The following is a 57,671-nucleotide window of genomic DNA, read 5'->3' as shown; positions in this document are numbered from 1 at the left end:
GACGGTGCGCGAGGCACCGTCGTCATCCACGAGAACGAGGTCGACCCGTTCGGCGGCTTCGGTGAACAGGGCGAAGTTGGTGCCTTCGCCGTCGTATGACGCCCCGAGGGGGTACGGGCGTCCGGTCCAGGTACGCACGTGATCACCGTACGGTGATCACGGCTCCGGTGTCCTCCTGTGGCGCCGCGAAGGCGGGCACGGGAATCGACAGCGCCCGGGGTGCCCGGCACGCCTCCCGCAGGCTCGGCACGGGGCCGGCCGGTACCAGGGGGGCGCGTTCGGCGGAACGGGCCCGCCAGGAGAACCAGATGATCTTTCCGCCGGCGCCCGTCGCGCAGCAGCCCCAGTTGTCACTCAGGGCGGCGATGCGTGCGAGACAGCCCTGGGGCGCGTTGTGCGGGCCGATGTCCTGGTCGTTGTCGGACACGGCGGTGATGAGGTGCTTGCCGTTCCACCACATCTCGACGGTCGTGTTCTTGTCGGCCGAGTGCTGGGCGATGGTGTCCAGCAGTGCCTCGGCGCAGTGGCAGACGGACTCGACGAGGAACTCGAGGTTCCAGTACCGGAGATGGGCGGCCAGAATGCGTCTGACCTGACCCACTCGCTCCGGACTGACCTCGACGTCGAGGTGGTAGTAGGAGGGAACTGCAGGTTTCATCTTCGTTGGCTCCTCACCGGCGAAGCTCTCGCTCCGTCCCGCCCTTTGCGGGTGGGCCCCGGACACGAAGCGTGAGCGGTGGTCGCTCCTGAGTAAGTCCAAGGATGCGAGTGCTACTCCGTTCGTGCAACACGAGAGCGTTCCTGACGCCTCCCGTGGTGGTTGAAGAGCCAACAAGACGCTTTGTGGTGACACAGGCACCATGGGTGAGGGCGCCGGCCTCGATGACAGGCCGGTGCCTCTCTGTACACGCCCGCCCCGCACCAGCCGGACGGGCCCGTGCGCAGTCCTGGAGTGGAAAGGTGACCAGCGCCATGCTGCTGCCTGCCAAAACCGAGGTCGCCAGGCACCTGGAGCAATACCGGTCCTGGGAACGTCTGCTGCTCGTGGCCCCCATGGACCACGCGGTGCGGGGCAACTTCGAGAACGCGGGGTACACGCTGTGCGTCCTCATGGGGAAGCGGTGCGCGCGCGAGGCGGTGGACGCCGCCGAGCACTATCTGCGCGGCGGGCGGCGGGCCCCGGGCGACTCGCCGGCGACGCCCGCCCCCGTGGCGGCGCCGGCCTCGGCGACCACGTCCGTGACGGGCACACGCGGCAGGCGGACTCCCGGGGCGGTCACGGCCTTCCCGCCGCCCGAGCGGGCCGTACGGCCCGGGGCCGTCCCCGAGACGGGGCAGTGACAGGCGGTCGACGGGGCCGTCCCGGGCAATTCCGAACGACAGGCGCGATCGAGAACGGTGGAGGCGATGACCATGGACGCACATCCGGCCGACGGCCGTGACGCGATCGACCCCACGCCGATGGACCGGATCCCGGTCGTCGACGTCCACCCCGTCGTCGAGTGCGGGCGTCGCCCCGCCAAGGCGGTCCGCGGGGAGACCTTCCAGGTGACCGCCACCGTCTTCGGCGAAGGCCACGACGTGGTGGGTGCCAACGTCGTCCTGCGCGATCCGACCGGACTGGCCGGCCCCTGGACCCCGATGCGGGAACTCGCCCCCGGCACCGACCGCTGGGGCGCCGAGGTCACCCCCGGCTCCGTGGGTCACTGGACGTACCTGGTGGAGTCCTGGAGCGACCCGGTGGCCGCCTGGCGGCTGGCCGCCGGGGTCAAGGTCCCGGCGGACATCGACACGGGGCTGGTCCTGGAAGAGGGCGCCGCGCTGCACGAACGCGCCGCGGACGGTGTACCGGACCCGGCCGGGCGGTCGGCGGTGCGGGCCGCGGCCGAGGGCCTGCGCGACGTCTCGCGGTCACCGGCCGCCCGTCTGGCGGCGGCCCTGACCCCGGAGGTCGTCGCCGCCCTGTCGGCGCACCCGCTGCGCGAACGGGTCTCCCGCTCACTGCCGTTGCCGCTGCTCGTGGAGCGCGAGCGGGCGCTGTTCGGGTCCTGGTACGAGTTCTTCCCGCGCTCGGAGAGCGGGCAGCTGGACCCGCCGGTGCACGGCACCTTCCGCACCGCCGCCGAACGCCTGCCCGCCATCGCGGAGATGGGCTTCGACGTCGTCTACCTGCCACCGATCCACCCCATCGGGACGACCTTCCGCAAGGGACCCGACAACAGCCTGTCGGCGAGCCGTCAGGACGTCGGGGTGCCCTGGGCGATCGGCTCGCCCGAGGGCGGCCACGACGCGGTCCACCCCGACCTCGGGACCATCGACGACTTCGACGCGTTCGTCCGCCGGGCGGCGGACCTTCGCCTGGAGATCGCCCTCGACTTCGCGCTCCAGTGCTCCCCCGACCATCCGTGGGTGGAGAAGCACCCGGAGTGGTTCCGGCACCGCGCCGACGGCACGATCGCGTACGCGGAGAACCCGCCGAAGAAGTACCAGGACATCTACCCCGTCGCCTTCGACGAGGACATGCCCGGGCTGATCGCCGAGTGCGTGCGACTGCTGCGTTTCTGGATGGACCACGGGGTCCGGATCTTCCGCGTGGACAACCCGCACACCAAGCCGGTGGTCTTCTGGGAGCGGGTCATCGCCGAGATCAACCGCAGGGACCCGGACGTGATCTTCCTCGCCGAGGCGTTCACCCGGCCCGCCGTCATGGAGAGGCTGGCGACGGTCGGTTTCCAGCAGTCGTACACGTACTTCACCTGGCGCAACACCAAGCAGGAGCTGACCGACTACCTCACCGAACTGTCGGGCGAGTCGGCCGCGTTCATGCGGCCCAACCTGTTCGTCAACACCCCCGACATCCTGCCCGGCTACCTCCAGCACGGCGGCCGGCCGGCCTTCGAGGCCCGTGCCGTCCTGGCCGCCACCCTGTCACCCACCTGGGGTGTCTACGCCGGGTACGAACTGTGCGAGAACTCCGCGGCCGGGCCGGACAGCGAGGAGTACCTCGACTCGGAGAAGTACCAACTGCGCCCACGGGACTGGGAGTCGGCCGCGCGCGAGGGCAGGACGATCGCTCCGCTGATCACGCGCCTGAACCGTGTCCGAAGGCGCCACGGCGCTCTGCGCGCACTGCGCAACCTTCATTTCCACCGGGCTGACAACGATGCCTTGATCGCGTACAGCAAGCGCACCGGGCCGGACACGGTCGTCGTGGTGGTCAACCTCGACCCCCACCACACCCAGGAGGCCACGGTCTCGTTGGACATGCCGCGACTCGGCCTGGACGAGAACGAGCGCGTGCCGGTGCATGACGAGCTCACCGGCGAGACGTACTACTGGGGCAGAACCAACTTCGTACGACTGGAGCCGGGCAGTGCGCATGTGCTCGCGGTCGGGACGACACCGCAGATCGGAGGGTCACTCACCATATGATCATGAACGAGCCCGTACCGGACACCTTCGAGGACACTCCGGCCAAGGACCGCGACCCCGAATGGTTCAAACGCGCCGTCTTCTACGAGGTCCTGGTCCGCTCCTTCCAGGACAGCAACGGCGACGGCGTCGGTGACCTCAAGGGCCTCACCGCCAAGCTCGACTACCTGCAATGGCTCGGCGTCGACTGCCTCTGGCTGCCCCCGTTCTTCAAGTCCCCCCTGCGCGACGGCGGCTACGACGTCTCCGACTACACCGCCGTCCTGCCCGAGTTCGGCGACCTCGCCGACTTCGTCGAGTTCGTCGACGCCGCCCACCAACGCGGCATGCGCATCGTCATCGACTTCGTCATGAACCACACCAGCGACCAGCACCCGTGGTTCCAGGAGTCCCGCGCCCATCCCGACGGACCCTACGGCGACTACTACGTCTGGGCCGACGACGACAAGCAGTACCAGGACGCCCGGATCATCTTCGTCGACACCGAGGCCTCCAACTGGACCTTCGACCCGGTCCGTAAGCAGTACTACTGGCACCGCTTCTTCTCCCACCAGCCCGACCTCAACTACGAGAACCCCGCCGTGCAGGAAGAGATTCTGGCGGCCCTCCGCTTCTGGCTGGACCTCGGCATCGACGGCTTCCGCCTCGACGCCGTGCCCTACCTCTACCAAGTGGAAGGCACCAACTGCGAAAACCTTCCTGCCACGCACGAGTTCCTGAAGCGGGTCCGCAAGGAGATCGACACGCACTACCCGGACACGGTGCTGCTGGCCGAGGCGAACCAGTGGCCCGAGGACGTCGTCGACTACTTCGGCGACTTCCCCTCCGGCGGCGACGAATGCCACATGGCGTTCCACTTCCCCGTCATGCCCCGCATCTTCATGGCCGTACGCCGCGAGTCCCGCTACCCCGTCTCCGAGATCCTCGCCAAGACCCCCGCGATCCCCAGCAACTGCCAGTGGGGCATCTTCCTGCGCAACCACGACGAGCTCACCCTCGAAATGGTCACCGACGAAGAACGCGACTACATGTACGCGGAGTACGCCAAGGACCCGCGCATGCGCGCCAACATCGGCATCCGCCGCCGCCTGGCCCCCCTCCTCGACAACGACCGCAACCAGATCGAACTCTTCACCGCCCTGCTCCTGTCCCTGCCCGGCAGCCCGATCCTCTACTACGGCGACGAGATCGGCATGGGCGACAACATCTGGCTCGGCGACCGCGACGCCGTCCGCACCCCCATGCAGTGGACCCCCGACCGCAACGCCGGATTCTCCTCCAGCGACCCCGGCCGCCTCTTCCTCCCCACGATCATGGACCCCGTCTACGGCTACCAGGTCACCAACGTCGAAGCGTCCATGTCCTCCCCCTCGTCACTGCTGCACTGGACCCGCCGCATGATCGAGATCCGCAAACAGAACAAGGCCTTCGGCCTCGGCTCCTACACCGAACTCCCCTCCTCCAACCCCGCCGTCCTCGCCTTCCTGCGCGAGTATCAGGACGACTTGGTGCTCTGCGTGCACAACTTCTCGCGCTTCGCCCAGCCCACCGAACTCGACCTCCGCAGCTACGACGGCCGCCACCCCGTCGAACTCATCGGCGGCGTCCGCTTCCCCGCCATCGGTGAACTCCCCTATCTCCTCACCCTCGCAGGTCACGGCTTCTACTGGTTCCGGCTCCGCCGCGCGGTCACTCCGAGCATCGCCGCACGGTCCTGATCCGCCGCCCGGCCAAGTCCGCCTGCCTCTGAAAGGACGTGTTCGCCATGCCGACGACCGCGTTGCACCGTCCGGGCCGCCACACACCCCACGCGCTGCTCACCTCTCTCGGTGATCTGCTGCGGGAATGGCTGCCGCGGCAACGCTGGTTCGCGGGCAAGGGACGCCCGGTCACCGGCCTGAGCGTGGTGTCGTCGACCGAGCTGTACCCCGGCTGCCTGCATCTCCTGGTACGTACCGAACATCCGGGCCGGACCACGCACGGCGGGTCCGGCACCCCTCCGCCCGAGGACTGCTATCAACTCCTCCTCGGCGCGCGGAAGGTCCTGCCCCCGCGGCTCTCCCATGCCCTCATCGGTCGCGCGAGCGCCGGTCCACTGGCCGATCTGAGCGTCTACGACGCGCTCCACGACCCGCGGGCCACGGGGCTGCTCCTGGAGCGCCTGCGCACCCCCGGGTCGGCGGGCCCGCTGATCTTCGAGCGCGACGCGCGTGTGACGGTCCCCGCGGGTCTCGCTCCCCGGCTGCTCGACGCCGAACAGTCGAACTCCTCACTCGTGTACGGGGACTCCTTCATCCTGAAGTTCTTCCGGCGCGTCCAGCCCGGCATCAACCCGGACCTGGAACTGCCGTGGGCGCTGGCCCGGCAGGGCTGCACCCGGGTGCCCGCCCCCGCGGCGTGGTTCGGCACCTCACATCCGCGGGAGGCGACGCTCGGAGTGCTCCAGCCCTTCCTGTCGGGAGCCGCGGACGGCTGGACGCTGGCGCTGCGGTCACTCTCCTCGGAACGGGAGTTCACCGAGGAGGCGTACGAACTGGGCCGGGCCACCGCCGAGGTGCATCTGGCGCTCGCGACGGCCTTCCCCGTCGACACACCCAGCCCGCTCCAGAACGACCGGCTCGCCGCCGCGATGAGCGAGCGCCTCGAAGCCACCGCCCGCGCGGTACCCGGACTCGAGCCGTTCGTACCGGGGTTGCGCTCCGCCTTCGACGCGCTCGCCTCGCTCGACGCGGCGGCCAGACCGGCGCAGCGCATCCACGGCGACCTCCACCTCGGGCAGGTGCTCAGGGCAGGCCGCCAGTGGTCCGTCATCGACTTCGAGGGCGAGCCCGCCCGTCCGGTGCCCGAGCGCCGGCGACCGCAGTCACCCGTCCGCGATGTCGCGGGGATGCTGCGCTCCTTCGACTACGCCGCGCGCTCCCGCCGCCCCTGGCGCCCGGAGTGGGCGCTCCGCTGCCGGGAGGCGTACGGCTCCGGGTACGCGGCGGCCGCCGGTTGGGATCCGCACGACGAGCCCGAGCTGCTGCGCGCCTATGAGACCGACCGGGCCGTGTACGAGGTGCTGTACGAGGCGCGGCACCGGCCCGACTGGCTGCCCGTGCCGATGGCGGCGGTGGCCCGGCTCGCCGAAGGCCTCTGACGAGGAAACCCCGTTCCCTGTTCCGTGTTCGCTCTCGAGGAGGATGAAGCCGTGGCCGTTCCCACCACCGTTGTCGGCGCCGGGCCGGTGGCCCCGATGGACGCGGCGGACCGCGCGCGCCTGCTGTCGGGCTCCCACCACGACCCGCACTCCCTGCTCGGCGCCCATGAGGTGCCGGGGGGCGTGGTGTTCCGGGTGCTGCGTCCCTACGCCCAGTCCGTGGCCGTGGTCGTCGACGGACGGCGTGCCACGCTGACGGACCTCGGCGACGGCCTGTTCACCGCCGTGCTGCCCCTCGACGCGATCCCCGACTACGTCCTGTCGGTGACGTACGCGGGTCGTGAGTCCGAGCTGCAGGACCCCTACCGGTTCCTGCCCGCGCTGGGAGAGACGGACCTGCATCTGATCGGTGAGGGGCGTCACGAGGAACTCTGGCGAGCGCTGGGCGCCCACCTCATGACCCATCAGGGCGTGACGGGCACCCGCTTCACCGTCTGGGCGCCGAACGCGCGGGGCGTCAGGGTCTGCGGACCGTTCTCGCACTGGGACGGCACGGCGTTTCCGATGCGCTCGCTCGGCGCCACGGGCGTCTGGGAGCTCTTCGTGCCCGGCATCGGCGAGGGCGAGCTCTACAAGTTCGAGATCACCCGCCCCGACGGCACCCGCACCGTGCGCGCCGACCCCATGGCCCGGCGCACCGAGGTGCCCCCCGCGACCGCCTCGATCGTGACCGGGTCCTCCCACGTGTGGCGGGACGACGAGTGGATGGAACAGCGCGGCGAACAGCCCGTGCACGAGGCGCCGTTCTCGGTCTACGAGGTGCATCTCGCGTCCTGGCGACCGGGCCTGACGTATCGTCAACTCGCTCAGCAGCTCCCCGCCTACGTCGCCGACCTCGGCTTCACCCACGTCGAACTCATGCCCGTCGCCGAACACCCCTTCGGCGGCTCCTGGGGCTACCAGGTCACCGGCTTCTACGCCCCCACCGCCCGCCTCGGCACCCCCGACGACTTCAAACACCTCGTCGACGCCCTCCACCAGGCCGGCATCGGCGTCCTCATGGACTGGGTCCCCGCCCACTTCCCCCGCGACGAATGGGCCCTCGCCGCCTTCGACGGACGCCCCCTCTACGAACACGCCGACCCCCAGCGCGCCGCCCACCCCGACTGGGGCACCCTCGAATTCGACTACGGCCGCCGCGAGGTCCGCAACTTCCTCGTCGCCAACGCCGTCTACTGGTGCCAGGAATTCCACATCGACGGACTCCGCGTCGACGCCGTCGCCTCCATGCTCTACCTCGACTACTCCCGCGAACCCGGCCGATGGACCCCCAACGAACACGGCGGCCGGGAGAACCTCGACGCCGTCGCCTTCCTCCAGGAGATGAACGCCACCGTCTACCGCCGCAACCCCGGCATCGTCACCATCGCCGAGGAATCCACCGCCTGGGACGGCGTCACCCGCGCCACCCACCACTCCGGCCCCGGCGGCTTCGGCGGACTCGGCTTCGGACTGAAGTGGAACATGGGGTGGATGCACGACTCACTGGACTACGTCCAGCACGAGCCGGTCCACCGCAAGTACCACCACCACGAGATGACGTTCTCGATGGTCTACGCCTACAGCGAGAACTACGTCCTGCCCATCTCCCACGACGAGGTCGTCCACGGCAAGAAGTCCCTCGTCTCGAAGATGCCCGGCGACTGGTGGCAGCAACGCGCCACCACCCGCGCCTACCTCGGCTTCATGTGGGCCCACCCCGGCAAACAACTCCTCTTCATGGGACAGGAGTTCGCCCAGGGCGCCGAATGGTCCGAGACCCACGGACCGGACTGGTGGCTCCTCGACCCCGCCTACCCGGCCGAGGCCGACCACCGGGGCGTCCGGGACCTGGTCCGCGACCTCAACGCCGTCTACCGGGGGACACCGGCGCTCTGGCAGCGGGACACCGACCCGTCCGGCTTCCAGTGGGTGGTCGGCGACGCGGCCGAGGACAACGTGTTCGCGTTCCTGCGGCACGACGCCGCGGGCGAACCCCTTCTCGCCGTCAGCAACTTCTCCCCGGTCGTCCGCCACGGTTACCGGCTCGGTGTGCCCGACTCCGTCCCCGGCTGGCGCGAGACCCTCAACACCGACAGCGCCCGGTACGGCGGCAGCGACGTCACCCACCCGGACGTCGTGAAGACCGAGTCCCGTTCCGCCCACGGCCGGCCGGCGAGCATCCGGCTCACGCTTCCCCCGCTCGCCACCCTCTGGCTCCGCCCCGCCTGATCCGGACCGCGCCCCTGCCCGGAGGGCACGCCGTCGGACACCGGACGACCGGACGCGACGGGAGCCCTCCGGCGGGCGGGGGGAAGCATGGTTCAGGGAGAGGACGGCTTGCCCGCCGTACCGATCCAGGTGTGGAACAGCGGGTGGAGGTCCTTGCCGGACAGTCGCTCGGAGAGCCGGACGAAGTCGGCCGTGGTGCCGTGCCCCGCGCGGTGTTCGGTGGCCCAGGTGCGCAGGATGCGCAGGAACGTCCGGTCACCGACGGCGGTCCGCAGTTTCTGCAGGGCCATGGCGCCCCGTGAGTAGACGGGCGTGTCGAAGATGTGTGCGCCGCTGCCGGGGTCGGCCGGCGGGAAGGCCCACAGGCCGTTGCCCGCCGGCTTGGCGTACAGGGCGTCGAAGGCCTGCTGCGCCGTCCTGCCACCGTGCTGCTCGGTGTACAGCCACTCCGCGTACGTCGCGAAGCCCTCGTTGAGCCAGATGTCCTTCCAGGTGGTGAGGGCGACGGAATCCCCGAACCACTGGTGCGCGCTCTCGTGGACGAGTGTGCTCAGGTCCGGAGCCGAGTCGTACAGGGGGCGCGTCTGGGTCTCCAGGGCGTACCCGACCTGCGGGGCCCGGTCGACGACGGCCCCGGCGGCACGGAAGGGATAGGGGCCGAAGACGCCGCTCTCCCAGGCGAGGACCGACGGCAGCTTCTTCAGCACGGGTGTCGCGGCGGTCGCCTCGCGGGGGTCGACCGCGTTGTAGACCTTGAGACCGTCGGCGGTGGTGTACTGCTGGACCTGGAACTTTCCGACCGTCGCCGTGGCGAGGTAGGAGGCCATCGGTTCGGACTGCCGCCAGCGGAAGGTGGTGCGGCCGTGGCTGGTGGACCGTCCGCGCAGAACGCCGTTGGCCACGGCGGTCGTTCCCTGGGGGACGGTGATGGTGAAGTCGTACGAGGCCTTGTCCTTGGGGTGGTTGTCGGCCGGGAACCAGGTCATGGCGCCCTGTGGCTCGCCGGCCACGAACGCGCCGTCGTCGGTGGGGATCCAGCCGTCCGGTGAGCCGTCCGGGTCGGTGACCGGCCCGGGGGTGCCCGCGTAGGTGACGGTGACCTGGAACTCCTGGTTCCTGCGCAGGGAGTGACGGGGCGTCACGACCAGTTCCTGTCCCGTACGACGATAGGACGCCTTGACGTGGTCGACGGCGACACCGGTGACCTTCAGCCCCCAGAGGTCGAGGTCGAAGCGGGTGAGCCGCTCGGTGGCCCGGGCGGTGACGACCGCGGTGCCGTCGAGGTGGCGGCTGCCCGGGTCGTAACCGAGGGTCAGGCCGTAGTGCGTGACGTCGTATCCGCCGTTGCCCGCCAGCGGGAAGTACGGGTCTCCCGCCCCGGACGCGCCCACGGGACCGGCCGCCGCCGGGCCGGCCGCGACGAGAAGGGCGGCGACGGCGGCCGGGACCGCGGCGACGACGGCCTCCCGGCGAAGGACGCTGCCGCGTCTGGTGACCTGCTGCGGGCGTGACGTCACGTTGACTCCTCCTGGGCGGACAGTGATCACTGACGCACAGCCTAGGAGCCCGCACGGCCGGAAACCCTCTGCATCAGGTCAAGTTACCCGGCGTGGCCGACCGGCAGGAGGTACCGGTTCCCTGGCGGTCAGCGGGCCAGCCGGCCCAGCAGCGACGAGGCGGACAGGATGCCGAGGGCGGCGGCCACGACCAGCACGCCGTAGTCCAGGGCCAGATGCGCGTGGGTGCCGAGCAGCAGGCCCCGCAACGCGTCCACCTGGTAGCTCAGGGGGTTGATCTTGCTGACGGTCTGCAGCCAGCCGGGCATGACGGCCACCGGGTAGAGGGCGTTGGAGCCGAAGAACAGCGGCATCGTGATGGCCTGGCCGATCCCCATCAGCCGGTCCCGGGTGAGCACGATACCCGCGATGGTCATCGAGAGGCAGGAGAAGAAGGCGGAGCCGAGGACGACGGCGACCGCGACGCCGAGCAGCTTGAGCGGGTTCCAGGTCAGCGCGACCCCGAGCAGCGCCGCGATGACCACGACCACGAGCGCCTGGATGAGCGCTTTCAGCCCGGCGGCGAAGGCCTTGCCCGTGATGAGCGCCGAGCGGGGGGTCGGGGTGACGAGCAGTTTGGTGAGGATCCCCGCGTCCCGCTCCCAGATGATCATGATGCCGTAGAAGATCGCGATGAACATCGCGGACTGGGCGATGATGCCGGGCGCGAGGTAGTCGAGGTAGGGGATGCCGCCGGTGGGGATCGCCTTGATCCGGGTGAAGGTCTCGCCGAAGATCAGCAGCCACAGCGCGGGTTGCACCGCCCGGGTGTACAGCTCGGTGCGGTCGTGGCGGAGTTTCTGCAGCTCGACCGCGCACATCGCGCCGACCCGGGCGGGCAGCACCCGCCAGCCGGTGCGGGCCCGCGGTGGGACCACGAGCAGGTCGAGGCCGCCCGGGTGAACGCGGTCAGCCGACCCGGGACGCGGTACGGCGGGTGCTTCGGACATCGCTGAAGTCTCCTGACTTGTCGTCGAGCCCGCTGCCGGCGATGTCCCGGAAGACGTCCTCCAGCGTGGGCCGTTCACCGTCCCCGGCGCCGCGCCGCTCGGCGAGGCCCGTCCTCAGTTCGTCGGGGGTGCCGAGGGCGCGGACGCGGCCGCGGTGCATCAGCGCGACCCGGTCGCAGTACTGGTCGGCCTCGTCCATGTAGTGGGTCGTCACGAGGACGGTCATCCCGGTGGCGGCGCGGACGGCGTTGATGTGCTCCCACACGCTCGTCCGGGCGATCGGGTCGAGGCCGATGGTGGGCTCGTCGAGGATCAGCAGCCGGGGCGCGCTGACCAGCGCCTGGGCGAGTTCGAGACGGCGGACCATGCCTCCCGAGTACGTCTTGGCGAGCCGGTCGGCCGCGTCGACGAGGTCGACCGCGGCGAGCGCCTGGCCGACGCGTGCCGCGCGTTCCCGCCGCGAGACGTCGAAGACGCGGGCGAACAGTTCCACGTTCTCCCGGCCGGTGAGTCCGGAGTCGGCGGAGAGCTGCTGCGGTACGTAACCCAACAGGCGGCGTACGGCCATGCGTTCGCGGGCGGCGTCGTGCCCGAAGACACGGACCCTACCGGCCGGGACCGGCAGCAGCGTGGTGATGCAGCGGATCGCCGTGGTCTTCCCGGCGCCGTTGGGCCCGAGCAGTCCGAACACCTCGCCGTCACGGACGGCGAGGTCGAGTCCGTCGACCGCGGTCGTGTCACCGAAGGTGTAGGTGAGCCCCGCGCAGGCCACGGCGTCCGTGCGGGACGCGTGCGCGGCGTCCGGCCGGGAGGCGTCCGGGCTGCCTGCGCTGTCCGGGGTCTCCCTCACGACGTCCCGCGTCCCCGGGGTGGCGGACGCCACCGGGGCGGGCCCGGTGTCCGCTCCCCCGGCGTTCGTCTCTCCGCCGTTCCCGGGTTCCTTCTCTCCGGTCGTGTGGCGCGTCATGTCTCCTCGGCCTCCTCGTGCAGGTTCGCGGCCAGTCTGCGCAGGGCGGGCAGTGCGGCCTCCAGGGCCGCGCGGTCGGCTTCGTCGAGGCGGACGACCTGGTTCCGTACGAGGGCCGCCCGCCGCTGCCGCCAGTCACGCAGCCGCGCCTCCGCTGCCGGTGTGGGCATGAGCCGAGCGGCGCGCCGGTCGGCCGGGTCCGTCTCCCGGACCAGATAGCCGTCCCGCGCCAGCTGGTTGACCAGCGTCGAGACCGAATTGCCCGCCAGATAGAGCTCCTTGGCGGCCTCGGACACGCCGATTCCCGGCCGTGCCATGACCAGGCGCAGCAGGTCGACCTCGGCGCCGCGCAGCCGCGGGGCCGTCATGCCACCGCGCAGCCGTCGGCGGATCAGCCGCTGCACCCCGGCCAGGGTGTCGGCGAGCGCCTCGGGAAAGGTCTCCGGTTCCACACACCGAGAATAGCTCTGTGTCAGAGGTATTTCGGGAAAGGGCGGGTCAAGAAGGTGTGGACGAGCGGGACGGCGCCGGTCCCCGGCTCGGCCCGCGGGCGCCCCACCCTCAACTCGACGACCGTTCCCCCTGGTCGTGACGGTGTGCTCCGTGATGGAGTTTCCCCACCCGACGCCGGGCACCAGCCGAAGGAGAACCACCGTGACCGCGACAGCAACCGGCACCTCGCTTCCGTGGCCCCATGAACCGGTCAGGGTCGGTCTGGTCGGTGCCGGCCCCTGGGCCCGGGCCGTCCACGCCCGTGTCCTCGCCGCCGGGCCCGAGACGCGGCTGACGGCGGTGTGGGCGCGACGTCCCGAGGCCGCCCGCGAGACGGCGTCGCCCTACGGGGCCGACACGGTCGCCCGTTTCGAGGAGCTCCTCGACGGCTGTGAGGCGGTCGCGTTCGCGGTTCCGCCCGCCGTGCAGGCGGAGCTCGCGCCCCTGGCCGCGAAGGCGGGCAAGGCCCTGCTGCTGGAGAAGCCGCTCGGGGTGGACCTGGCGTCGGCCCGGCGGGTGGCCGACGCCGTCGCCGAGACGGGCGTCGTCTCACAGCTCGTCCTGAGCAACCGCTACCACCCGGCGACCCGGGAGTTCCTGCGCGCGGCGCGGGCGACGGAGGTCACCGGCGCCCGTTCGTGTCTGCTGCACGGAGCGTTCCTGGGCGGCGAGTTCGCCACGTCCTGGCGGCTGGAGCACGGCGCCCTGCTCGACCTGGGTCCCCATCTGCTGGACCTGCTGGACGCGGCCGTCGGCACGATCGTCCGGGTCCGCGGCACCGGTGACCCCCGCCGGTGGATCGAGCTGACCTGCGAGCACGAGAACGGGGTCGTCAGCCAGGCCTCGTTGTCGGGATCGGTGGCCCTGGAACCCGGCAGCACCCGGATCGAGCTCTTCGGGCCGCAGCCGCCGCTGGTGTTCGACACCGCCGGACGCGACGACGAGGAACTCTGGCCGGTGCTGCGCCGGGAGTTCGCGACGGCCGTACGGACGGGGGTGTCCGGCGAGCTGGACGCCCGCCGAGGGCTTCATCTGCAGGAACTGATGGACCAGGCGACACGGGGCTGACCTGGTTCCGCGCCGGGCCGATCCGGCTCGGCGCGGTGTCCACCGCGGGGCGCCTACGCGTGGTCGTGAGGCGGTGCGCCGCGCCGCGACGGTCGCCCGGAAACCGTGCCCCCCGGCGACGGTAGGCCGGCAGATCGACGGGGAGGCCGGGGATCCACGGCGGCGGACCCCGGCCGGGAGACCGCCGGCCGGGGCATCCTGGTGCACCGGCCGGTCAGGCCGTGTACCTCCGCAGTGCCGGCGTCGCGGCGGCCAGGCCCAGGGTGGCGACGACCACCAGCAGACCGCCGCCCGCGACGGCCGTGCGGGCCCCCAGGAGCGAACCGGCCGTTCCGTGCAGGACGTCGGCGAGGCGCGGGCCGCCCGCGACCACCACGGTGAACACTCCCTGCATCCGGCCGCGCATCTCGTCGGTGGCCGCCGAGAGCAGGATCGCCCCGCGGAAGACCATGGAGACCATGTCGGCGACTCCGGCGGCGGCAAGGAACGCCACGGCCACCCACAGGCTGCCGCTGAGGCCGAACCCGATGATCGCCGCGCCCCAGGCCAGGACCGCGGCGATCACCATCAGCCCGTGGCGGCGCGCGCGCGAGAACGTGCCCGACATCAGCCCGCCGACCACCGCGCCGATCGGGATCGCCGCGAACAGCAGGCCGAGGGCGAGACCCTCGCCGTAGGGCGCGAACGTCTCCGCGGCGAGCTGCGGGAACAGCGCCCTGGGCATGCCGAAGACCATGGCGATGATGTCGGCGAGGAAGGACAGCAACAGCACCTTGTGCAGGGCGATGTAGCGGAACCCTGCGACCACCTCGCGCCAGCCCGCGCGCCGGCCCACCGTGCCCGTCAGCGGCGGCAGCGAGGGCAGCCGCACGACCGCCCACACCGTGACGCACAGCGCCAGCGCGTCGATCAGATACAGCTCGCTCAGGCCGATCACCGGGATCAGGGCACCGGCGAGAAGGGGGCCCGCCACCAGGCCCGTCTGCATGACGGTCGAGCCGAGCGCGTTCGCCGCGGGAAGCTCGCCCTCGGGGACCAGCCGGGCGATCGACGCGTTACGGGCCGGCGCGTTGAGGCCGAAGAAGGCCTGCTGGAGGGCGAGCAGGACCATCAGGACCAGGACGGAGTCGAGTCCGGTGACGGCCTGTATCCAGAAAAGCAGCGAGGTGACGGCTATCCCGATGTTGGTGATCAGGAGCAGTTTGCGCCGGTCCATGCTGTCGGCGACGGCACCGCCCCAGAGCGCGAAGACCACCAGCGGCAGCAGACCGGCGAGGCTCGCGTAGCCGACCCACGCGGAGGACCCGGTGATGTCGTAGATCTGCTTGGGTACCGCGACGGCGGTGAGCTGACTGCCCACCGAGGTGACGATGGTGGACGACCAGAGCCTGCGGTACGCCGGCCGCCGCAGTGGCCGGGTGTCCATCGTCCAGCGGCGCCAGCCGACGCGTTCCGGCTGCCCGGGGCCCTCCGCCCCGGACACCTCGTCCCTGGGTGCCGGTGCGTCCTCCGTGTCGTCCGTACTGCTCTTGCTCGTGTCCACGACCGTCCTGGCTGCTCGATACATCTTTCGGTGTCAGGGTTCACTATCGCCGACGAGGAGCGAGCCGAATCCCCACGGGTACCGACCGGCAGCCGCGCACGGGACCGAGGATCCGCTCCGGCGCGCGGGGCGTACCCGGTCAGGCACCGGCGATCAGCAGGGTCCCCATGCCGATCATCGTCGCGGCGACCAGCGCGTCCAGCACCCGCCACGACGAGGGCCGGGCCAGGAAGCGGCCGAGCAGCCTGGCCCCGAAGCCGAGCGCGGCGAACCAGCACAGGCTCGCCAGCGCCGCCCCGAGTCCGAAGGTCCAGCGGAGCGCGCCGCGGTCGGCCGCGAGGGAGCCGAGCAGGAAGACGGTGTCGAGGTAGACGTGCGGGTTGAGCCAGGTCATGGCCAGGCAGGTCAGCACGGTCCGCCGCCGGGAGCCCGTGACACCGCCCGCCGCCTCCAGTGCCGAGGGACGCAGCACACGTCTGGCGGCCAGGGCGCCGTAGACCAGGAGGAATCCGCCGCCGATCAGTCCGACGACCGTGAGCGCCTCCGGCCGGGCCACGACCAGAGCGCCGACGCCGCCCACCCCGAGCGTGATGAGCGCCGCGTCGGACACCGCGCAGATGCCCACCACCGCGAACACCGCCTCGCGGCGGATGCCCTGGCGCAGCACGAAGGCGTTCTGGGCGCCGATGGCGACGATGAGCGAGAGGCCGGTGCCGAACCCGGCGGCCGCGGCGGTCAGGGCGTGGGTCATGGTCACGACGGTAGGAAGACGGTCGTCAAGAGTACAGCTAAAGATTCTTACGTATCATTAGCGTTCGTGATGCACCCGTGATGGCGGAACTCCCCCTCGACCAGGTCCGCACCCTGCTGGCGGTGGTCGACGAGGGCACCTTCGACGCGGCGGCCGCCGCCCTGCACGTGACGCCCTCGGCCGTCAGCCAGCGCGTCAAGGCGCTCGAACACCGCACCGGACGCGTCCTCCTGATGCGGACGAAACCGGTGCGCCCGACCGAGTCCGGCGAGATCGTCGTGCGGTTCGCGCGCAGACTGGCCCGCCTGGAGCGCGACGCCCGGGCCGAGCTCGGCATGAGCGAGTCCGGAGAGCCGACGCGGCTGTCGATCGCGGTGAACGCCGACTCGCTCGCCACCTGGTTCCTGCCCGCGCTCACCCGCGTACCGCGCGAACTGCGGCTCGGCTTCGAACTCCGCCGCGAGGACGAGGACCACACCGCCGCCCTGCTGCGCGAGGGGACGGTGATGGCGGCGGTGACCTCGTCGCCCGACCCGGTGGCGGGCTGTTCCGTCCGGCCGCTGGGCAGGATGCGGTACGTGGCGGCGGCCAGTCCCGGCTTCGCCGGCCACCGGCTCGGCGCACGGACGGGGAAGGCGGTGCCGGAGCACACGGGGACGGGCACCGCGGAAGCGGACACGGCCCTGCGCGAACTGCTCGCCGAGGCTCCGGTGGTGGTCTTCGACCGGAACGACGACTTCCAGGACGACTTCGCCGCGCGGCTGCTCGGCGGCCGCGGGGCGAGCCCGCTGCGGCATTCCGTGCCCACCTCGGAGGGGTTCGTCGAGGCCGTCGCCGCCGGGCTCGGCTGGGGCATGGTGCCCGAGGCGCAGGCCGGGCCGCTGCTGCGCGCCGGGCGGCTGGTCGGCCTCGCCCCGGACGTGCCCGTCGACGTCCCGCTGTACTGGCAGCAGTGGAAGCTCGACTTCCCGGCACTCGCCGTGGTCGCCGAGGCGGTGGCGTCCGCCGCCGCGGAGGCGCTGAGGCCCGCACCGGGCTCCTGACCCGTCGCGCGATGCCGTCCCGTGGCCCGGCGCGTCGCTCGCGCGACGCGGGGGACCCACCACGGCACGGGCCACCCGTGACCTACCGGGGCGCAGGCCACTCATGACCCGTCGTGGCACGGGCGGTCCGTGCCCCCTCGCGGCACGGACCGCCCGCGCCCCTCGCGTCACACGCCGTCGTGGGGGGTGGCGGAATCCCTCCGTCACACGGGGGACGCGGGCCGCATCGGCGGGGAGCCGTTCGGTGACATCCTCCCGGGTCTCCTCGCGGGGGCGCGGGCACGGTATCTTTCGCGCTGGATCGAACCAAGTACGGCTGAGTGAAACCAAGGCCAACGAAAGGCGAGCGGCGCGGGAGACGCCGAGGTGCGGGCGCGTGCCGCCGAAGCGCATTCTTGCTGTGGTCACCTGATGACAGGCGGACGAGGACGGACCGATGACTGGGAGCGCCGAGCCGGCGGACCGGGCGCTGGACGACCTGGGCGTCCTGCTCAGCGGGGCCGTGGCGGACGCGATCCGCGCGGCCCGCGCCTTCGCGGGGGGTGTGTACCTGCGCACGTCCACGCCCGGCCTGCTGCGCCTGGCCGTCCTCTCCGGTCTGCCCGACCAGTTGTTCCGGTCCTGGTGGCGGCTGCCCCTGGACCGGCCCTTCCCCGCCGCCGACTGCTACCGGCAGGGCACGGAGGTGCTGCTCGCCGACGCCACGGAGACGATGCGCCGCTACCCCCAGCTCGCGGCCGGTCTGCCCTTCCAGTTCGGCTCGCTGTACGTGCCCGTGACGGCCTCGTCGGCCTCGTCGGCCGCGTTCGGTGTCCTGACGGTGCTGCGTCCCGCCGCCTCGGACGCCACCGAGGTACTGCCGGACCGCGACCGGATGACGGCGGTGGCGGAGAGCCTCGGCGCGGCTCTGTCGGCCTGGGAGAAGGACGGCTCCGAGGTCGCCTGGGACAGTGAGCCGCTGTGCGTGCGCCCGCCCGCCGACGGTCCTACCGCACGGTGCGCCGGACGGTTCGCCTGGGATCCGGTCGGCGGCACGGTCGCCGCCGACGACGCGTTGCGGTCCCTGCTCGGAACCGGTGCGGCCGCCTTCCGCGGGACGCCGGAGGCCCTCGCCCGCGGCCTGTCCCCGGGCGACCCGCACGCCCTGCTGGCCGCGCTGCACGAGACGGCCGCCGGACACCCGCCCGTCCATCCGCTGCCCCTGCGGATGAACGGCGGCCTGTGCATGGTGCACCTGTCGGCCGGACACGGCGTGCCCGCACCGCCGTTCCGGGTCCACGGGACCATCGTCGACCCCGGCCCGGGACCGGCCGCCGCCGGTGCGGCCGACCTCCTCCCGGAGGGCGTGTTCGCGCTCGACCGGCTCGGCCTGATCACCTACGCCAACCCGCGGGCCGCCGAACTCCTCGGCGTGCCGCAGGGCGAACTCCTCGGGCGTCCGCTGTGGCAGGCCGTGCCCTGGCTCGACCAGCCGTCCTACGAGGACCATCTGCGCGGCGCGCTGCTGTCGCCGGAGCCGGTGCACTTCCAGGTCGCCCGCCCGCGCGAGGGACGCCGGACCTCCCTGGCGGGCCGCGGGGACAACTGGCTTACCCTGTCGGTGTATTCAGGCGCCCACGGTCTGACGTGCAAGCTGATCCCGATGGGACGTATCGCCGACACCGCCGGCGAGGCCGAGGCGGCGCCGCTCGACGCGGGACGACGGGCGGACGCTCCCCCCGTCCTCGGCACGTCGGTGTCGAGCGTCACCACGGCGGGGCTGTACCACCCGATCGTCCTCGCCATCGCCCTGTCCGAGGCCGTGACGGCCCGTCAGGTCTCCGAGGTGGTCATGCGCGAGCTGCTGCCCGCGTTCGGCGGACGGCGGCTCGCCATCTATCTGTTGCAGGATCGGCGGCTCTACCTGGCCTGGGAGACCGGCTTCCCGCAAGGGTTCCTGGCTCCCTTCGACGGGGTGGGGCTGGACGCCGAACTGCCCGGCGTCGAGACGCTCACCTCAGGACGTGCCCTGTTCTTCGAGTCGATGCCCCGGCTCGAATCCACCTACCCGGGCATGGCCCTGGACGCCAAGGTGGGCGCGCGGGTCTTCCTGCCGCTGATCGCCTCGGGCCGGCCGGTCGGGTCCTGCATCCTGGGCTTCGACCGGCCACGCGAGTTCAGCACCGAGGAGCGCGCGGTACTGACAGCGCTCGCCGGCCTGATCGCGCAGGCCCTGGAACGGGCGCGGCGTTACGACACCGAGGCCGCCCTCGCCCGTGGTCTGCAGGAGGCGCTGCTCCCGCACCGGCTGTCGGCGCACCCCCAGGTGGAAACCGCGGGGCGCTATCTGCCCGGTACCGAGGGCATGGACGTGGGCGGCGACTGGTACGACGTGGTGGAGGCCGGCGACGGACTGGCCCTGGTCATCGGCGACGTCCAGGGCCACGGCGTCCAGGCGGCCGCCACCATGGGTCAACTACGGAGTGCCGTACGGGCGTTCGCTCTCGGCGACCATTCTCCGGACGAGGTGATGAGCGGCACCAACCGGCTGCTCATCGACCTCGATCCCGGCCAGTTCGCCAGTTGCTGCTACATCCGGCTCGACCCGGTGACCGGCGAAGCCCGGGCCGCGCGCGCCGGGCATCCGCAGCCCCTGCTGCGCCATCCGGACGGCCGTGCCGAGGTCCTCGACCTGCCCGGTGGTGTGGTGCTCGGCGTGGACCCCGGCGCCCGCTATCCGGTGACGAACCTGCGTCTGGAACCCGGCGCGGTGCTCGCCCTCTACACGGACGGTCTGGTCGAGAAGCCCGGCACCGACATCGACGACGGCATCGAGCGGGTGCGCGCGAAGCTGTCCGGTGCGGGCACCCCGCACGCACGCCCCGGCGCCTCCTCGCTGTCCCGCGCGGCCGACCTGCTCACCGAGGAGGCGCGCCAGGCCGCCGAACGCCCTGACGACATCGCGCTGTTGCTCACGACCCGTCGGCTCCGTCTCGACCGGCGCCTCTGACGTCACCGGCGACGGAAGCGCTCCGCCGCTCCGCTCCGCCCCCGGAGGCGGCCGGGCACGGTGGCGGTTCACGTTCACCTGTTCAGTGCGCCGTGTCGAGACGCTCCCGCTGTTCCGGCGTCAGTTCCAGGTCCACGGCGGCCAGGTTCTCCTCCAGTTGCGCCACGGACGACATCCCGACGAGCGGGATCACCGGCAGGTCCGAGCCCAACTGCCAGGCGAGAACGACCTGGTTGGGGGTTGCTCCGGTCTCCCGCGCCACCGCCTGGAGCGCGGCGAGCCGGGGCGGTGTCCCCGGGTGGTCGTAGTCCGGGGGCAGCGGCTTGTCCGTACGGCCGTAGGCGCCGCGCAGCAGCGGCGAGTAGGCGACCAGGGTCAGGGCGGGCTCGGCGCGCAGATAGCCGAGGAGTTCCCCGGTCGCACCGCCGAGGCTGCCGTCCGGGAAGAGCTCGTCCGGCAGGTCGGTCCGGGGCCGTAGCAGACTGTGCTGGTACTGCAGCACCTCGTACCCGGGCAGTCCCGCGGCCGCGGCGACCACGCGGGCCCGCTCGACGCGCCAGACGGCGTGGTTGCTCGCGCCGAGCAGGCCCACGGCCCCCTCGGCCACCAGCTCGCCGAACGCCTCGACCGTCTCCCGTATGTCCACGGTCCGGTCCTCGATGTGCGCGTACAGCAGATCGATCCTCTCCAGTCCGAGCCGCTCGCGGCTGCGTTCGCAGGCCTCGCGGATCGCCTTGGCCGACAGGCCCTCCGGGTTGTCGGTGTAGCCGGTGCCGGGAGCCAGCGGCCGGGCACCGAGCTTGGTGGCGAAGACGATCTCGTCCCCGACACCCCGGCTGCGGCGCCACCGTCCGAGCAGTTCCTCACTCTGGCCGCCCTGGCTTCCGTCGACCCAGAAGGCGTAGTTGTCGGAGGTGTCGACGAAGTTCCCGCCGGCCTCGGCATAGCGGTCGAGTACGGCGAAGGAGGTCTTCTCGTCCGTGACCGAGCCGAACAGCATCGCGCCCAGCGCGAGCACGCTGACCTCACGGCGGTGGTCCGGACCGGCGCCCATGGAGCGGTACTTCATGATGGTCCCTCCCGTTCGGGCCCGGCGTCCGCGGGCCCGAACGGGAGTCTGGAACGTGAAGAGCACTTCAAGTCAAGCCCCTCCGCCTCGTCGAGCGGTCCGCCCGTCGTCTCGACCCGCGGTCAGCGAGCGAGATCCGCTCGGAAGAGGGCGTTCACGGCCGCTGTCCATCACCGCGGCGCGAACATCGAGGCCACAGCGGGGCTTCGCCCGTCTAGGCTCACGGCATGGAACAGACGGAGATCATCCTGCGCGCCATCGGCGTGCTCACCGAGACCAACGCCATGGTGCGCAGGATCGCCCAGGACGAGGACGCCGGGGCCGAATCGACCGAGACACAGCTCGGTGCGCTCGTCACCGAGGTCTTCCCCCGTGTCGAGGTACCGGCGGACGCCGGGCCCGCGGAGGCGGGGCAGGCGGTCGCGGACGCCTATCTGCCGGCCACGATCTCCCTCGTGGGCGCCTTCGCCTTCCTCTTCTCGGAACTCGCCGACCTCCACGACTCCGGGCAGACCGACATCAAGACGGCCGATCTGCTCCAGGACCTCGCGCTGCGGATGTCCAGGGCCGGGAGCGAGTAGCCGCCGACCGCCTCGCCGGTGACTCCCGTCGACAACGGGACGACCCGGCGGGGCGGCGGGCGTGCGCGCCGTGGGGCTCAGGAGTGCGGGACCACCGCCACCGGGCACGGAGCGTGGTGGATCACCGCGTGCGCGACGGAACCGATCCGTGCGCCCAGCGCCGAGCGGTGCGCGCGCCGTCCGACCACGATCAGCTGGGCGCGGCCGGTCTGCGCCAGGAGCACCTGGCCTGCACTCCCCATCTCGACGTGCGGGGTGACGGGCACGCCGGGGAACCGTTCGCGCCAGGGCCGCAGCGCGTCGGCGAGCGCCTTCGTCTCGTACGGTTCGAGACCGCCGGCCTCGTCGAGCAGTTTCAGCGAACCGGGGCTGTACGCGAACACCGGCGGCAGGCTCCAGGCTCGTACCGCCCGTACCCCGGCGCCCCGGGCCGCCGCCGTCTCGAACGCGAACTCCAGGGCCGCCGCACTGTCGTCGGGCTCGCCCTGCTGACCGACGACGATGTCCCGGCCCGTCGCCTCGGGCGCGGCCCGGTCGTCGGCGCGCACCAGCACGACCGGGCAGCCGGCCTCGGCGATCACCTGCTGTCCGACCGAACCGAGCAGGAATCCCACGAACGCGCCGTGGCCGCGCGAACCGAGCACCAGCGCGCGGGCACCGGCCGCCTCGGCGACCAGGGCGTCCACGGCCGGACCCTCCACCGCCTTCTCCGTGACCGACAGGTCCGGGTGCGTGGCGGTGACCGTACCGGCGATGTCGTGGACCATCTCCCGGGCCCAGCGGGCGTGATCGTCCCGGTCGGCGCCGTCGAGCACGCCGTGGGGCGGCCAGTGCCACGCGGACATCACGCGCAGGGGCGCGCCGCGGCGGACGGCCTCCCTGCCCGCCCACGCCGCCGCGGCCCTGCTCTCGGGTGTTCCGTCCACGCCCACGGTGATCGGGTGGGTCATGCGCCTGCCTTCCCGCCGCCGGCCGGTCGCCCCGCCGGCTCGCTCCGCAACCTGACCGCCCCAGTGTCCGTCATCCGGCCGACGACCCCGGCACGGGACGCCCCGGAGCGGCACCGGCACGACAGCGGTGCCGGAACACGCCTTCCCCCGGCTTAGGGGCCGTCCCTCGCCGGCCGCCACCGTCCCGTGCGCGCCGCCCGTCCCGTCCCGTGCGCGCCGTACGCACGGTCCCGCGCCGTACGACCCGTCGAGCGGGGCGGCTACGCGGACTCCCTCACCACGAGTTCCGGATCGAAGATCACCGAGGTGGGTTCGGTGCGCACGCCCCGGATGTGCTCGTCGAGGAGGGCCGCCATCGTCGAGGCCATCTCCTCGACCGGCTGACGCACGGTGGTCAGCGCCGGCCGGCAGGTCGCCGCCACGCTGGAGTCGTCGAAACCGACCACCGCGACGTCGTCCGGCACCCGTCTGCCCTGCTCCCGCAGTACCTGGCAGGCGCCCTGGGCCATCAGGTCGTTGGCGGCGAACACCCCGTCCACGTCCGGGTGTTCGGCCAGCAGCCCGGACATGGCGGCCATACCGCTGTCCAGGGTGAAGCCGCCCTCGGCGACCGGTACGAACGGATGCCCGCTGCGTGCCATCGTGTCGCGGAACCCGGCGAGCCGGTCCTGGCTCGCGCCCACCCGCAGCGGTCCCGTGACGGTGACGATCCGCCGGCAGCCCCGTCTCAGCAGATGCTCGGCGGCCTGGCGGGCCCCGTCCCGGTGCGCGAGGTCGACGTAGCTCAGCGGGACGGGCCGTGACGGCCGGGCGAAGAGGACGGCGGGCACACCCGCGTCGGCGAGCAGCGCGGGCATCGGGTCGTCGGCGTGCGTGGAGACGACGAGGGCGCCGTCCGCGCTGCCCTGCCGGAGATCCGCCAGGACCTGCTGTCTGGCCTCGGCGGATTCGGCGAACATCAGCAGCGGATGCATCGAGCGGGGCCGAAGATGGCCCACCACGCCGGCGACGACCCGTCCGAAGAACGGATCGGCGAACACCCGTGCGGTGAAGGCGTTCTGCTCGCCCTCCGAGGTGTCGCCCGCGCCGGAGACGATCAGCGCGACCGTCTGGGTCCGCCGGGTGACCAGTGATCTGGCGGCCCGGTTGGGCGCATATCCCGTCCGCTCGACCGCCTGGCGCACCACTTCCTGAATGCCGGGGTCGACGTTGCGGACGCCGTTGATGACCCGGGAAACCGTCGCGCGGGAGACACCGGCCTCCCGCGCGACATCCTCCAGCGTGGGGGCCTGTCTGCTCATGCCCCGCACCTTAACCGCCGCGTGCAGCGGCGGGATAGAGCGCTCTCCCATCGGCCGCGAATCAGCGGTAGACACCGAACTCGTAGAGGGAGTAACCCCATCCGGTCCCGCGCGCGGTGCCGTTGACCCGCACATAGCGGCCGGTGCCCGCGACGTCGAGATCGTCGGCGCCGCCGTTTCCGTCGGTCACCGAGCGCACGGTGGTCCAGTTCTGTCCGTCGTCCGACGTCTGCACGGTGTAGGCCTTGGCGTACGAGGTCTCCCACACCAGTTGTACGTGGCGGAACGAGGTACGCGTGCCGAGGTCGACGCGGAGCCACTGGGGGTCGCTCCAGTCGCTGGCCCACCGGGTGGAGAGGTTGCCGTCGACGGCCCCCGCGGCGGTGCAGGGGCAGTCACCGCCGCCCGTCTGGGAGGACGACGCGGTGGCGGGTCTGCCGAGAGCGACGTTCGTGCCGCTCGGGACGGGAGGCACCACCCGTACGGAGCGGGTCTCCACACCGACGTTGCCCCTGCCGTCCTTGGCCTTGACGTAGATCTTCCAGACGCCGGGCCGGTCCGGGGCGGTCACCCGGAGCCTGCCGCCGCCGAGATCCGTGGCAGGCAGCGAGACCAGCTGCTTGCTCTGGTCGATGTAGTTGCTGTTGTCGAGAACCTCGTAGGTGATCGGGTCACCGTTCGGGTCGGTGGCCTTGACCGAGAGCGTGAGGTCACCTCCGGCGGGCACCTTGGCCGGGTCGCCCTCGACCGTCAGGCCGGAGATGACCGGCGGGGTGTTGTCGCGGGAGGTGTCACCGCCGTACGCCCGCTTCACGGCGTAGTACGACAGCCGTTTCTCGCCCGCGGGCAGCAGGTTGAACCAGATGCCGCCGAAGTCGTACTCGGTGCCGTAGTGGAACATCGTGGCACCGAGTGCGACGCCCCGGTGCCCGGTGACGCAGTTCCACGCCCGGGTGTAGCCGTCGGCCTTCGCCTGGTCGGTGGGTTCCGCGGGGACGCCGTTGGCGTCGTCCGGCACTTCCCACTCCCCCGCCGGACCGGTCTCGGTGATGATGTAGGGCTTGGTGTAACCACCCTGCTGCCAGGCCGATTTCACGTCGCAGACGGCGTTGTAGGCGTTGACGGCGTACAGGTCCAGGTCGGGCGCGTTCTTCTTGTAGTAGGGCCAGGCGCCCGTCCACGCGTCGGTCGAGGTGACCGGGTGGTTGGGGTCGACGGCGTGGATCTTCTTGGTGATGTCGTTGACGAGCGTGGTGTAGGCGTCGCGCTGGCGCTCCAGTTCGTCGCCGCTGTAGCAGTTCTGCAGCCCGAGCACCGACTCGTTGCCGACGTTCCACATCAGCACACCGGGGTTGTCCTTGTAGGTGGCGGCCCACTGGGGGAACTCGTTGAGCACCTGGTTCTTGTAGGCGGTGTCCGTCAGGTAGTTCACACAGCCGCCGCTGCCGGGTCCGCCGCCGGGCTGCAGCCAGAACCCGGCGATCACCCTGATGCCCTGCGCGGCCGCCGCGTCGAAGAGCGGCTTGCTGGAGGCGTCGGTGCCCCAGGTACGGACGGTGTTGACGCCCATCGACTTGAGGTCGGGCAGGTAGCGCCCGGCGTCGGCGGTGGACGGCCCCCAGGTGAGGCCCTTGATCTGGTACGGGTTTCCGTCGACGGTCAGTTGCCAGTTGCCCTGCGAGCCGGTGACCTTGACGACGCCGCCGGCCGCGTGCGCGGTGTGGGCGGGCAGGGCGAGGGCTCCCGCGGCGAGCAGGCCCGCGGTGACGGGCGCCGCGATACGGCGCCGGGTGGTTCGGGATCCGGTCATGGGTGTCCGTCCGGTGTGCGGGTGCGGGTGGGGTGGGAGGCCAGGAGGGAGGTCCCGCCGGCCCGGAGTGGGGTCCGGACCGGCGGAGGTGTCGGCGTTCAGGGCAGCCGGTAGTTGGCGTCCAGAGCCGCGCCGGCTTCCGGATGGGTCTGGTCGTAGCCGCGGGCGTCGCACTGCAGTCCGCCGACGACGCAGTGGTCGACGAGCGCCTTGAGCGTCGGCGCGTCCCACGCGTTGAAGAAGTCGTAGTGGAACGAGTAGCCCGCACCGCTCGCGAGCCTCACCTGCGACATGTCCCCGTTCACCGGGAAGGCCATCTTGAACTCGATCATCGGCAGGGCGACCGGGTGGTCGTCCGGGCAGATGTTGTTGTTGGTCCCGGGGTTCACCACCGGATACGCCATGTGGCTCTGGTGGTTGGGCGTGTCCAGGTACTTGCCGTCCCAGCAACTGGGCGCCTGGAAGCGGATGTTGAGCTGGACGTCGGCCCTGTTCGGGCACTGCTGCGGGAAGTCGATGTTGAAGAAGCTGTCACCGCACTCCCAGCCCTCCACGAACCCGCGGTGGTTGCGGAAGTCGGCCGCCGACTGCATGGGATTGCCGACGACGAAACGCAGCCCCTTCGGGAAGGGACGCACACTGGTGTAGTCGGTGACACCGGCCTTGTAGTAGATCACCTGGGGACCCACCGGCAGCACGGGCGTGTTGCCCTTGAGCAGGGTCGGCATCCAGTAGGCCGACCTGTCGCCGGGCGCCCTGCAGGTGGTGCCACCCGCGTCGAGCGAGGCGGTGGTGCTGGCCGCGTTCGTGGTGGTGTTCCCCATGAAGGTGTGGTCGTGCGACTTGCCGGGCTGCCCCGGATAGACGATCGGGTCGTCGGGCCGGGTGTGGGACACCGAGCAGTTCGCCTGGAACTCGTGGAAATAGCGGTGCGTCGGCTCCGCCTTGGAGGGGACGACCCCGGTCACCGGCGGGTTCGCCGGGATGTAACCGTCGCCGTCCGGGTCCTCGGGCGAGGCGAGCGTCGAGGCCGGCATCGCGTGACCCGTGTGCACGGTCGTCGACGCGGCCACGGAGGACGCGGGGCGGGCCGCCGGGCCGGCGCTCATCGCCACTCCGGCCAGGCCGAGCGAGGTCAGAACCAGCGCGCTGGACATCAGGATTCCTGAGACGATCTTCGATCTCCGTGCCATGGAGACCCTCCTGCCACATCGGTGGGGGCGGTGGGGGCCGGGCGGCCGGGAGCGGCGTGGGGTGCACGGTGCTGCCGCGGTCGCCCGCGTGACGGACCATCACATGTGCCGGGATGAACGGGAGAGCGCTCTCCCAGCCAGGAGTGTTGTGGCGGTGGCACAGGAGTGTCAAGGGAAACGGACGGAGGATCACTCCGGGTCCTTCGCGCACCTCTTGAACGCAACCACGACGCGGGGCGGGCACCGAAGACGTCTCATATGGCCGAGAACCGGCCTATAAACAAGGCAAGTTGACCGTTCACTGAGCAACAACACCCGGGACTGCGGTCACAACTCTTGACGCGTCGTTCACCTGGATGAAGCATGCATCGGCAAGAGAGCGCTCCCCGTACCTCCCACCGTTCACTTCCTGAACCAGGAGAGTCGCCCCCATGCCTTCAACCCCCACAGAGGCCCACGGCCCGGACCGGTCGCCGGTCGCGCGCCGTTCCGTACTCGGTGCGATGGCCGCGGCAGCGGCAGCCCCCGGGCTGCTCGGGCTGTCCACGCCGGCGTCCGCCGCACCCACCGCACCCGGGAAGGCCCCACAGGCACTGCCGGGCGGCGGTGACCTCGGCCCGAACGTGATCGTCTTCGATCCTGCCACCTCCGGCATCCAGTCCAGGCTGGACCAGGTGTTCCGGCAGCAGGAGTCGGCCCAGTTCGGCACCGGACGCTACGCGCTGCTGTTCAAGCCGGGCACCTACAACGGGCTCAACGCCCAACTCGGCTTCTACACCTCGATCGCGGGTCTCGGGCTGTCCCCGGACGACACCACCATCAACGGCGACGTGACCGTCGACGCGGGCTGGTTCAACGGCAACGCGACCCAGAACTTCTGGCGTTCGGCGGAGAACCTCGCCCTCAGCCCGGTCAGCGGCACCAACCGGTGGGCCGTCGCGCAGGCCGCGCCGTTCCGTCGGATGCACGTCAAGGGCGGCCTCAATCTGGCACCCAGCGGCTACGGCTGGGCCAGCGGCGGTTACATCGCCGACAGCCGCATCGACGGCTCGGTCGGACCGTACTCGCAGCAGCAGTGGTACACCCGCGACAGCTCGGTGGGCGGCTGGGCCAACGCCGTCTGGAACATGGTGTTCTCGGGCGTGCAGGGCGCCCCCGCGCAGTCCTTCCCGAACCCGCCCTACACCACGCTCGACACCACACCGGTCTCCCGGGAGAAGCCGTTCCTCTACCTGAACGGCAGCGAGTACCGCGTCTTCCTGCCGGAGAAGCGCACCAACGCGCGCGGCACCACCTGGGGCAGCGGCACCCCGCGCGGCACCTCACTGCCGCTCAGCCAGTTCTACGTGGCCAAACCCGGCGTCACCGCCGCCACCCTGAACGCCGCGCTCACCCAGGGCCTCCATCTGCTGCTGACGCCGGGCATCTACCACCTCGACCAGCCGATCCAGGTCAACCGGGCGGGCACCGTGGTCCTGGGCCTCGGCTACGCCACCCTCATCCCGGACAACGGCGTCACCGCGCTCAGGACGGCGGACGTCGACGGCGTGCGGCTGGCCGGCTTCCTGATCGACGCCGGGCCCGTCAACTCGTCCACGCTCCTGGAGGTCGGACCGGCCGGAGCCTCGGCGGACCACTCCGCGAACCCGACCACCGTGCAGGACGTGTTCGTCCGCATCGGCGGCGCGGGCGCGGGCAAGGCGACCACGAGCATGGTCGTCAACAGCCGTCACACGATCATCGATCACACCTGGGTCTGGCGCGCCGACCACGGCACCGGCGTCGGCTGGGAGACCAACCGGGCCGACTACGGCATCCGCGTCAACGGAGCCGACGTCCTCGCCACCGGCCTCTTCGTCGAGCACTTCAACAAGTACGACGTCCAGTGGTACGGCGAGCGCGGACGCACCATCTTCTTCCAGAACGAGAAGGCCTACGACGCGCCGAACCAGGCCGCCATCCAGAACGGCTCGGTCAAGGGGTACGCGGCCTACAAGGTCGCCGACTCCGTGACCACGCACGAGGGATGGGGCCTGGGCAGCTACTGCTACTACAACGTCGATCCGACGATCGTCCAGCACCACGGTTTCGCGGCGCCGAACAAACCGGGGGTGAAGTTCCACAACCTCCTGGTCGTCTCGCTGGGCGGCAACGGGCAGTACGAGCGGGTCGTCAACGACACCGGGACCCCCACCTCGGGAACCTCCACCGTGCCGTCCACGGTGGTGTCCTACCCCTAACCGTGCCCCGGGGCCCGCCTCAGCAGGAGGTCAGGCTCCCGAGGTCGACGGCGTCGGCCATCGCCTGCATCCCCTTGTCGTTGGGGTGCAGGTGATCGCCGCCGTCGAAGAAGGGCAGGATGCGCTCGGGGTCGAAGGGACTGCGGGTGATCCGGTCGAAGTCCGTCACGCCGTCGAGCGCGCCACTGGTCCTGATCCACTCGTTGACGCCCTGCCGGACCTTCTCGGCGGCGGCGTCGTACTCGGACCAGTCCTTGAACGGCATGACGGTGGCTCCGACGACACACTTGCCCGCCGCGTGCGCCCGGTCGATGATCTGCCGGTAGCCGGCGATCATGTCGTCCACGGTGACGCCGGTGTGCGCCTTGATGTCGTTGATCCCCTCGAACAGGAACACCGTCCGTACACCGGGCTGGGAGAGGACGTCGCGGTCCAGCCGGTTCAGCGCGGACTGTCCGGCGCCGTCCGCGAGCACCTTGTTGCCCGAGATCCCTTCGTTCGCGACCCCCTTCACCGGGATGCCGGACGCCGCCTGGAGCCGCTGGGAGAGGTAGTCGGGCCAGCGGCGGTTGCCGTCCGTGGTCGATGCCCACCCGTCGGTGATGGAGTCGCCGAGGGTCACCACCGAGCCGACCGACGCGGGCGTCTCCACGTCCACGGCGTCCAGCCAGTACCAGGAGCCCATCGGATCGGTCCAGTTGGCCGCGCCCTCCTCGGCGGCGTGGTCGCCCGCGGTCGCGTAGTTGGTCTGCAGGGCCATGCCGTGCCCGGTCGTCGGCCCCTGGGCGCCCGTCACGTAGAGGCTGATCACCAGGTCGCTCCTGGCGGCCAGCTTTCCGGGCAGCGGATCGCTCAGCACCACCTGCCCGGCCGGGACGGTCACGGACGGCGATCCGCCGTCGAAGGTGAGCCGCCGGTTGGAGCCGTGGACCAGTTCCGCGCCCCGCTCGCGCAGGCCCGCGTAGGCACTGGCGAAGGTCACGGGGTGCTCCCCGAAGGCGTTGGACAGCCGGATCCGCATACCGGTGCCGCCGACGCTGGTGCGCACGATCAGGCGGTAGCTGCGGTCGGCCGGCCCGGCACCCTGGCGGTCGGCGCTCGCACCCCAGGTGATCACGGAGTGTCTGCCCCGGGCGGCGGCCGGATGAGCCACCGCCGCCGGTACGTGTGTCCGCGGTGCGGCCACCTGTTCCGCCTGCGCCGTCGAGGACGCGGTCAGCGGTCCGCACAGCGCGAGGACCAGGGCCGAGAAGAGGCCCACCGTGCGGCGGCGGTACGACGCCGCGCTCATCCGAGGTTCCGCAGCGTGACGGACTCACCGGGCGCGAGCGTGATCTTCCGTGCGGTACTTCCCGCGACGACCGTGGTAGCGCGGCCGCCGACGCTCCTCAGCGTCAGCCGGGTGACCTTGCCGCTCTTCCAGCCGAGGTCGGCGACGAAGCCGCCGCGGACACCCACGCCGGAAACCGAGCCGGACGCGGCCCAGGCGGCCGGCAGCGCGGGCAGCAGCTCGACATGGCCGGGGCGCGAGTAGAGCAGCATCTCCACGATCGCGGCCGGGGTGCCGAAGTTCGCGTCGATCTGGAAGATGCCGCGGCCCTGTTCGACCTCGTAGATGTCGAAGAGGTTCATCGCGCTGCCGTTGCTGCCGCCGGACGACGGCTTGAGGTTGTTGACCACGAGCTGGTAGGCCTTCTCCGCGTTCTTGAGGCGCGCCCAGCACAGGCTGCGCCAGGCGTTCGCCCACCCGAAGCTGTTCATGCCGCGGGCGGTGAGGAGAGCGGTCGCTCCGTCGACGATGTCCTTCGGCGTGGAGTCGTCCGGACGGATCCGGTCACCGGGGAAGAGCCCGATGAGCGGCGAGAGGTGGCGGTGCGTGGTCTCGCCGAGGTTGTCGGGCGACATCCACTCCTCCAGCCAGCCGGTCTTGGGACTGACCACGGGAAGGTACAGACGCTTGCGGAGGCCGTCGACGGTCGTGCTGTACGCGGCGTCCCTCCCGAGTACCTCGGTCGCGGTGCGGAAGTTGCCGAAGAGGTTCCACACGAGCTCCTGGGCGTACGTGATGCCCTTGGCGTCGAGCGGACCCTGTTCGGGCGACCAGTCGCTGTCGGCGACCAGCACCTCACGCGAGGCGCCCGACGCGTCGGTGACCGTGGTGGTGACGAGACGGGCCTCCCAGAACTCCACCGCGCCCTTGAGGAGCGGGTAGATCTTCTTCAGGTAGGTACGGTCCTGATTATACTCGTAGTGCTCGAACAGGCTCTGGCAGATCCAGGCGTTGCCCGCCGGATGCCACCACCAGCCGCCCCCTCCGTAGGGGTTGGTGGAGATCGCCACGGTCCAGCCCGCGATCTTCCCGCTGGAGTTGCGGTAGCGGTTGGACGGGTCGTTGAACAGCCGCCGGGTGACGTCCGTCCACGAGGACAGCTGCGCGAGGCAGTAGTCCGTGAGGGCGTCGAAGCAGTCGGGCAGACCCGCCCGGTCGGCCATCCAGTAGTTCATCTGGATGTTGATGTCGGTGTGGTAGTCCGCCATCCAGTCCGGGTCGTTGCCGTCCAGCCACGGGCCCTGCAGACCCATCGGGAGACCGCCCCGGGAGCCGGAGATCATCAGGTAGCGGCCGAACTGCAGGTAGGAGGTCTCCAGTTCCGGGTCCGGGAGGTCGTCCCGGTGGCGTGCCTGGACCCGCTGCCAGGTGTCCAGTTCACGCTGTGCCGCGGAGGACGTGCCCAGGTCGATGGAGAGCTGTCCGAACACGGCCCGGAAGTCCGCGACATGGGTGTGCAGCAGGGTGGCCGCCGAGTGGGCCGCCGCGTTCAGGACCTTGGTCCTGGCGAGCCGTTCCGGGGCCAGGGACGGGTCGCGGAACTTCGCCGCGGGGTCGGGCGCGTAGTTCGTGCCGCCGCTGACCACGACCGTCAGGTCCTCGCAGTCCCGGAAGGCGATCGACGTGCCGTCGACCCGGATCCTGCCCGTGCCGCTGTACGCGGTGACGGCGGCGCCGTACTTCAGGCCGTTGGCGAGGGAGGCGCCGAACGACGCGTAGCGCCCCGCGCTGTTGGCGGTGGTGGACTCGCCGTGGGTGCCGGCGAGCGCGACGGTGCCGGTGTAGGAACCGCCGCCCTGCTGGCTGAAATGCAGGACGATGGCGTCGTCGGGTCGGCTGGCGAAGATCTGCCGCCGGTAGGTCACGCCCGAGACGTCGTACGAGGTGGTGACCACACCCTGGGCCAGGTCGAGGGTGCGGCGGTAGTCGTCGACGGCGCCAAGGTCGTGGTCCGGGATGCTGACATCCAGCCTGGCCAGCAGGGTGAGGGAGCCGAAGTCGTCGCGGCCGTAGGGGAACTGGCCGTCGCTCTGCAGCTTGTCGTTGAGGTGACCGGTCCACAGGGTGGCGTCGGTGATCATCAGGAGTTCGTCGGCCGGGTCGTTGCTCACGAGGGCCCCGAGGCGTCCGTTGCCCACGGGAAGCCCCTGCTCGATCATCGAGTGGGCGGAGCCGGGAGCCTGCCACCACAGCTGGTTCCTCGTGGCGTCGGCCGGGGACAGCAGGGGTGACTCGGTGGGACGCATGGGGGCCGCCGAGGCGGTGAAGGCGGGCAGAGCGCCGAGAGCGGTCGCCGCGCCGGCAGCGGCGGCGAGGGCGAGGAAGCCCCTGCGACTGGGTGTGTTGTCGCGTGGTTCGGTGTGCTGGATGTCCACGGTGGTGCACTCCAAATCCGATGACGGCTCGTGCGGGAACGGCTCAGGAGACAGGGAGCCCCGAGCGGACGACTCGTGAGGGGAGACCGGTGGGCGACCGGCCAGGAGATGGCCGGTGGCGAACGGCCCATGAGAGAAAGGCCATTGGGAGAAGAGCCCGCGGGAGAAGGGCCCGTGCGGGCACGACGGCCGCGGGACGTCCGCGGCGGGCTGCTTCCCGCGGGGCCCGGGGGTCAGGTCACCGGGCCCCGCGGGAAGTCGGTCAGACGGACTGCGGGACGACGATCCGGTCGATGTCGGGTGCGTAGCCGCTGCCGCTGTCGAAGGTGATGCTGTTGGAGCCCGCCTTCAGCGCCAGCTGGACGCTGACGGTCTCGGCCGTGCCCCAGTCACCCGTGGACGGGAACTTCAGGCTGGTGCCGTTGCCGCTGTTGGACAGGACGGTCACCGAGCGGGGGTCGCCGCTGACGTAGGCCACCTTGACGGTGTAGATGCCGTCCTTCTTCACGGTGACGTCGTTGATCCGCAGCTTGCCGCCGGTGTAGAGGTTGCCGACCTTCTTGCCGCCGGAGCAGGCGTCGCAGCCGGCCACGGAGGCGTTGCCCGTCAGGGTGTTGGCGGTGTCCTCCGCCTCGTAGGCCGTGGTCGCGAGCGTGCCCCCGGCGGGCTTGACGGTGAACAGCCGCGAGCCGTGCGCGGGCAGTGCCTCGGTGATCCTGTTCTTGTGCGTCCCGAGGTTCGCCTTGTTCCACAGGTCGCGCACGGAGGCGTTGCCGGTGAATCCGAAGGACGCCCAGTCGGCGGTGACGGAGGCCGGCGCGTCGCCGAGGTTGAAGAGGGCGACGGTGTAACTGCCGTCGGGGTTCTTGGTGCCCCAGACCTGCTGGTCGCCGACCGGGGTGACCGGACGCGCGACGGGCGAGTCGTTCTGGTCGACGGCGATGACCTCCTTGTTGGTCAGCAGGGAGACGCCGTAGCTGTCCAGCCTGGTGAGGTCGTCACCGGTGAACAGCGGCGACTTGTTGATGGCCCACAGCGTCATGTAGCTCTGCCGCTCGGCCTTGGTGAGGCCGTCCATCTCCCCGTTGCCGACGTCGATGGCGTCCAGGTCGTTCCAGCCGCCCGGACCCGCCTTGCGGCTCCACGCCGGTGCGTCGTCCCACCGGTCGTTGACCGAGTTCTCCCAGGTGACCAGGGTGTTGCAGTAGCACTCGACGTCGGTGTCGATGCGCCAGCCGTTGGAGTACTTCTTCCAGTCGGCGGCGTGGCCGATGTCGAGCGACCAGGAGAGTTCGAGGTGGATCGGGCGCCCGGCGGTGGCTATGGCCTTCTGCCAGGCGGCGACGTCGGGCACGTTGTCGTAGTTGTCACCGGACTTGAACGAGCCCGGGCCCACGCCGTCCAGCTTGAGGAAGTCGTAGCCCCAGTCCGCGAACTGCTGGGCCTGCGAGTCGATGTACTTCTGCGCGCAGGCGTTGGCGAAGTCCAGCTTGTAGGCGTTGTCCCAGCCGTTGGTGGTGCGCAGGTCCGGGTAGACGATGTCGGCGGTCGTGCAGCCCGGGGCGTTCCACACCGGCACCTTGCCGTCGCCGTACGCCCCCTTCTCCAGGCCCACGGGCAGGTAGATGCCGGCCTTGAGGCCCTTGGAGTGGATGTGGTCGGCGACCGACTTCATGCCGTGCGGGAAGCGGACCGGGTCGGGGGTCTGGCGGCCGTACTGGTCGAAGCCGGTCTTCCAGCTCTTGTCCATCCACCAGCCGGCGTCGATGTTGACGTGGTCGTAGCCGTATTTCTTGAGCTTGGCGGCGAGGGCGTCCGTCTGCTTCAGGACGTTCGCCTCGGTGAGGTAGCTGTAGTCGCCGTCCGGGTTGAGGCCCGGGTACTTCGACGACTGCATGCTCCAGCTCGACCAGCCCATGTAGGGCTTGGCGGCCACGGCGGGGGCGGCCGTGGCCGGGGCGGGTCCGGCGGCCTGCGGCCCGGCGTGGGCGGCCGGGACGCTGGTCGCTATGCCCGCGGTGAGCACGAGGACGACCATGGCTCTCAGGGCGCGGGTGGGCAGGACGGAATACGAGGATGACCGCATGGGTCGTGCCTCCTGGGAGTGGGGTCGGGGCGGGGCGGCTCAGCCCTTGCCCGAGCCGATGGTGAGTCCGCTGATGAACTGGCGCTGGAGCGCGAAGTACACCAGCAGCGTGGGGATCGCGGTCATCAGGGCACCGGCCGCGATGAGGTTGGGATTGGTGAAGTACTGGCCCTGCAGGTTGGCCAGGGCGGAGGTGACCGGTCGCTTGTCGCCGGTCTCGATCAGCGCCAGCGGCCAGAAGAAGTCGTTGTAGATCCAGATGGATTCGAGGGTCGCCAGGGCCGCGAACGCGGGGCGGCACAGCGGCAGGACGATCTGGAAGAACTGCCGCCAGACCTGGGCGCCGTCCACGAGGGCCGCCTCGGAGATCTCTTTCGGGATCGTCTTCATGTAGTTGCTGAGGACGAAGGTGCAGAACCCCGACTGGTAGGCGATGTGGATGGCGATGATGCCCCACACCGAGTTGTAGAGGAGCAGCGAGTCGCTCATCCACGGCGGCAGCGGGATCAGCAGGTAGAGGCGGTACAGGGGGGTGATGAGGACCTGCGCCGGGAGGAGGTTGCCCGCCGTGAACAGCATCAGCAGGACGATGTTCCAGCGGAAGTCGAATCGGGAGACGAAGAAGGCGACCGCCGCCGAGAACAGCAGCGTTCCGAGGACCGCGGGGACGGTGATGAGGACGGAGTTCCAGAAGAAGTGCGGCATGCCGGACTGCTGCCAGGCGTCGGTGAAGTTGCCGAGGCTCAGACTGCGCGGCCAGGACAGATAGCCGTGCTTCGCGGTGTCCGAGTAGGGACGCAGCGAGGTGTACACGGCCCAGAGCAGCGGGACGAGCCAGAGCAGGGCGATGCCGGCGAGCATCACATGGCGGCCGGTCTGGCGGCGGGGTCCCTTGCCGGTCCTGGGGGGTTCGTCCCGGGCCGTGGTCCCGGCCCCCGGCCGTGTCATGGTCGTGGTCACCGGTCCTCCTTGCGGAAGGTCTGGACGAGGAAGGTCCCGATGGCGGCGAGGGAGACCAGGAGCAGGACGACGGCGAGGGCGGAGCCGTAACCGATGTGGCTGGACTCACCGATGATGTTGTCGGTGATGAGCAGGGAGAGCAGTTCCATGCCGGGTTTGCTGCCGACGCCGCCGCCGAGGACGTAGACGATGTCGAAGGCCCGCAGGGACTCCATGACGGTGACGACCAGGATGATGATGTTGACCGGTTTCATGGCCGGGAACACCACTCGCAGGAAGGTCTGGCGGCCGTTCGCGCCGTCGAGCGCCGCGGCCTCCTTGAGCGCCGGGTCGAAGCCCTTCAGGCCGGCCAGGTAGAGGATCATGATGTAGCCGGTGTGCCGCCAGCCCGAAGCGACGAGGACGGCCCACAGATTGAGGTCGGCGTTGCCGAGCCAGTCGATGTGGTGACTCGAACCGGCCGCGCTCAGCAGGCCGTTGAGGAGTCCGGTGTCCGGGTTGTAGATGATCTCCCAGATGAAGCCGACGACGGCCAGGGAGAGGACCATGGGCAGGAAGATCGCGGTCTGGTAGACCCGGGTGAATCGGATCTTCCGGTCGAGCTGGTAGGCGAGGAAGATGCCGAACGGTGTCGGCAGCAGCGCGGTGAACAGCAGCCAGATCACGTTGTGCCGCACCGCGGGCCAGAACGGCGGGTAGTTGGTGAAGATCTGCTGGTAGTTGTCCAGGCCGATCCAGTGGATGTCGGCGAGGTCGATGCCGTCCCAGGTGGTGAAGGACAGGCCCAGGGAGGCGAGCGCGGGGAGCCAGACGAAGAAGAGCAGGGCGGCGAGCGGGATTCCGATGGCGACGGTCAGGAAGAGCCGGTCGCCGGGGCCGAGGCGGCGGGGCCGCCTGGGGGGATGTGTACGGGGACGTCGCGGCACGTCGGGCGTGCCGGGTGCGGCGGGTGTGACAGGGGTGGAGGACACGGTGCGGGAGACCTTTCCGGTCCTGGTCAGGCGGTGAAGAATCGCGAGCGCTGGGATTCGATCTTCTTCAGCGTTCCCGACCCGTCGTCGGGGTGTCCGAGCCACTCGGTGAGGCCGGGGAGTACGACGGTGGAGATGAAACCGGGGTCGCTGTCGCGGTCGGCGAACTGGCTGATGTGCTTTGCGGAGGCGATGAGGTCCGCGGACTTCTTCTGGAGCGCGTTGTACGAGCCCGTGTTCGCCTGCTGGTTGACGGCGAGGTTGCTCGGGTCGACCCCCATGTACAGCTCCTCGGCGTGGGCGCCTCCGAGGAACTCGAGGAACTTCTTCGCACCGTCCGCGTTCTTGGGCCGGCGGCTGAGCATGAAGCCGTCGGTGGGGGCCTCCACGGCGTCCTGGCCGTGGGCGGAGTCGATCTCGGGGAAGGGGAAGAAGTCGATGTCGGAGCGGATCGCCTCGTCGGTGATCTGCTGGCCGAGGAAGAGTCCGATGACGGCCATGCCCGACTTCTTGTCGAGCAGCGACTGCGCGGCGTCCTGCCAGGAACGGCCGCCCGCGCCCTGCTGGTAGTAGGGCGTGAGTTCGCGCCAGTGGTCGAGGGCCGCGACGGTGCGCGGGTCGGTCCAGGAGACCTTGCCGCGCATCAGCGACATGTGGAAGTCGTAGCCGTTGGTGCGCAGGTTGAGGTAGTCGAAGGCGCCGAGGATGCTCCAGCTGTCGCCGCCGCCGTACCCGGAGGCGATCGGGGACAGGCCGTCGCGCTTCATGCGCTTGGCGAGCGCGACGAACTCGCTCCACTTCTGCGGGACTTGGTAGCCGCGCTCCTTGAAGAGGCTCTTGCGGTAGAAGACGGCCCACGGGTAGTTGTACAGCGGCACGAAGTAGTACTTGCCGTCCTCGCCGCGGGAGAGCTGCTTGGTGGCGTCGCTGAAGCCGGCGCCTATCTTGTCCCACACGTCGTCGAGGGGCGTGCAGAGCTTCTTCTTGGCGAAGTACTGCATGCGGTAGCCCGCGAACCAGGTGAAGACGTCGTCCGGAGTGCCCTGCAGATAGGTGGAGATGCTCTTCTGGAAGGTGTCGTGGTCGACGGTGTTCGTCTTGACCTTGAGACCGCTGTCCTGACCGAACGCCTTGGTCAGTGCGGCGTAGGCGGACTTGGGGGTGGCGTCGGCGCCGTTGGAGCCGAAGGTGACCGTCTTCGGGTCGGCCCCCGCTCCCCCGCCGCAGGCGGTCAGCAGGGGCGCGGCCAGTGCGGCGGCGCCCAGTCCGAACAGCCCTCCGACGACTCTGCGCCGGCCGGGGTCACGCGCAGCCAGGGGATTGCGGCTCTGCTGCGTCATCGTCGCTCCTCATGCGGGTCGGTACGTGGCTGATCTTCGGTGCGTGTGTGCTGTGAAGTGGTCGGGGCCCGGTACGGATTCGTGCTGGATGCGGGTGCGTGATGGTGCTGGTGCGGGTGGGTGGGGGCGCGGGGCGCTCGGGGCTGTGCGTGCTGGTGGGTGTGGGTTTGTGGGTGTGCGGCCTGTGGGTGTGGACGCGGTGCGTGCGGGACGCGGGCGCCGGGCCGGTGTGCGCGGCGTGTTCGTGGGTGGGTCCTGGTGCGCTCCCCGTCCTCAGTGCGCTTCCGAGGTGATGAAGGACTGGATCGCGGTGGCCGCGGCCCCGCGCGCCCACTCCTCGAAGGGCAGCGGTCGGGTCTGCACGTCGCACAGGGCGGCCGACCCGAAGGCGGCCGCGCCGAACGCGTCGCGGATCTGTTCGGCGAAGAGGTCGTAGGCGGCGAGTCCTTCGCCGGAGATGATCACCCGCTCCGGGCCGAGGAGGTTGGCGACGGTCGCGATGCCCCGGCCGATCGCCTCGCCGGCACGGGCGTACACCTCGCGCGCCCCGGGGTCGCCGTCGTGGGCGAGGTCCAGTGCCGCGGCGGAGTCGGCCACCCGCACACCGGTCACCTCCCGGACCCGGGCGACGATCGCCGAGTCCGAGGCGATGGCCTCGACACAGCCGCGGTTGCCGCAGTGGCAGAGCGGCCCGGCCGGGTCGATGGCGACATGGCCGATCTCACCGGCCACGCCGTGCGCCCCCGCGACCACCTGACCGTGCACGACGAGGCCGCAGCCGATGCCCGCGCCGACGGTCACCAGGGCGAAGTCGGACAGCCCGACGCCGGCGCCGAACCACTGCTCGGCCACGGTCAGGGCCCGTACGTCGTTGTCCACGGTGACCGGCAGTCCGGTGGTCATCCCGGCCAGTTCGGCGAGCGGCACGTCGCGCCACTCCAGGAACGGCGAGTAGCGCACCACTCCGTCCGAACGGTCCACGTCACCGGAGACGGCGACGCCGATGCCCTGGACCCGCACCCCGTAGCCGTCGGCCTCCGTCAGCAGTTCCTGGACGAGTCCCGCGGTCGTGGCGAGCACCGACCTCGGCGCGCGGGAGGTGAGCGGCACATGCCGGGCGACGCGGATGCGGCAGCACAGGTCCGTGAGGACGGCGATGAGTTCGTCGCCCGTCACCTTGATCCCGATGAACAGGGCCCTGCCTCCGTCGACCCGCACCGGATTGGCGGGGCGGCCGAGCGCGGGCTGCCGGGCGTCCTCGGGGACGTCCTCCACGAGGTAGCCCGCCTCGATGAGGGGACGGACCGCCTTGGTGACCGCCGCGGCCGACAGCCGGGTCCGCCCCGCTATCTCCGACCGCGTGAGCGGACCGTGGGACAGCACGGTGGTGAAGATCTGGGAAGCGGCCGGCGTGTGGGCCGGGAACGCCTCGGGGGGAGAGGTCGAGCGCATGGCCGGAACCTAGGTTCATTATTTTCTGCTGTCAATGAAAGAAACAGGATTCGCCGGAGAACCCTCGATGAGACGCCTGTGACCTGCGAATCCAAAACCTGGATGGGGCATTGACACGTGATCCATGGTCGAGGTTGGCTTTGGCTCGTCTCGTACGTGGCACCATCTGAACGTGAGGACCCATGTCGCCGATCTCCTTCGCCCCGGACACCGGGGTCTGGCTGCTGTCCACCCCGCGCACCTCGTACGCGCTGCGGGTCGACGAGACCGGAGCGCCGTGCCATGTCGCGTGGGGGCCACGGCTGACCCTCGAGGAGGCCGGGCGGCTCGCCGCCGCGCCCCCGCCCGTCGCGGCCAGCAGCTTCGAGGGCCGGCCCGGGGTCGGGGAGGAGCTTCCCGTGGACGGCGGGACGCGCTACGGACCGCCGTCCCTCCAGGTGCGGTTCGAGGACGGGTCCCGTGCCTTCGAGTGGCAGCCCGCCGGCCACGACGTGCACGAGGGCGAGCTGACCCTCTCGTTCCGCGACCGCCTCTACCCCTTGCGGGTGGAGCTCCACTACCGGGTGCGCGAGGACACGGACGTCATCGAGCGCTGGACGGTCGTACGCAACCAGGGCGACCAGCCGGTCACCCTGCTGCGCGCCGACTCGGCGGCGTGGTCCCTGCCGCCGCTGCGGGACTACCGGCTCGGCCATGTCACGGGCCAGTGGTCCGCCGAGAGCCGGCTCCACCGCGACCGACTGGCCCACGGCGAAACGGTGTTGACCAGCCGTCGCGGGATCACCAGCCATCACGCGAACCCCTGGGTGATGCTCGACTCGGGTGAGGCCACGGAGGACCACGGCCGGGTGTGGAGCGCCGCCCTCGCGTGGAGCGGGAGTTGGCGCGTCACCGTGCAGCGCACCCCCGACGGTCGAGCCGGATTCACCGGCGGCCTCGGCCAGGACGGCGCGAGTGTCCCGCTCGCGCCGGGCGAGGAGTTCACCGCTCCCCCGTTCGCGGGCCTGTGCACCGACGGCGGCTTCGGCGCGGCCAGCCGCGCCTGGCACGCGTACGTCCTGGCGCATGTGCTGCCGCACCCGGACGAGGACGCGCCCGTGCTCTACAACTCCTGGGAGGCGACCGGCTTCGACGTCGACGAGGTCGGCCAGAAGGCACTCGCCGAGCGGGCCGCGGCGCTCGGCGTGGAGCTGTACGTCGTGGACGACGGCTGGTTCGGGGCGCGCCGCAGCGACCACGCCGGACTGGGCGACTGGACGCCGTCGGGCGACCGGTTCCCGGACGGGCTCGCCCCCCTGGTGCGCGCGGTGCACGGCCTCGGGATGCGCTTCGGTCTGTGGGTGGAGCCCGAGATGGTCAACCCGGACAGCGATCTGTACCGCCAGCACCCGGACTGGGTGCTGCACTTCACCGGCCGGACCCGCTCGGAGCTGCGCAACCAGCTGGTCCTCAACTTCGCCCGCCCCGAGGTCGCCGACTGGGCCTACGCATGGCTGACCCGGCTGGTCGGCGACCACGGCATCGACTTCCTCAAGTGGGACATGAACCGCGCGTTCAGCGAGGCGGGCTGGCCCGGGCAGCAGGACGGCACGGACCGCCTCGGACCCCAGTACGTACGGAACCTCTACGGTGTCCTCGACCGGCTGCGCGCGGATCACCCGGGGCTGCGGATCGAGTCGTGCAGCGGCGGGGGCGGGCGGGTCGACCTGGGCATCCTCGCCCGTACGGACCAGGCGTGGGCCTCGGACAACACGGACGCCGCGGACCGGATGTGGATCCAGCACGGCTACGGCCAGGTCTACCCGGCGCGCACCATGGGCGCGTGGGTGACCGACGTACCCAACCAGCTCACCGGCCGTACGGTCCCGCTGCGTTTCCGCTTCCATGTCGCGATGGCGGGGGCGCTGGGCATCGGCGGCGACCTCACCCGCTGGTCGGAGGAAGAACTGCGGGACGGTGCCGACCTGGTGGCCGAGTACAAGAGGGTGCGTCACCTGGTGCAGCACGGCCGGCTGGACCGGCTCGCGCCGCCCGCGGAGGACGCCGTCGCCGCGGTGCAGTACACCGCGCGGGACGCCTCGGAGACCCTGCTGCTGGCGTACCGCCGGGTGGGCCGGCACGGCAGTCCGCGGCCGCCGGTCCTGCTGCGCGGTCTGACCCCTTCGGCGCGATACCGCGACGCGCGCACCGGCACCGTGTACGACTCGGCGGTGCTCGGCGAGTACGGACTCGTCCCCGATCTGCCGCCGGGCGACTGGGCGAGCACGAGCCTGCATCTGATCCGCGAACCCTGAGCAGTCCGGCGGCCGTTGACGGCTCATCAGTTTGCACTCGTGGCCCGTCATCCGACGGATCACGAGTGGCGTCAGGCGGCCGGCGGCCGGCTGACGTGACTTCGCACTGCACATGGCGACCGACGGACACGGCGGCCCGCGGTCGGCGCTGGGCTTCCGCGGCCGTCGGTCGGGGTGCGCGGTCGTGGGTCCGCGGTCTCGGTCGGTGGCCCGCGGTCGTCGGCACCGGTCGGGCCCGGCGTCGGCGGTCGACGGTCGTCGGCGCCGGTCGGGCCCGGCACTCGGCGGTCGGCCGTCATCAGCACCGGTCGGGCTCAGCGGTCATAGGTCGGCGGCCGGCGGTCCGCGGTCATCGGCCCGGTCGGGCTCGGCGGTCGGCCGTCGCCAGCACCCGTCGGGCTCGGTGCTCGGCCGGCGTTCCACGTCGGCGCTCGCGGCAACGGCCGGCGCTCGCGCACCCTGGCCGCCGGTCACCCAGTAGCCCCCCGCTGCCTGCCCGTCAGTACCGCTGCGCCTTCGTGAGGCGCGGTGTCAGCTGAGGTGTGGTGGGCTGCCTGCTGATGGCGACCGGCTGGGCGCGCTTGCCCGGCGCGAGGTTCTCCGCGCCCACGAACCGGGTCTCGACGACCTTGCCCTTCGCGTCCTCGAAGTCGACCCGCACGGCGTAGGACGCCTTCTTGTCGGTCTTGTTGGTGATGCTCACGAGCACCGCGAGCAGCCCGCCGGTCTGCGACTTGGGCAGGCCGGTCATCGCGACCTCGGACCGCGCGTTACCGCCGCCCTTCACCTTCTTCAGCTCCTTCTCGGCCGCGGCGCTCGCCCGGGCGGTGTCCGCCGAGACGGATGCCGCGAACTCGGAGGCCGCCGCGGACAGGGAGGAGGCCGCCGCCGAGGCCGAGGACCGGGCGGAGGAGACGGCCGAGGAGGCGGCCGACGCCATCGCGGACGGGGCGCTGCCGGAGAACGAGGCGGTGACCGGCGCCGAGGGGCGGGCGCTCGCCGAGGCGGCGCCGTTGTCGCTGCCGTTGTCCGTGCCGCACGAGACGAGCGCGGCGCCGCAGGTCAAAGTGGCCAGGAGCGCCGCGGCCGAGCGGGTTCGGCCGGTCTTTCGGGGGCCACCGTAGGTGCGTCTGCTCATGAAGCTCGTCCTCTTCCTGCCGGTCCGGAACCCGGTCCACGGGCCCTTTCATGCTCGGCGTCCGCCGGCGCGTCCGCGATCGGTGCTGACCCGTTGGGGTGCTCCGCCCGACGGAAGTCCGGTTCCGCTCCGCTCGGACTTGGACCGGACCAGTTCTGCGCACATCGTTGACATGTACTCCACCCCTCGCAATTCTGAGAGCGCTCTCAAAAAATCCGGACGACTTCCGTCCGCAGTGACCCACCTCGTTGGAACCCCACGTCAAGGAGGAAGAGAGTGCCCAGAAAGCGCACCTGGCGGGCTTTGGCGGTGGCCGCGGCCACCCTGGCCGCGGCGCTGCTGACCTTCGGAACTCCGTCCGGAGCCGAAGCCGCCGTGCCCACGACGATCCCGCTGAAGGTCACCAACAACTCCGGCCGCGCCGACCCCGTCTACCTCTACGATCTCGGCACCCTGCTCTCGACGGGACAGCAGGGCTGGGCCGACGCGAACGGCACCTTCCACGCCTGGCCCGCGGGAGGCAACCCCCCGACACCCGCCCCCGACGCGTCGATCGCCGGACCCGCGAACGGCCAGTCGAAGACGATCCGCATCCCCAAGTTCTCCGGCCGGATCTACTTCTCCTACGGGCAGAAGCTCGACTTCCGGCTGACCACCGGCGGCTTGGTGCAGCCGGCCGTACAGAACCCGAGCGACCCCAACCGCAACATCCTCTTCAACTGGTCCGAGTACACGCTCAACGACTCGGGACTGTGGATCAACAGCACCCAGGTCGACATGTTCTCGGCGCCGTACGCCGTGGGTGTCCAGCTCGCCGACGGCAGCACGAAGAACACCGGTCATCTCAGGACCGGCGGCTACACCGGGGTCCTCAACGCCCTTCGAGGACAGTCCGGCGGCTGGGCGAACCTGATCCAGACAAGGTCCGACGGCACCGTGCTGCGCGCTCTCGCGCCCGGCCACGGCATCGAGGCGGGCGCGCTTCCCGCCACCGTCATGGACGACTACATCAACCGCGTGTGGCAGAAGTACAGTTCGTCGACGCTGACGGTGACTCCGTTCACGGACCAGCCGAACACGAAGTACTTCGGACGCGTCTCCGGCGGCGTCATGAACTTCACCAACAGCGCCGGAGCGGTCGTCACCAGCTTCCAGAAGCCGGACTCCGACAGCGTCTTCGGCTGCTACAAGCGGCTCGACGCCCCCAACGACCTGGTGCGCGGCCCGATCTCACGAACCCTGTGCGCGGGCTTCAACCGCTCGACGCTGCTGGCCAATCCCAACCAGCCGGACAGCGGATCGGGAGGCTTCTACCAGGACGCGGTGACCAACCAGTACGCCCGGGCGATCCACGCCCAGATGGCCGACGGCAGGGCATACGCGTTCGCCTTCGACGACGTCGGCAACCACGAGTCGCTCGTCAACGACGGCAACCCCCAGCAGGGTTACCTCACGCTGGACCCGTTCAACTGACCGCGCTCCGGGCGGCCGGTGGCCCAGGAGCCCGCGGCCGCCCGGGAGTTCAGTCCCGCTCCACACACAGCACGGGAACCTCCTGGACGGCGTTGTTCACGAACCCGCCGAGGTTCCAGGACGGTCGCAGTGGCTGGGTGTGCCCCTCGGCGTCGAAGGCCCGCGCGCCGAGCGTGTGCCGTCCCGGCTCGGCCGTCCAGCCGAACCGCCAGCGCCGCCAGGCCCAGCGATGGCCGCCCGCCGGCTCAAGCTCCGCCTCCCGCCACTCCCGGCCCCCGTCCGTACTCACCTCCACACCGGTCACCGGCGCCCATCCCGACCACGCCCGCCCCTCCAGGGGCACGACCCCCTCCCGGACCACCCGGGCCCGGGACATGAAGTCGGGGAAGCCGGGCGGAACCAGCAGGGCCCGCGGGGCGATCCGGGTGACCGGCTCGCCCTCCTCCCCACCGTCCTGGCGCAGCCGATGCGCCGCCACCTGCTGGAAACCCTCGAACGCTATGTCGATCACCGTGATCGCGCGCAACCACTTCACCTGCGCCATGCCGTACCAGCCGGGCACCACCAGCCGCAGCGGAAACCCGTGCTGCGGCGGCAGCGGTGCGCCGTTCATGCCGTACGCCACCAGCGCCTCCGGGTTCTCCCCCAGTGCCGCGGCCACCGGCAGCGCCCGTTGGTAGTCCTGTTCCACTCCGCGCTCGACGCCGTGGTCGGCACCGGTGAACACCACGTCCACGGCATCGGTCTCCACCCCGGCGTCGGCCAGCAGCACCCTGAGGGGCACACCCGTCCACTCGGCCGTGCCCACCGCCTCGACCAGCCACGGCTGGCTCACCGGCCGGGGGGTCAGCAGCGCCCGCCCGTTGCCCTCGCACTCCATCGTCACCCGCCGGGTGACGGCGGGGTACGAGGTGAGCTCGGCCGTCCCGAGCACCTGCGGCCGCCGCACGCGCCCGCCGATCGAGAGCTGCCAGGGGGTACGGGTGGCATCGGCGTACGGAATGTCGTAGTGCGTGTGCGTGTAGTGCAGCCCGGGCGGGGTGACGTCGTAGCGCAGGGCCTCCAGGGGCAGGCCGTGGTTCCGGGCGGCGAGAGCCAGCTCCTCCCGGCCGATGTCGTCACCGGGGCCGGCCACTCTCGCGGGTCCGCTCACCTCGTCAAGGTGATGTCCCATGACCGTATTCTCCGCCCGGACGCCGGGTGGGGCGAGGTCACGCGCGCCCCGACGCCTCCGGCGGCCGCGAGGGGACGGGCTCGACGGGCAGGGGCATCGCACAGGTGCTCCGGCGGACCAGCTCGTGCCAGCCCGACTCCAGCCGCTCCACCGTCATCCCGCGCTGCCGGGTCAGATGGAGGATCAGCGCGGGTTCGAGATAGCCCATGAGCGTCTGCGCGAGCAGTTCGGTGTCCGCGGCCGGCGCGGCCTCACGGAGCAGCATCGCGACATGGGTGAACCGCACCCGGTAGGGGGCGGAGTTGAACCGGCGGGTGGGCTCGCGCTCGGCGGCGATGTACAGATCCAGCCGGTCGCGGGTCTGGCGCAGTGCCAGGCAGCCGTAGGCGTGCAGCCGGTCCACCGGTGAGGCGCCGGGGCCCAGCGGCGGGGGGCCCGTGAGGAAGGCGGCCTGGAACTGCTGCTCCGTGTGGTCGAGCAGGGCCATCAGGAGGCCGGTGCGGTCGCCGAAGCGCCGGAAGACCGTGCCCTTGCCCACCGACGCGGCGGCGGCGACGGCCTCCATCGTCACGTTGGCGACCCCGCGCTCCTCCACCAGGCGGGTCGCGGCCTCCAGCAGCCGGGCGCGGTTGCGCGCCGCGTCGGCGCGCAGCTGCGGGCCCTCGGGCCCGGACGCCAGCTCCAGCATCACGGGCCGGGTGGCTGGTTCCGATCCCTTCGGAAAGGGCTGCAGAGGGGTGGACATGAACACAGCGTAACGGCAACCGGGGAGAACTGGACCCTGGTCCGCTTGAGTGATACAAACTTGAACAGACCATCAAGCGGACCTCGGTCCGGTTTATTGCCGCATTGTTTCGTCCCCCGGGAGTTCCCCCATGTCCGTACGTATCCTCGCGCTCGTCGGCAGCCTCCGCGCCGGCTCCCACAACCGCCAGCTCGCCGAGGCGGCCGTCAAGCTCGCCCCCGAGGGCACGGAGATCGAGCTGTTCGAGGGCCTCGCCGAGGTCCCCTTCTACAACGAGGACCTCGATGTCGAGGGTGGTGTCCCGGCGACCGCCGTGGCCCTGCGCGAGGCCGCGGGCCGCGCCGACGCCTTCCTGCTCTTCTCGCCCGAGTACAACGGCACGATCACCGCCGTGCTGAAGAACGCCATCGACTGGCTGTCCCGTCCCTACGGCGCCAGCGCCTTCACCGGCAAGCCGGTCGCCGTGGTCGGCACCGCCTACGGCCAGTTCGGCGGCGTGTGGGCGCAGGACGAGGCCCGCAAGGCCCTCGGCATCGCCGGCGCCACCGTCCTGGAGGAGGTCAAGCTCTCGGTTCCCGGTTCCGTGATCCGTTTCGCCGAGACCCACCCGGTCGACGACGCCGAGGTCGCCGGCCAGCTCGCCGAGGTCATCGGCCACGTCACCGCCGCGGTCGGCACGGCCGACGCCGCCTGACCAACCACCCCGGGAGGCCGGTCCGCCACTGGCGGGGCGGCCTCCCGCGCGTTCCCGGCCCGCGGGGCCGCGCACGATCTTGGCGGAACGCAGCCCTCCGGGCCAAGATGCCCGCATGAAGGGTGATCTTTTCTCCAGTGACCACATGGTGCAGCCCGCCGTCGCGCCGGGCATGACCGTCCAGAACGCCAAGTCGATCAAGTACGCCGTCAACGGCGACATGCTCGCGCGCCAGGGCGCGATGATCGCCTACCGGGGCGACCTGCAGTTCGAGCGCAAGGGCCAGGGCGTGGGAGGCATGCTCAAGCGGGCGGTCACCGGCGAGGGTCTCCCGCTGATGACCGTACGCGGACAGGGCGAGGCCTGGTTCGCGCACGAGGCCCAGAACTGCTTCATCGTCGACGTCGAACCCGGCGACGTCTTCACCGTCAACGGCCGCAACGTCCTGTGCTTCGACTCCACGCTCTCGTACGAGATAAAGACCGTGAAGGGCGCGGGCATCACCGGCGGCGGCCTCTTCAACAGCGTGTTCACCGGGCACGGCCGCCTGGGACTGATCTGCGAGGGGAACCCGCTGGTCATTCCGGTCTCCCCGCAGCAGCCCGTGTTCGTCGACACGGACGCGGTCGTCGGCTGGACCGCCCGTCTGAACACCTCGCTGCACCGGTCCCAGTCCATCGGCTCGATGATCCGCGGCGGCTCGGGCGAGGCCGTCCAGCTCAAGCTGGAGGGCGAGGGCGTGGTCGTCGTGCGCCCCAGCGAGGTGACACCCCAGAAGTCGCAGCAGCACTGAGTCCGGGAGGGTGCGGGGGCCCCGTCGTGCGACGGAGCCCCCGTGCCTGCCGCGTCAGCGCCCGGCGGGGGTGTTGGCGGCCGTCACGTTGACGGCGGCCCACGCCCTGTCCACCGCGCGGTGCTCGGCGCCGGTCGCGCCGTACAGGTCGGCGGCCGCCTTGAGCGTGGCGGTCCGCGCGTCGTGGAAGTCGGTCGTGGACACCATGTACCGGGTCAGCGCGCGATAGAAGATCGCGGTGGCCTTGGTCCGGCCGATTCCGGCCACCGAAGCGCCGTCGTAGGTCGGCGAGTTGTACGTCACGGCGCCGATCGTCTTGCGGCCACTGCCCTCGGCGAGCAGGTAGTAGGCGTGCGAGGAGACACCGGAGCCCGCGTGGACCTCCGCGTCGCGGGCCGCCGGCGACCAGTAGTCGACCGTGCCCTCCAGCCTGTCCAGGGAGGGGTGGTCGAGACGGCGCAGGAACTTCTGGGCCAGGCCCAGCTTCTCGCCCATGAGGTAGTTCGGCGGGTTCTTCGCGTTGTTCGCGGCGAACTCGACGTTCGAGCCGAAGATGTCGGCGAGCGACTCGTTGAGGGCGCCCGATTCGCCGTACTGGTTGCCGTAGCGGTCCACCCGGGTGGGTTCGAGGCCGGCCGTGGCGTCGACCACGCCGTGGGTCAGTTCGTGCCCGGTGACGTCCAGGACGACCAGCGGCTTCTTGAACATGTCGCCGTCACCGTCGCCGTACAGCATGCAGCCGCACACCGAGTCCCAGAAGGCGTTGCCGACCTTCCTGCCGAAGTGGACCATCGCGCGGGCGCCGGTGCTGTTGTTCTTGATGCCCTTGCGGCCGAAGGTCTTCTTGTAGAAGTCCAGCGTCTTGGTCACGCCGTACTGCGCGTCGACCGCCACGGTGGCCCGGTCGGCGGTGGTGCCGGTGCCCCACTTGTCGGTGGTGCTGGTGAACTTCTTGCCCCGGGCGAAGGATTCCAGCTCCCGCCCGCCCGCGTCCCTCGTCTCGGTGTTCCACCGGGTCGGGTCCTTGAGCAGGTAACTGGTGCGCGCGGTACGGGTGGTGGTGAGCGTCACCTTGCCCGCGAAGAGGGACGTGCCGCTGCCGGTCGCGGTGACCGGATAGTGGGCCGCGGCTGCCGCCGTGGCCGCGAAGAGACTGGCGGGCCGAGCGGCGACGCCCGTCACGGGCGTCGCCGTCTCGCCCTTCTCCCGCAACTTCTCACGCAGCGACGGCGAGATGAACTCGTCGCTGTCGGGGTTGTTGCTGCGGATCCGGCCGGTGCGCGCGTCCACGACGACCGTGCGGGAACCGCCGGCCGACGTGGTCCCGCTGTCCGAGACGCGCACCCGATAGGCGAGGGCTGCCGCGCCGTCCCGGGCGTCCACGACCAGTTGGGCGGTGCCCGCGTCGCCCTCGGCGGCCGCCGCGGCCTTCCGCTCCGCCTGATCAGCCGTCAACTCGGCCTCAGTGGTGAACGGCTGGACGGTGTGGTCGGCGGCCCGGGTCACGCCGAGATACGTGAACCGGCTGCCGAGGTGGATCACGAGATCGCCGCCGAGCACCGGAAGTCCCCGGTGGCTGCGGACGAAACGGACGTGCCGCTTGCCGTCCGGGTCGGTCATGACGTCCGTGGCCCGGAGGGTGTCGCCGGGGCCGACCCCGGTGGCCGAGGCGTGGGCGAAGGCTGCCGCCCGGGCCATGTCGACGGGCGAGGAGGCCGAAGTCGCCGCCCGCGCGGGCGAGTCGGGGGTCGCGGCGAAGGCGGGGCCCACCGGGAGGGTGACGGACGTCGCCACCACGACGGCGATCGCCATGCGGCCTATGTGGGGTCTGTGCACTGAGTTCCTTCGAACAGGGGAGGCCGGCCGCGCCGACCGCCCTGGCACACGGCGCGGTCGAGCGCCGTGGGGAGCCTCGGGCCCCGGGACGAAACCCTCACCGATAAGGCATGTACATGTAAAGGAGGAAGATCCCTTTCACGCGCATCGAGGCGATCTCTTTACAAAAGTTCACCTCTCGGTGAGCGAGGCGTGACCTCTTGTACGTCTCCCGAACAGATGGATGAGAGCGGCGAACGGTTGCCCCGATGACGTCCCCGACCAGCACATGTGACCCATGTCGCAGCGCCTCCGGCCCGCCGTGCGCGGAACCGGAGGCGACGCGGTGTCAGATCGTGCGGTGGGAGAGCGAGGAGAGCAGGGTGCGCAGCTCCTCGAGGGGACGCGGGGCCGACGCCGCGCCGGCCAGGAGGGCGTCCGCCGCGGCGAGATGACGGCGTGCCTCCCGCAGGGCCGCCTCCCGGCCACCGGCCTGTGCGACGAGGGCCGCCGCCCGGCGCAGGCCGGTGTCGTCGAGGACGCCCGGACGGGCGAGGAGTTCGGCGAGCGCATACCGGCCCGGTGCGGCGAGCGCGGCGAGCACCGGCAGGGTCTTCTTGCCCTGCCGCAGATCGCCGTGGACCGGTTTGCCGGTGACGGCCGGATCACCCCAGATGCCCAGGAGGTCGTCGGCGATCTGGAAGGCCACGCCGAGATGCCGTCCGGCGCGGTCGAGTGCGGCGGCCGTCTCCTCCGGCGCTCCGGCGAGTCGGGCTCCCAGGGCCAGCGCGCACCCGAGCAGGGCGCCGGTCTTGTGCTCGGCCATCACCTCGTACTCCGCCACCGCCACCGCCTCGGGCCCGGTCCAGGGACGCCGGGCGAACAGCAGGTCGTCCGCCTGGCCCCGGACCAGATCGCGCAGGGCGGTGGTCAACTGCCGTACGGCGGCGCCCGATCCCGGAGTCGAGGGCACCGCCGTGAGGGTGTCCACGGCCAGCGCGAACAGCGCGTCGCCGGCGAGGACGGCGGGACCGGTGCCGTACGCCTTCCACACCGCCGGACGGCCGCGGCGCAGCGCGTCACCGTCCATGATGTCGTCGTGCACCAGGGAGAAGACGTGCACGAGTTCCACCGCGACGGCTCCCGGCACGCCCGCCTCCGCGGAGCCGCCGGCCACCTCAGCGCCGAGCACGGCGAGTGTCTGCCGGAGGCCCTTGCCCTGGTGGCGGGACGCGGGGGCGCCGCCCACCTCGCAGCGGCCGAGCGCGTAGCCGGCCATCTCGCCCACCCAGGGGTGCAGTCCGTCGACCGCCTCGGCGAGGGCCGGGGCGACCAGTTCCCGGCAGCGGGCCATGATCTCCGGGGCGGTGGAGGACGACCGCAGGGCCGTGGAGGGCGTCATCGGGCGGCCGCCTCGTCGTCACCATCCGCGTCCCCCGACGGGCCGGGCGCGCAGCCGAGTTCGGTCCGTGCCCGCTCGACCATCTCCCGGGCGTGCCGCAACCCGATGCGCTCCAGCATCCCGGCCAGTTCGGTGAGTTCGGCTTCGGTCTCGGCACGGTCCCGTCCGAGGCGGGCCAGCGACTTGACCAGTCCGAGCCGGGCGAGGGACCGGCCGCGCGGCTCGCTCATCTCCTCGAACTCCGCCAGCGCCCGCGCGTAGACGTCCCGGGCCTCCTCGTGACGCCCCGCCCGGTAGAGCACGTTGCCGCGCATCTTGTGGTTGTAGGCGAGGGCGCCGGACAGGTTCATCGCCCGGCAGGAGACCTCGGCCTCGGTCAGCAGTTCCAGCGCACGTTCCGGGTCGTGGTCGCGTACGGAGACGATGTCCGCGAGTCCGCGCAGGGCCCAGGCGTGGCCGCGCCTGTCCTCGGCGTCGGCGGCGATCCCGGCGGCCTCCTCGAACAGCGCGTACGCGGTGTCGAGGTCGCCGGTGTTGCGGTGTATCTGGGCGATGCCCTCCAGTGCCCACACGGTGTGCCGGGCCTCGCCGCGTGCCCTCGCCTCGGCCAGCAGCTGTTCGTGCAGGGTGGTCACGGCGGCGTAGTCGCCCTGGATGCGGCCCGTCTCGGCGAGTCCCGCCAGGGAATATCCGCGCACGACCACGTCCCCGGCGTGCCCGCCGAGTTCCGCGGCCAGCCTCAGCAGCCGCCACGCCAGCGGGAAGGCGCCGCGCTGGCGCGCCAGGGTGCCGCCGCTCCACAGCGCCCAGGCCATGGCGCCGGAGTCCCCGGCGTCGCGGGCGGTGCGGTAGCTCGCCTTCCATGCCCGGTCGGCGTCCGCGACCTGTCCGAGCCGGCGGTGCGCCTCGGCGACCGCGAGACCCGAGCGGGCCGCTTCGCCGCGGGCGCCGTCCCGCTCGGCCGCCCGCAGCCGCTCGGTTCCGGCGGCGAGGACGTCGGTCAGTGAGGAGTTCACGGACAGGGTGGTCAGAGCGCCCTGGTACTCGGGGGCGAAGGCCTTGCCGTACATGGATGCCTTTCGGTCTGCCGCCGGAGGGCCGTACCTGCCCGGCCGCCCGGCGGGACGGAGTGTGGGGGGTCGGCGGCGCGCGAGGCCTCGGTTGCGCTCTCACATATACACATCATGTATACACAGAGCGTATAGTGACCCGGATTCTCACCCTCGAATCCCCGGACCACCGCGGTCGGCACGCCGCCCACCCGTCGTCGATCAAGACGGCGCCGACACCGGGGAGGTTGCTCGCCACCCCGGAGAAGCGCGAACCGGCGGCGATTCGGGCGGAGTTGACCCCGTTCCCGGAGGGTGAAGGTCGCGCGCGGCACGCCCGCACACTCCGCACGGCGGCCGAACCGGGGCCCGGACGGCCCTCCGGACCGTCAGAATGGAACGCACATTCGATTAGGGAGTACGCTGGACGCATGTCCACGCACCTCCAGGGCTCGCTCTTCGACCAGACCGACGAGCTCCGCCTCGCCCCCCTGAACGCGGCGCGCCGGACCGCACTGGGCGCCGGGGCCTGGATCGATCTGCTCCCCGGATGGCTCGGCGGGGCCGACGCGCTCTTCGAGCGACTCGTCTCCGAGGTGCCGTGGCGCGCGGAGCGGAGACAGATGTACGAGCACATGGTCGACGTACCGCGACTGCTCTCGTACTACGGCGCGGGCGACCCCCTGCCCCACCCGGTGCTCGACGAGGCACGGGACGCGCTGTCGGCCCACTACGCCGAGGAGCTCGGCGAACCGTTCACCACCGCCGGGCTGTGCTACTACCGGGACGGCCGGGACAGTGTGGCCTGGCACGGGGACCGCATCGGACGCGGCGCGCGCGAGGACACCATGGTCGCGATCCTCTCCGTGGGCGCTCCCCGGGACCTGCTGCTGCGCCCGCGCCGCGGCGGCGAGACCGTGCGCCGCCCGCTCGGCCACGGCGACCTCATCGTCATGGGCGGCTCCTGCCAGCGGACCTGGGAGCACGCCGTACCGAAGACGGCGCGCGCGGCCGGACCACGGATCAGCGTCCAGTTCCGGCCGCAGGGGGTGAACTGATACCGCGCGCCGGCCCCGGCGACGGACCCCCTCCCGGCCCGAGGCGGCCGGTCCTACGGCGTCAGCAGCGCCTGCACCGTCGGGCCGTACCGCTCGACGATGTCCTCGACCGCCGTGGCGCGGAGCCGGGAACCGCGTGCGATGCCGTACATGACTCCGAGCCCGAGCAGGGTGCCGACGGCGAGTTCGGCGCGCAGGCCGGCGTCGGGACCTGCGAGGCGTCCGGCGAGCCGATCGCTGACCTGGGTGCGGAAGTTGGCGCGGAGGGTGTCGCCCTGTTCTCCGTGGAGCGGGGCGAAGACGATCCGCAGGACGGGGTCGGCGCCCCGCTCGGTCTGGCCGAGCAGCAGATGGCGGACCATGTGCGGGCCGAGCTCCGCCAGGGGCGCGTCCAGCAGGGCGGCGGCGTCCGTCTCGAAGGACATCACGCGGGCGAAGAGCGCGTCCTTGTTCCCGAAGTACTTGAGGATCAGCGGCGCGCTCACACCGGCCCGGTCGGCCACCGCCTTGAGGGTGATGTCCGTGTGCGCGTGACGCGCCATGAGGTGACGGGCCGCGCGCAGGATCGCCGCCTTCGTGGCCTCGGCGTCACGGCGCTGGACGGCGCCCGGGGCCGCCTCCGGCGCCCCGGGGGGCGGGACGGACACGGTGCTCACGCTCCTTCCAGTGCTCCGTCCCGGGACGCCTCGGTGGTGCCCGAGGCCCGCCGGGCACCGCGGGACGGGGGGTCGGCGGGGATGGCGAGGGAGGCGGCGCAGGCCACCAGGGCGACCGTACCGGCCAGGGCGAAGGCCAGCAGATAGCCGTGCAGGGTCGGGATCGGCGCGCCGCCGATCAGGGTCGTGTGGTGGACCAGGATCGCGGCCACCGCGGCGCTGCTCACGGCCTGGCCGATGGTGCGCATGAGTACGTTGACGCCGTTGGCCGAGGCGGTCTGCCCGGCGGGCACGGCCCGCAGGATCAGGGTCGGCAGCGCGGAGTAGGCGAAGGTGGTGCCCGTCGCGCAGACCGCGGAGCCCAGCACGACCACCCACAGGTCACGGCTGTCGAGAATGCGGATGCCGTAGCCGAAGGCGATGATCACGGTTCCTATCGCCAGCGTCACCCGGGCGCCCCGGGCCGCCGAGACGCGCGCCGACACCGGGGAGAGCAGCAGCATGGTCACCCCGCCGGGGAGCAGGCAGACGCCGGTCGCGACGATGGACAGGCCGAGTCCGTACCCGGTCGCCTTGGGCGCCTGCACCAGCTGCGCGGTCACCAGGGAGTTGGCGTAGAACGCGAACCCGGTGAGCAGCGCGGCGACGTGCGGCAGGGCGACACGGGGGCTGGTGGCCAGCTTCAGGTCGACCAGGGGCCGTTCGGCACGCAGCTGCTGTACCCACCACAGGCCGAGGACGAGGACGCTGCCGGCGAACAGACCGAGGACCGTGGGGCTGGTCCAGCCCCACTGGCCGCCCTGGGACACGCCCATCAGCAGGCAGGTGAGCCCGACGGCCAGACCCAGCGCGCCGACGCTGTCGAAGCGGCCCGGTTCACGGACGGGCGACTCGCGCACCGCCCACCAGGCCAGCCCGGTGCCCAGGGCCCCGATGACGGTCGTCCCCCAGAACATCACGTGCCAGTTGGCGTACTGGACCACCATGGCGGCGAGCGGCAGCCCGAGGGCCGCGCCGATCCCGACCGTGGAACTCATCAGCGCCACCGCGGAGCCCGTGCGCTCCGGGGGCAGTTCGTCCCTCAGGAGGCTGATCGACAGCGGTACGACGGCGGCCGCCGCGCCCTGCAGGGCGCGCGCCACGATGAGCACCCGGATGTCCGACGTGAGAGCGCACATCAGCGACCCGGCCGTCATCATCCCGAGGGCGAGTAGCAGCACGCGCTTCTTGCCGTACATGTCGCCCGCTCGTCCCAGGACGGGGTTCAGGACGGCTCCGGTCAGCAGGGTCGCCGTCACCATCCAGGACACCGCGCCGGCCGACGCGCCCGTCAGCCGGGGCAGGTCGGGCAGGAGCGGTACCACCACCACCTGCATGACGGCCATGAGGCTCCCGCCGAGGGCGAGGACCGGCACGGTCAGCCGGTCACGCAGTGCCGCCATGAACACTCCAGAGGTAGACGCGCGAAAAAGCAGGTGAATAGGAATTCACCATAATGGGTGAATCACTATTCACTCAACGCGCACCCTTCTCCCGGCGGGCGGCTACCGGCGCGCGCGGGCCTGCACCGTGCGCGCAACGCGCGGCCCCAGCCAGCGTTTGAAACGGCGCAGCGCCTCCAGCCGTCCGGCCGCACGGTCGATCCGGTAGTACAGCTGGGGCGGGACGTACGGGAGCAGCGGCGAGTGCCGCTGGCCGAGCAGGGCGAACATCTGCGCCGCCGGAAGGCGGACGTACCGCGGCAGGTTCTCGTACCACTGGGCGCTGTGCCGGGCGGCGCTCTGCACCGACAGGAGCGCGGACCTGCGCTCCTGTTCGTACCGGGTCAGGGCGGCGGGCAGGTCCCCGCGCTCGCCGAGCGCCGCGGCCAGGGCGATGGCGTCCTCCAGCGCGAGCGTGGTGCCGGCGCCGATCGAGTAGTGCGTGGTGTGGGCGGCGTCGCCGAGCAGGACGAGGTTGCCGCGGTGCCAGGTGCGGTTGGTGAGCGTGCGGAAGTTCAGCCACTGGGCACCGCCGTCGGCGTGCTCCCGGCCGATCAGGCCGTGGCCGTCGAGGAGGTCGGCGAAGATCTTCTCCAGCAGGGCGAGACCGTCGGCCTCGCCGGTCCGGTCGAGACCGAGGCCGGTCCACGTCTCCGGCGAGCACTCGACGACACAGGTGCTGCGGTCCTCGCCGAACCGGTAGGCGTAGCACCAGATCCAGCCGTGCTCCGTCTCGACGAAGCCGAAGGTGAAGGAGTCGAAGACCTTGGTGGTGCCGAGCCAGGCGTAGATGTTGCGGCCGAGGATGATGTCACTGCCGAAGTGGTCGGCGTGGGCCGCGCGCAGCGCGCTGTTGACTCCGTCGCAGGCCACGACGAGATCGGCCTCGGGCAGCCGGTCGGGGCTGATCTCCTGTTCGTACGCGATGCGCACCCCCAGGGCCCGCGCGCGTTCCGCGAGGAGGTCCAGCAGCCGTCGGCGGCCGATGCCGAAGCCCTCGTCGCCGTGGTGCACCGTCGTCTCGCCGCCGATGTGGGCGACCCCGTCGCTCCAGCGGACCGAGTTCGCGCGGACGGCGCGGGCGGACTCCGGGTCACCCTCGTGGAGTTTGTCGAGCAGGGCCGACCAGTACGTCACCCCCCAGCCGTAGGTCGATCCGGCCGGGTTGCGTTCGTGGACGGTGATGTCGTGGGACGGGTCCTGGCGCTTCATCAGGATCGAGAAGTAGAGGCCGGCCGGTCCGCCGCCGACGCACGCGATCTTCACGCGTACTCCCATGGGTCACACAGAGCTGTCGATTGGACACGAAGGGTAGCAGGGGCGGTCCGGGGGCCGGTTCACCCTTCGCGCCACCTTGAGGGCGTGAGCCACGCCACCCGGCTCCCGCCGCGCCCGGAAGATCGCCGAGGGCGCGCGGGCCGACCGGAGGAATTCCGGTTTCCGGTGGACCGGGGCGGCGCGCACAACAAGATCATCTTCGTTCAACCTTGGACGACATCTCATCAATTGTCCGGATCACAGCCAACCGGCTTCCGGCGATTTCTCCCCGTCTCCCGGGAGCGGATAGGCATGTCGGGTCGTCAACAGCACTGATCCCAGGAGGAATCCGCATGCCGGAACTGACTCGTCGCCGTGCGCTCGGCGCCGCGGCGGCCCTCGCCGCCGTGGCCGGCGGCCAGGCACTCACCACCACCGCGTCCGCCTCGGCGGCGATGCCGGCGGCCGGGCACCACGACGGACCGGAGCCCTTCGACGAGGTCTACCGGGGCCGCCGGATCGAGGGCCGGCCCGGGGCCCGCGGCCACCATCACGGCGGCGGCTACGGCGTGTTCGTCGACGGGGTGGAACTGCACGTGATGCAGAACGCGGACGGCAGCTGGATCAGCGTCGTCAGCCACTACGACCCGGTGGCCACCCCGCGCGCCGCCGCCCGCGCCGCGGTCGTGGAACTGCAGGGGGCACCTCTCGTCCCGCTCGGCTGACCGTATCCGAGGACAGCGACACCACCAGCACGTCAGCACAGCACAGCACACCGGGGAG

The 57,671-nt window shown here is 71.3% G+C and carries 45 protein-coding genes (1 of these 45 cut by a window edge); 16 read left to right on the top strand and 29 right to left on the bottom strand.

Features of this window, described 5'->3' with window-relative positions:
• Window positions 1-138: the 5' end (the start) of a glycogen debranching protein GlgX gene (glgX, locus tag OG776_RS37930; RefSeq protein WP_148014488.1), read on the bottom strand. Its footprint begins 1,986 nt before the window's first position; 138 of the gene's 2,124 nt are visible here — the first part of the coding sequence; its start codon is at window positions 136-138; the stop codon falls past the left edge of the window.
• A 4-nt stretch (window positions 139-142) separates the two neighbouring features.
• Complete coding sequence (locus OG776_RS37925) at window positions 143-658, bottom strand: pep a2 (protein ID WP_148014489.1); 516 nt, start codon at window positions 656-658, stop codon at window positions 143-145.
• A gap of 314 nt (window positions 659-972) precedes the next feature.
• On the opposite strand from OG776_RS37925, the gene OG776_RS37920 reads away from it, so the two are divergent.
• From OG776_RS37920 to glgB, 5 genes are all read left to right on the top strand, one after another.
• Window positions 973-1,341 (top strand): DUF5133 domain-containing protein, encoded by a 369-nt coding sequence (locus OG776_RS37920; protein WP_148014490.1) that lies wholly within the window; start codon window positions 973-975, stop codon window positions 1,339-1,341.
• 72 nt (window positions 1,342-1,413) lie between these two features.
• On the top strand, window positions 1,414-3,432 hold the full coding sequence (locus OG776_RS37915; RefSeq protein WP_443077392.1) for an alpha-1,4-glucan--maltose-1-phosphate maltosyltransferase: 2,019 nt from the start codon (window positions 1,414-1,416) through the stop codon (window positions 3,430-3,432).
• Window positions 3,429-5,150 (top strand): maltose alpha-D-glucosyltransferase, encoded by a 1,722-nt coding sequence (gene treS, locus OG776_RS37910; protein WP_329323340.1) that lies wholly within the window; start codon window positions 3,429-3,431, stop codon window positions 5,148-5,150. The genes OG776_RS37915 and treS overlap by 4 nt, the downstream gene beginning before the upstream one ends.
• A 47-nt stretch (window positions 5,151-5,197) precedes the next feature.
• Window positions 5,198-6,571: a maltokinase N-terminal cap-like domain-containing protein gene (locus OG776_RS37905; protein ID WP_148011562.1), complete on the top strand. Its 1,374-nt coding sequence runs from the start codon at window positions 5,198-5,200 to the stop codon at window positions 6,569-6,571.
• A gap of 96 nt (window positions 6,572-6,667) precedes the next feature.
• Window positions 6,668-8,842, top strand: coding sequence for a 1,4-alpha-glucan branching enzyme (gene glgB, locus OG776_RS37900; protein WP_329326648.1), 2,175 nt, complete (start codon window positions 6,668-6,670; stop codon window positions 8,840-8,842).
• A 92-nt stretch (window positions 8,843-8,934) separates the two neighbouring features.
• Here glgB and OG776_RS37895 read toward each other — a convergent pair whose 3' ends face one another.
• From OG776_RS37895 to OG776_RS37880, 4 genes are all read right to left on the bottom strand, one after another.
• Window positions 8,935-10,359: a M1 family metallopeptidase gene (locus OG776_RS37895; protein ID WP_329323339.1), complete on the bottom strand. Its 1,425-nt coding sequence runs from the start codon at window positions 10,357-10,359 to the stop codon at window positions 8,935-8,937.
• A 128-nt stretch (window positions 10,360-10,487) separates the two neighbouring features.
• Window positions 10,488-11,348, bottom strand: coding sequence for an ABC transporter permease (locus tag OG776_RS37890; protein WP_148011935.1), 861 nt, complete (start codon window positions 11,346-11,348; stop codon window positions 10,488-10,490).
• Window positions 11,308-12,315 carry an ABC transporter ATP-binding protein gene (locus OG776_RS37885; RefSeq protein WP_261994810.1) on the bottom strand — a complete coding sequence of 336 codons (1,008 nt, stop codon included), beginning with the start codon at window positions 12,313-12,315 and terminating at the stop codon, window positions 11,308-11,310. The genes OG776_RS37890 and OG776_RS37885 overlap by 41 nt, the downstream gene beginning before the upstream one ends.
• Entirely contained in the window at window positions 12,312-12,767 is a 456-nt protein-coding gene (locus OG776_RS37880; protein WP_148011934.1) for a MarR family winged helix-turn-helix transcriptional regulator, read from the bottom strand. The genes OG776_RS37885 and OG776_RS37880 overlap by 4 nt, the downstream gene beginning before the upstream one ends.
• A gap of 202 nt (window positions 12,768-12,969) precedes the next feature.
• Between OG776_RS37880 and OG776_RS37875 the strand changes: the two genes are divergently transcribed.
• Window positions 12,970-13,875, top strand: a complete 906-nt coding sequence (locus OG776_RS37875) for a Gfo/Idh/MocA family protein (protein WP_261994809.1) — start codon at window positions 12,970-12,972, stop codon at window positions 13,873-13,875.
• A 214-nt stretch (window positions 13,876-14,089) separates the two neighbouring features.
• Here OG776_RS37875 and OG776_RS37870 read toward each other — a convergent pair whose 3' ends face one another.
• Window positions 14,090-15,442, bottom strand: a complete 1,353-nt coding sequence (locus OG776_RS37870; RefSeq protein WP_148011933.1) for an MFS transporter — start codon at window positions 15,440-15,442, stop codon at window positions 14,090-14,092.
• A 115-nt stretch (window positions 15,443-15,557) separates the two neighbouring features.
• Window positions 15,558-16,169 carry a LysE/ArgO family amino acid transporter gene (locus tag OG776_RS37865; RefSeq protein ID WP_148011932.1) on the bottom strand — a complete coding sequence of 204 codons (612 nt, stop codon included), beginning with the start codon at window positions 16,167-16,169 and terminating at the stop codon, window positions 15,558-15,560.
• A gap of 80 nt (window positions 16,170-16,249) precedes the next feature.
• Here OG776_RS37865 and OG776_RS37860 point away from each other — a divergent pair, with 80 nt between their 5' ends.
• Window positions 16,250-17,212 carry a LysR family transcriptional regulator ArgP gene (locus tag OG776_RS37860; protein WP_148011931.1) on the top strand — a complete coding sequence of 321 codons (963 nt, stop codon included), beginning with the start codon at window positions 16,250-16,252 and terminating at the stop codon, window positions 17,210-17,212.
• 436 nt (window positions 17,213-17,648) lie between these two features.
• Complete coding sequence (locus tag OG776_RS37855) at window positions 17,649-20,201, top strand: SpoIIE family protein phosphatase (protein WP_148011930.1); 2,553 nt, start codon at window positions 17,649-17,651, stop codon at window positions 20,199-20,201.
• An 82-nt stretch (window positions 20,202-20,283) separates the two neighbouring features.
• Here OG776_RS37855 and OG776_RS37850 read toward each other — a convergent pair whose 3' ends face one another.
• Window positions 20,284-21,270 carry an aldo/keto reductase gene (locus tag OG776_RS37850; RefSeq protein ID WP_148011929.1) on the bottom strand — a complete coding sequence of 329 codons (987 nt, stop codon included), beginning with the start codon at window positions 21,268-21,270 and terminating at the stop codon, window positions 20,284-20,286.
• 227 nt (window positions 21,271-21,497) lie between these two features.
• Between OG776_RS37850 and OG776_RS37845 the strand changes: the two genes are divergently transcribed.
• A complete protein-coding gene (locus OG776_RS37845; protein WP_148011928.1) occupies window positions 21,498-21,851 on the top strand; it encodes a hypothetical protein in 354 nt (117 codons plus the stop codon).
• A gap of 77 nt (window positions 21,852-21,928) precedes the next feature.
• Here the strand turns inward: OG776_RS37845 and OG776_RS37840 are convergent, their stop codons facing one another.
• The 4 genes from OG776_RS37840 to OG776_RS37825 form a co-directional block, all read right to left on the bottom strand.
• Window positions 21,929-22,801, bottom strand: coding sequence for a universal stress protein (locus OG776_RS37840; protein ID WP_148011927.1), 873 nt, complete (start codon window positions 22,799-22,801; stop codon window positions 21,929-21,931).
• Between the two features lie 260 nt (window positions 22,802-23,061).
• Window positions 23,062-24,102: a LacI family DNA-binding transcriptional regulator gene (locus OG776_RS37835; RefSeq protein WP_148011926.1), complete on the bottom strand. Its 1,041-nt coding sequence runs from the start codon at window positions 24,100-24,102 to the stop codon at window positions 23,062-23,064.
• 61 nt (window positions 24,103-24,163) lie between these two features.
• Complete coding sequence (locus tag OG776_RS37830; protein WP_329323337.1) at window positions 24,164-25,912, bottom strand: discoidin domain-containing protein; 1,749 nt, start codon at window positions 25,910-25,912, stop codon at window positions 24,164-24,166.
• A 98-nt stretch (window positions 25,913-26,010) separates the two neighbouring features.
• The gene (locus OG776_RS37825; protein ID WP_148011925.1) at window positions 26,011-27,105 is read right to left on the bottom strand and encodes a DUF1996 domain-containing protein; all 1,095 of its coding nucleotides are present in this window, start codon (window positions 27,103-27,105) and stop codon (window positions 26,011-26,013) included.
• Between the two features lie 431 nt (window positions 27,106-27,536).
• Between OG776_RS37825 and OG776_RS37820 the strand changes: the two genes are divergently transcribed.
• Complete coding sequence (locus OG776_RS37820) at window positions 27,537-29,345, top strand: coagulation factor 5/8 type domain-containing protein (RefSeq protein WP_148011924.1); 1,809 nt, start codon at window positions 27,537-27,539, stop codon at window positions 29,343-29,345.
• A gap of 19 nt (window positions 29,346-29,364) precedes the next feature.
• Here OG776_RS37820 and OG776_RS37815 read toward each other — a convergent pair whose 3' ends face one another.
• The 7 genes from OG776_RS37815 to OG776_RS37785 form a co-directional block, all read right to left on the bottom strand.
• Entirely contained in the window at window positions 29,365-30,636 is a 1,272-nt protein-coding gene (locus OG776_RS37815) for an SGNH/GDSL hydrolase family protein (RefSeq protein ID WP_148011923.1), read from the bottom strand.
• On the bottom strand, window positions 30,633-33,050 hold the full coding sequence (locus OG776_RS37810) for a glycosyl hydrolase family 95 catalytic domain-containing protein (protein WP_329323336.1): 2,418 nt from the start codon (window positions 33,048-33,050) through the stop codon (window positions 30,633-30,635). The genes OG776_RS37815 and OG776_RS37810 overlap by 4 nt, the downstream gene beginning before the upstream one ends.
• A gap of 262 nt (window positions 33,051-33,312) precedes the next feature.
• Window positions 33,313-35,136: an alpha-galactosidase D gene (locus tag OG776_RS37805; protein ID WP_329326598.1), complete on the bottom strand. Its 1,824-nt coding sequence runs from the start codon at window positions 35,134-35,136 to the stop codon at window positions 33,313-33,315.
• A gap of 39 nt (window positions 35,137-35,175) precedes the next feature.
• Window positions 35,176-36,084 (bottom strand): carbohydrate ABC transporter permease, encoded by a 909-nt coding sequence (locus tag OG776_RS37800; protein ID WP_384959491.1) that lies wholly within the window; start codon window positions 36,082-36,084, stop codon window positions 35,176-35,178.
• A gap of 8 nt (window positions 36,085-36,092) precedes the next feature.
• Complete coding sequence (locus OG776_RS37795) at window positions 36,093-37,067, bottom strand: carbohydrate ABC transporter permease (protein WP_148011920.1); 975 nt, start codon at window positions 37,065-37,067, stop codon at window positions 36,093-36,095.
• A 26-nt stretch (window positions 37,068-37,093) separates the two neighbouring features.
• Window positions 37,094-38,407 (bottom strand): ABC transporter substrate-binding protein, encoded by a 1,314-nt coding sequence (locus tag OG776_RS37790; RefSeq protein ID WP_148011919.1) that lies wholly within the window; start codon window positions 38,405-38,407, stop codon window positions 37,094-37,096.
• A 273-nt stretch (window positions 38,408-38,680) separates the two neighbouring features.
• Window positions 38,681-39,859 (bottom strand): ROK family transcriptional regulator, encoded by a 1,179-nt coding sequence (locus OG776_RS37785; protein WP_148011918.1) that lies wholly within the window; start codon window positions 39,857-39,859, stop codon window positions 38,681-38,683.
• Between the two features lie 182 nt (window positions 39,860-40,041).
• On the opposite strand from OG776_RS37785, the gene OG776_RS37780 reads away from it, so the two are divergent.
• On the top strand, window positions 40,042-42,153 hold the full coding sequence (locus OG776_RS37780; protein WP_148011917.1) for an alpha-galactosidase: 2,112 nt from the start codon (window positions 40,042-40,044) through the stop codon (window positions 42,151-42,153).
• Window positions 42,154-42,652: 499 nt separating this feature from the next.
• Here the strand turns inward: OG776_RS37780 and OG776_RS37775 are convergent, their stop codons facing one another.
• A complete protein-coding gene (locus OG776_RS37775) occupies window positions 42,653-43,291 on the bottom strand; it encodes a hypothetical protein (RefSeq protein ID WP_329323335.1) in 639 nt (212 codons plus the stop codon).
• A 276-nt stretch (window positions 43,292-43,567) separates the two neighbouring features.
• Here OG776_RS37775 and OG776_RS37770 point away from each other — a divergent pair, with 276 nt between their 5' ends.
• Window positions 43,568-44,764 carry a glycoside hydrolase family 64 protein gene (locus OG776_RS37770; RefSeq protein ID WP_148011915.1) on the top strand — a complete coding sequence of 399 codons (1,197 nt, stop codon included), beginning with the start codon at window positions 43,568-43,570 and terminating at the stop codon, window positions 44,762-44,764.
• 49 nt (window positions 44,765-44,813) lie between these two features.
• Here OG776_RS37770 and OG776_RS37765 read toward each other — a convergent pair whose 3' ends face one another.
• A complete protein-coding gene (locus OG776_RS37765) occupies window positions 44,814-45,938 on the bottom strand; it encodes a sulfite oxidase (protein ID WP_329323334.1) in 1,125 nt (374 codons plus the stop codon).
• Between the two features lie 37 nt (window positions 45,939-45,975).
• Window positions 45,976-46,683, bottom strand: coding sequence for a TetR/AcrR family transcriptional regulator (locus OG776_RS37760; RefSeq protein WP_148011913.1), 708 nt, complete (start codon window positions 46,681-46,683; stop codon window positions 45,976-45,978).
• Window positions 46,684-46,813: 130 nt separating this feature from the next.
• Between OG776_RS37760 and OG776_RS37755 the strand changes: the two genes are divergently transcribed.
• Both OG776_RS37755 and OG776_RS37750 read left to right on the top strand, forming a co-directional pair.
• Window positions 46,814-47,377: an NADPH-dependent FMN reductase gene (locus OG776_RS37755; RefSeq protein ID WP_148011912.1), complete on the top strand. Its 564-nt coding sequence runs from the start codon at window positions 46,814-46,816 to the stop codon at window positions 47,375-47,377.
• Window positions 47,378-47,492: 115 nt separating this feature from the next.
• Window positions 47,493-48,170 (top strand): AIM24 family protein, encoded by a 678-nt coding sequence (locus OG776_RS37750; protein ID WP_148011911.1) that lies wholly within the window; start codon window positions 47,493-47,495, stop codon window positions 48,168-48,170.
• Between the two features lie 54 nt (window positions 48,171-48,224).
• Here OG776_RS37750 and OG776_RS37745 read toward each other — a convergent pair whose 3' ends face one another.
• From OG776_RS37745 to OG776_RS37735, 3 genes are all read right to left on the bottom strand, one after another.
• Window positions 48,225-49,982: a M4 family metallopeptidase gene (locus OG776_RS37745; RefSeq protein WP_329323333.1), complete on the bottom strand. Its 1,758-nt coding sequence runs from the start codon at window positions 49,980-49,982 to the stop codon at window positions 48,225-48,227.
• Window positions 49,983-50,334: 352 nt separating this feature from the next.
• Entirely contained in the window at window positions 50,335-51,387 is a 1,053-nt protein-coding gene (locus OG776_RS37740) for a polyprenyl synthetase family protein (protein ID WP_329323332.1), read from the bottom strand.
• The gene (locus tag OG776_RS37735) at window positions 51,384-52,457 is read right to left on the bottom strand and encodes a tetratricopeptide repeat protein (RefSeq protein WP_329323331.1); all 1,074 of its coding nucleotides are present in this window, start codon (window positions 52,455-52,457) and stop codon (window positions 51,384-51,386) included. Before OG776_RS37735 ends, OG776_RS37740 begins: the two co-directional genes overlap by 4 nt.
• 410 nt (window positions 52,458-52,867) lie before the next feature.
• Here OG776_RS37735 and OG776_RS37730 point away from each other — a divergent pair, with 410 nt between their 5' ends.
• The gene (locus tag OG776_RS37730) at window positions 52,868-53,494 is read left to right on the top strand and encodes an alpha-ketoglutarate-dependent dioxygenase AlkB (RefSeq protein WP_148011907.1); all 627 of its coding nucleotides are present in this window, start codon (window positions 52,868-52,870) and stop codon (window positions 53,492-53,494) included.
• Window positions 53,495-53,547: 53 nt separating this feature from the next.
• On the opposite strand, the gene OG776_RS37725 is transcribed toward OG776_RS37730, so the two are convergent.
• The 3 genes from OG776_RS37725 to OG776_RS37715 all read right to left on the bottom strand — a co-directional run bounded on the left by OG776_RS37725 (window position 53,548) and on the right by OG776_RS37715 (window position 56,897).
• On the bottom strand, window positions 53,548-54,150 hold the full coding sequence (locus OG776_RS37725) for a TetR/AcrR family transcriptional regulator (protein ID WP_148011906.1): 603 nt from the start codon (window positions 54,148-54,150) through the stop codon (window positions 53,548-53,550).
• The gene (locus OG776_RS37720; RefSeq protein ID WP_329323330.1) at window positions 54,147-55,592 is read right to left on the bottom strand and encodes an MFS transporter; all 1,446 of its coding nucleotides are present in this window, start codon (window positions 55,590-55,592) and stop codon (window positions 54,147-54,149) included. Before OG776_RS37720 ends, OG776_RS37725 begins: the two co-directional genes overlap by 4 nt.
• A gap of 102 nt (window positions 55,593-55,694) precedes the next feature.
• Window positions 55,695-56,897, bottom strand: a complete 1,203-nt coding sequence (locus tag OG776_RS37715; protein WP_187285836.1) for an FAD-dependent monooxygenase — start codon at window positions 56,895-56,897, stop codon at window positions 55,695-55,697.
• Between the two features lie 344 nt (window positions 56,898-57,241).
• Here OG776_RS37715 and melC1 point away from each other — a divergent pair, with 344 nt between their 5' ends.
• Entirely contained in the window at window positions 57,242-57,613 is a 372-nt protein-coding gene (gene melC1 / locus OG776_RS37710; RefSeq protein ID WP_148011903.1) for an apotyrosinase chaperone MelC1, read from the top strand.
• The last annotated feature ends 58 nt before the right edge of the window (window positions 57,614-57,671 follow it).

It is taken from the genome of Streptomyces sp. NBC_01689 (assembly GCF_036250675.1).
GTDB lineage: Bacteria > Actinomycetota > Actinomycetes > Streptomycetales > Streptomycetaceae > Streptomyces.
Note: the sequence above shows the minus strand (reverse complement) of the source record. Positions and strands in the feature narration are given on the sequence as shown.

Excerpts from the sequence above, each read along its gene's own strand:
- OG776_RS37925 (WP_148014489.1), bottom strand. The coding sequence starts at position 658 with ATGAAACCTGCAGTTCCCTCCTACTACCACCTCGACGTCGAGGTCAGT.
- OG776_RS37920 (WP_148014490.1), top strand. The coding sequence starts at position 973 with ATGCTGCTGCCTGCCAAAACCGAGGTCGCCAGGCACCTGGAGCAATAC.
- OG776_RS37915 (WP_443077392.1), top strand. The coding sequence starts at position 1,414 with ATGGACGCACATCCGGCCGACGGCCGTGACGCGATCGACCCCACGCCG.
- treS (WP_329323340.1), top strand. The coding sequence starts at position 3,429 with ATGATCATGAACGAGCCCGTACCGGACACCTTCGAGGACACTCCGGCC.
- OG776_RS37905 (WP_148011562.1), top strand. The coding sequence starts at position 5,198 with ATGCCGACGACCGCGTTGCACCGTCCGGGCCGCCACACACCCCACGCG.
- glgB (WP_329326648.1), top strand. The coding sequence starts at position 6,668 with ATGGACGCGGCGGACCGCGCGCGCCTGCTGTCGGGCTCCCACCACGAC.
- OG776_RS37890 (WP_148011935.1), bottom strand. The coding sequence starts at position 11,348 with ATGTCCGAAGCACCCGCCGTACCGCGTCCCGGGTCGGCTGACCGCGTT.
- OG776_RS37885 (WP_261994810.1), bottom strand. The coding sequence starts at position 12,315 with ATGACGCGCCACACGACCGGAGAGAAGGAACCCGGGAACGGCGGAGAG.
- OG776_RS37870 (WP_148011933.1), bottom strand. The coding sequence starts at position 15,442 with ATGTATCGAGCAGCCAGGACGGTCGTGGACACGAGCAAGAGCAGTACG.
- OG776_RS37865 (WP_148011932.1), bottom strand. The coding sequence starts at position 16,169 with ATGACCCACGCCCTGACCGCCGCGGCCGCCGGGTTCGGCACCGGCCTC.
- OG776_RS37860 (WP_148011931.1), top strand. The coding sequence starts at position 16,250 with ATGGCGGAACTCCCCCTCGACCAGGTCCGCACCCTGCTGGCGGTGGTC.
- OG776_RS37855 (WP_148011930.1), top strand. The coding sequence starts at position 17,649 with ATGACTGGGAGCGCCGAGCCGGCGGACCGGGCGCTGGACGACCTGGGC.
- OG776_RS37850 (WP_148011929.1), bottom strand. The coding sequence starts at position 21,270 with ATGAAGTACCGCTCCATGGGCGCCGGTCCGGACCACCGCCGTGAGGTC.
- OG776_RS37845 (WP_148011928.1), top strand. The coding sequence starts at position 21,498 with ATGGAACAGACGGAGATCATCCTGCGCGCCATCGGCGTGCTCACCGAG.
- OG776_RS37840 (WP_148011927.1), bottom strand. The coding sequence starts at position 22,801 with ATGACCCACCCGATCACCGTGGGCGTGGACGGAACACCCGAGAGCAGG.
- OG776_RS37835 (WP_148011926.1), bottom strand. The coding sequence starts at position 24,102 with ATGAGCAGACAGGCCCCCACGCTGGAGGATGTCGCGCGGGAGGCCGGT.
- OG776_RS37830 (WP_329323337.1), bottom strand. The coding sequence starts at position 25,912 with ATGACCGGATCCCGAACCACCCGGCGCCGTATCGCGGCGCCCGTCACC.
- OG776_RS37825 (WP_148011925.1), bottom strand. The coding sequence starts at position 27,105 with ATGGCACGGAGATCGAAGATCGTCTCAGGAATCCTGATGTCCAGCGCG.
- OG776_RS37820 (WP_148011924.1), top strand. The coding sequence starts at position 27,537 with ATGCCTTCAACCCCCACAGAGGCCCACGGCCCGGACCGGTCGCCGGTC.
- OG776_RS37815 (WP_148011923.1), bottom strand. The coding sequence starts at position 30,636 with ATGAGCGCGGCGTCGTACCGCCGCCGCACGGTGGGCCTCTTCTCGGCC.
- OG776_RS37805 (WP_329326598.1), bottom strand. The coding sequence starts at position 35,136 with ATGCGGTCATCCTCGTATTCCGTCCTGCCCACCCGCGCCCTGAGAGCC.
- OG776_RS37800 (WP_384959491.1), bottom strand. The coding sequence starts at position 36,084 with ATGACACGGCCGGGGGCCGGGACCACGGCCCGGGACGAACCCCCCAGG.
- OG776_RS37790 (WP_148011919.1), bottom strand. The coding sequence starts at position 38,407 with ATGACGCAGCAGAGCCGCAATCCCCTGGCTGCGCGTGACCCCGGCCGG.
- OG776_RS37785 (WP_148011918.1), bottom strand. The coding sequence starts at position 39,859 with ATGCGCTCGACCTCTCCCCCCGAGGCGTTCCCGGCCCACACGCCGGCC.
- OG776_RS37780 (WP_148011917.1), top strand. The coding sequence starts at position 40,042 with ATGTCGCCGATCTCCTTCGCCCCGGACACCGGGGTCTGGCTGCTGTCC.
- OG776_RS37775 (WP_329323335.1), bottom strand. The coding sequence starts at position 43,291 with ATGAGCAGACGCACCTACGGTGGCCCCCGAAAGACCGGCCGAACCCGC.
- OG776_RS37765 (WP_329323334.1), bottom strand. The coding sequence starts at position 45,938 with ATGGGACATCACCTTGACGAGGTGAGCGGACCCGCGAGAGTGGCCGGC.
- OG776_RS37760 (WP_148011913.1), bottom strand. The coding sequence starts at position 46,683 with ATGTCCACCCCTCTGCAGCCCTTTCCGAAGGGATCGGAACCAGCCACC.
- OG776_RS37755 (WP_148011912.1), top strand. The coding sequence starts at position 46,814 with ATGTCCGTACGTATCCTCGCGCTCGTCGGCAGCCTCCGCGCCGGCTCC.
- OG776_RS37750 (WP_148011911.1), top strand. The coding sequence starts at position 47,493 with ATGAAGGGTGATCTTTTCTCCAGTGACCACATGGTGCAGCCCGCCGTC.
- OG776_RS37745 (WP_329323333.1), bottom strand. The coding sequence starts at position 49,982 with ATGGCGATCGCCGTCGTGGTGGCGACGTCCGTCACCCTCCCGGTGGGC.
- OG776_RS37740 (WP_329323332.1), bottom strand. The coding sequence starts at position 51,387 with ATGACGCCCTCCACGGCCCTGCGGTCGTCCTCCACCGCCCCGGAGATC.
- OG776_RS37735 (WP_329323331.1), bottom strand. The coding sequence starts at position 52,457 with ATGTACGGCAAGGCCTTCGCCCCCGAGTACCAGGGCGCTCTGACCACC.
- OG776_RS37730 (WP_148011907.1), top strand. The coding sequence starts at position 52,868 with ATGTCCACGCACCTCCAGGGCTCGCTCTTCGACCAGACCGACGAGCTC.
- OG776_RS37720 (WP_329323330.1), bottom strand. The coding sequence starts at position 55,592 with ATGGCGGCACTGCGTGACCGGCTGACCGTGCCGGTCCTCGCCCTCGGC.
- melC1 (WP_148011903.1), top strand. The coding sequence starts at position 57,242 with ATGCCGGAACTGACTCGTCGCCGTGCGCTCGGCGCCGCGGCGGCCCTC.